This window comes from Streptomyces sp. NPDC007896 (genome assembly GCF_042959425.1).
GTDB lineage: Bacteria > Actinomycetota > Actinomycetes > Streptomycetales > Streptomycetaceae > Streptomyces.
Genome location: NZ_JBIBKX010000016.1, coordinates 112,321 through 169,991, shown reverse-complemented (window position 1 = coordinate 169,991; position 57,671 = coordinate 112,321). Strand labels below are relative to the sequence as shown.

Here is a 57,671-nt window from a genome sequence, read left to right as displayed (position 1 = left end):
TCGACATGAAGTCTCTTGATATCAAGTCTCTTGACGTCGAGATAAATGTGAGGGGAAAGTAGCAGACATGACCACTCCCACCTGGGACCCCGCCCAGTACCTGCGCCACGCCGGCCACCGCGCCCGCCCGTTCACCGACCTCCTCGCCCGGGTCCCCGACCTCCCCGGCACCCCGCCCCGCATCGCCGACCTCGGCTGCGGCCCGGGCAACGTGACCGTCCTCCTCGCCGACCGCTGGCCCACCGCGCACATCACCGGGTACGACAACTCACCCGAGATGCTCGCCAGGACCGAGCCGTACACGGGCCCCACGGCCGGCGGCGGACGCCTCGACTTCGCCCCCGCGGACGCGACGACCTGGGCGCCGACGGAGACGTACGACCTGATCGTGTCGAACGCGGCACTGCAGTGGGTGCCGGGGCACGTGGAGCGGTTCCGTGACTGGGTGGCCGCGCTGGCACCCGGCGGCACCTTCGCCTTCCAGGTTCCCGACAACATCGACGCGCCCCTGCACGCCCTGATGCGCGAGCTCGCCGCCTCCGCCCGCTGGAAGGACCGCCTCGAAGGCGTCCTGCGGCACGAGGACTCCGTCCACGAACCGCTGGTCTACCTGGACCGGCTGACCCGCCTCGGCTGCACGGCGGACGTCTGGCAGACGACGTACGAGCAGATCCTGACCGGTGCGGACCCGGTGCTGGACTGGGTGAAGGGCACGGGGCTGCGCCCGGTGCTGACGGCCCTCGCCGACGACCCCAAGGCCCGCGACGCCTTCGTCACCGAGTACCGCGACCTGCTCCGCGACGCCTATCCGACGGCCCCGTACGGCACGGTGCTGCCCTTCCGCCGCCTGTTCGCCGTGGCGCACAAGGAAGCGTGAGCGGATGCTCGCCGCCATCGACCACGTCCAGCTCGCGGCCCCGCCCGGCTCGGAGGACTTCCTGCGCGTGTACTACGTCGAGGTTCTCGGCATGACCGAGATCCCCAAACCGCCCGTCCTCGCCGCCCGCGGCGGCTGCTGGTTCCGGGCGGGTGCCGTGCAACTGCACATCGGGATCGAGAAGGACTTCCGGCCCGCGAAGAAGGCCCACCCCGGGCTGCGCGTCACCGGCATCGAGGCCTGCGCCGCCCGCCTGCGGGCCCACAAGGCCGAGGTCACCTGGGACGACAACCTCCCCGGCCACCGCCGCTTCTACTCCGAGGACCCCGTCGGCAACCGACTGGAGTTCCTGGAGCCGCTCGGATCCGTGGAACAGCTGCTCGGATCCGTGGAGCGGCTCGGATCCGTGGAACAGCTCGGATCCGTGGAGCGGCTCGGGTCCCGTTCCCCGGAGCGGCTCGGCTCCTAGGACTTGCGATGCCCGATCAAACGCGGCTTCGGCTCCAGACCGTCCAGGCCGTGCCAGGCCAGGTTCACCAGATGGGCCGCCACCTCCGCCTTGCGGGGCTTGCGGACGTCCAGCCACCACTGGCCCGTCAGGGCGACCATGCCGACCAGGGCCTGGGCGTAGAGGGGGGCCAGTTTCGGGTCGAAGCCGCGCAGCTTGAACTCGCGGCCCAGGATGTCCTCCACCTGGGTGGCGATGTCCGAGATCAGCGAGGCGAACGAACCCGTCGACTGGGGGATGGGTGAATCACGGACCAGGATGCGGAAGCCGTCCGTGTACTCCTCGATGTAGTCCAGGAGAGCGAACGCGGCCTGTTCGCACAGCTCGCGGGGGTGACCGGCGGTGAGAGAGCCGGTCACCATGTCCAGCAGACGGCGCATCTCGCGGTCCACCACCACCGCGTACAGCCCCTCCTTGCCGCCGAAGTGCTCGTAGACCACCGGTTTGGAGACGCCGGCCTTCGCCGCGATCTCCTCCACCGACGTCCCCTCGAAGCCCTTCGCCGCGAACAGGGTGCGACCGATCTCCAGCAGCTGCTGACGGCGCTCCGCACCGGTCATGCGGGTGCGGCGCGCACGCCGCGGCTTTTCACTGCTGCTCGGGGTGCTGCTGGAGTCGGTCGCCACACCGTCAATCATGCCGCTTCAGCGGTTCCCGTCTCGCCCCGGGAGGCCGACCCGTCCGTGATGCGCTTCGAATCGATACGCGAGCGTGACGGCCAGCGCACGTCGGACGCCCAGCCGAGCTGCTCGCACCAGCGGATGATCCGCGCCGAGGAGTCGACCTGGCCGCGCTGTACGCCGTGCCGCGCCGAGGTCGGGTCGGCGTGGTGCAGGTTGTGCCAGGACTCACCGCAGGAGAGCACGGCCAGCCACCACACGTTGCCCGAGCGGTCCCGCGACTTGAAGGGCCGCTTGCCCACCGCGTGACAGATCGAGTTGATCGACCAGGTGACGTGATGCAGCAGCGCCACCCGGACCAGCGAGCCCCAGAAGAAGCCGGTGAACGCGCCCCACCAGGACATCGTCGCCAGACCGCCGATCAGCGGGGGGAGGGCGAGGGACAGCATCGTCCAGTAGATGAACTGGCGCGAGATCGCACGGATCGCCGGATCCTTGATCAGGTCCGGCGCGTACTTCTCCTGCGGGGTCCGCTCCTCGTCGAACATCCAGCCGATGTGCGCCCACCACAGGCCCTTCATCAGGGCCGGCACCGTCTCCCCGTAGCGCCACGGCGAGTGGGGGTCACCCTCGGCGTCGGAGAACTTGTGGTGCTTGCGGTGGTCGGCGACCCAGCGGACCACAGGGCCCTCGACCGCCATCGAACCGGCGATCGCCAGCCCGATCCGCAGCGGGCGCTTCGCCTTGAAGGAGCCGTGCGTGAAGTAGCGGTGGTAGCCGATCGTGACGCCGTGGCAACCCAGGTAGTAGAAGAAGACCAGCAGGCCGATGTCCAGCCAGCTCACCCCCCGGCCCCAGGCCAGCGGCACCGCTGCCACAAGGGCTACGAACGGAACAGCGATGAAGAGAAGCAGCGTGATCTGTTCGAGTGACCCCTTTCGCTCACCACCCAGCGTGGCGGCGGGGAGCGAGGCGTCGTCGGGCGACCGCGGGGCGTCGTCGATCACGTCGGAACTCGTGGGCATGAGCATCCCCTTGTGGGGTTCGAGGGCGGGGGAGATGGCCGGTTACGGGATCTCAGGGTCCTCCTGCCAGCTGACGTGAGGCCCTACGCATCCGTAACTTACGGCGTCGTAAGTATGGCAGCGCGCAGCCCGGCGGCAAGAGCCCAACAGCCTGCGCGTCCGCATGGACACCTATCCTTGGATTCGGTCGGACAGCGCGGTCCGTTCTGTTTTCTTCCCGGATGCCACGTCCCTAAGCGGCACCCCGCCGCGCGGCCGCCATCCGGGTTCCCTCCCTGACGAGCTTCAGACGAGCTTCCACACTCTTCAGCCGAGCTTCCACACTGCAAGGAGCCGCACCTGTGAGCAGTGCCGACGACCAGACCACGACGACCAGCAGCGAGCTGCGCGCCGACATCCGCCGCCTGGGCGACCTGCTCGGTGAGACCCTCGTCCGTCAGGAGGGCCCCGAGCTCCTGGAACTGGTCGAGAAGGTCCGCCGCCTGACCCGCGAGGACGGCGAGGCAGCCGCCGAGCTGCTGCGCAGCACCGAGCTGGAGACCGCGGCCAAGCTGGTCCGCGCCTTCTCCACGTACTTCCATCTGGCGAATGTCACCGAGCAGGTGCACCGCGGCCGCGAGCTGCGCGCCAAGCGGGCCGCCGAGGGCGGACTCCTCGCCCGAACGGCGGACCGGCTCAAGGACGCCGACCCCGAACACCTGAAGCAGACCGTCAAGAACCTGAACGTCCGCCCGGTCTTCACCGCCCACCCGACGGAAGCCGCCCGCCGTTCGGTCCTCAACAAGCTGCGCCGTATCGCCGCGCTCCTCGAGACCCCCGTCATCGAGGCCGACCGCCGCCGCTACGACACCCGGCTGGCCGAGAACATCGACCTGGTGTGGCAGACGGACGAACTGCGCGTGGTCCGCCCGGAGCCCGCGGACGAGGCCCGCAACGCCATCTACTACCTCGACGAGCTGCACGCGGGCGCGGTGGGCGACGTCCTGGAGGATCTGACCGCGGAGCTGGAGCGCGTCGGCGTGCAGCTCCCGGACGACACCCGGCCGCTCACCTTCGGCACCTGGATCGGCGGAGACCGCGACGGCAACCCGAACGTCACCCCCGCCGTCACCTGGGACGTCCTGATCCTCCAGCACGAACACGGCATCAACGACGCCCTGGACGTCATCGACGAACTCCGCGGCTTCCTCTCCAACTCCATCCGCTACACCGGCGCCACCGAGGAACTCCTCGAATCCCTCCAGAGCGACCTGGAGCGGCTCCCCGAGATCAGCCCCCGCTACAAGCGCCTCAACGCCGAGGAGCCCTACCGGCTCAAGGCCACCTGCATCCGGCAGAAGCTGGAGAACACCAAGCAGCGCCTCGCCAAGGACACCCCGCACGAGGACGGCCGCGACTACCTCGGCACCGGCGAACTCCTGCGCGACCTCACCCTCATCCAGACCTCGCTGCGCGAGCACCGCGGCGCGCTGTTCGCCGACGGCCGGATGAACCGCACCATCCGCACCCTGGCCGCCTTCGGCCTCCAGCTCGCCACCATGGACGTACGCGAGCACGCCGACGCCCACCACCACGCCCTCGGCCAGCTTTTCGACCGCCTCGGCGAGGAATCCTGGCGCTACGTCGACATGCCCCGCGACTACCGCGCCAAGCTCCTCGCCAAGGAACTCCGCTCCCGTCGCCCGCTCGCCCCGACCCCCGCGCCCCTCGACGCCGCCGGTGCCAAGACCCTCGGTGTCTTCGGGACGGTCAAGAAGGCCCTGGAGATCTTCGGACCCGAGGTCATCGAGTCGTACATCATCTCGATGTGCCAGGGCGCCGACGACGTGTTCGCCGCGGCCGTACTCGCGCGGGAGGCGGGCCTGCTCGACCTGCACGCCGGCTGGGCCAAGATCGGCATCGTCCCGCTCCTGGAGACGACGGACGAGCTGAAGGCCGCCGACACGATCCTCGAGGACATGCTCTCCGACCCCTCCTACCGCCGCCTCGTGGCGCTGCGCGGGGACGTCCAGGAGGTCATGCTCGGCTACTCCGACTCCTCGAAGTTCGGCGGCATCACGACCTCCCAGTGGGAGATCCACCGCGCCCAGCGCCGCCTGCGCGACGTCGCCCACCGCTACGGCGTACGCCTGCGTCTCTTCCACGGCCGTGGCGGCACCGTCGGCCGCGGCGGCGGCCCCTCCCACGACGCGATCCTCGCGCAGCCCTGGGGCACGCTGGAGGGCGAGATCAAGGTGACCGAGCAGGGCGAGGTCATCTCCGACAAGTACCTCGTGCCCTCGCTCGCCCGCGAGAACCTGGAACTCACGGTCGCCGCCACCCTCCAGGCCTCCGCCCTGCACACCGCCCCCCGCCAGTCCGACGAGGCGCTGGCCCGCTGGGACGCGGCCATGGACGTCGTCTCGGACGCCGCCCACAACGCCTACCGGCGACTCGTCGAGGACCCGGACCTCCCGGCGTACTTCTTCGCCGCCACGCCTGTGGACCAGCTCGCCGACCTGCACCTCGGCTCGCGGCCCTCCCGCCGCCCCGACAGCGGCGCCGGTCTCGACGGACTGAGGGCCATCCCCTGGGTCTTCGGCTGGACCCAGTCACGGCAGATCGTGCCCGGCTGGTTCGGCGTCGGCTCCGGCCTCAGGGCCCTGCGCGAATCGGGCCTGGACACCGTGCTCGACGAGATGCACGAGCAGTGGCACTTCTTCCAGAACTTCATCTCCAACGTCGAGATGACCCTCGCGAAGACCGACCTGCGGATCGCCCGCCACTACGTCGACACCCTCGTCCCCGACGAACTCAAGCACGTCTTCGCCACCATCGAGGCCGAACACGAGCTGACCGTCCGCGAGGTACTGCGCGTCACCGGCGGCAAGAAGCTCCTGGACACCAACCCGGTCCTCCAGCAGACCTTCTCCATCCGCGACGCCTACCTGGACCCGATCTCCTACCTCCAGGTCGCGCTCCTCAAGCGCCAGCGCGACGAGGCCGCGGCCGGCGCCGAGCCGGACCCGCTGCTCTCGCGCGCACTGCTCCTGACGGTCAACGGAGTGGCGGCCGGACTGCGCAACACCGGCTGACCCCCCCAAGAGCGACAGACGGGTGCCCCCGCGTTCGTACGAACGCGGGGGCACCCGTCATTTCAAGAACAGATCACAGAACCAGGAACGTGGCCGTCAGCTGCACGATCCCCGCCCCCGCCAGCACCCACGCCGCCCGCCGCAGCCGCAGGCCACCCGCCACCACCACCGAGGCGAGCAACAGAGCGCCACCCAGCGGGACCCAGGCGTAGAGAACGCCCGCCGGACCGCTACGGACGACATCACTGCTCCCGGGCTTCACGGTCACCGTGTACGTCCGGCCCTTGCGCACCGCGACCGCCTCGTCGATGGTGACGCGTGTCCGCGCCCTGGACCCCGTCGAGGTCGGGGCGTACGTCCCCGTACAGACATCGCCGGAGCACTCGGTCACGGTCATCGTCCCCTGCTCCCGGCCCTTGCTCAGCATCACGTGCTGGGCCGTGCCCCAGGAACCCCAGACGCCGGCGATCAGGATCAGCGCCGCGACCGTGCCCATCGCCGCGAGCCGCCCGAACCGCAGCGCCGGATGTGCGCTCCGACGGGAGCCTCGATGTGCGGCGACGGCAGGCATGGCGGCGATCCTTGGCCATGGCTGCGCGCCCGGTCAACTCCGGGCGGTTCCGGTGGGCGACAAGTCGGCAGTTGTACGCGTACATCGACCGCCCTGAAGATCACCCCGGACGACCGCCCTGGAGAACCGCCCTGGAGAACCGCTCAGGAGTTGTACGTGCCCTGCGCCCGCTCCAGCCCCTCGATGACGAGGCACTCCACGGCATCCGAGGCCCGGTCCACGAGGTAGTCGAGTTCCTTGCGCTCCGCCGAGGAGAAGTCCTTCAGGACGAAGTCGGCGACCTGCATCCGCCCCGGAGGACGCCCGATGCCGAACCGCACCCGGTGGTAGTCGGAGCCCATCGCCTTCGTCATCGACTTCAGCCCGTTGTGGCCGTTGTCGCCACCGCCGAGCTTCAGGCGCAGGACGCCGTAGTCGATGTCCAGCTCGTCATGGATCGCGACGATGTTCGCCGTCGGCACCTTGTAGAAGTCCCGCAGCGCGGTCACCGGGCCGCCGGACAGGTTCATGTACGACATCGGCTTGGCCAGGATCACCCGGCGGTTCGCCGGGCCCGGCGGGCCGATGCGCCCCTCGATCACCTGCGCCTGTGCCTTGCCGGCCCGCTTGAACCTGCCGCCGATCCGCTCCGCCAGCAGGTCGGCCACCATGAAGCCCACGTTGTGCCGGTTCATGGCGTACTCGGGGCCGGGGTTGCCGAGGCCCACGATCAGCCAGGGGGCGCCCGCATCGGTCGTCACGTCGGTGTCTCCCATATGTCCTTGATACGCGGCAGCCGCCGCTCCTCAGGGGAGCGGCGGCCGACACAGATGAAGATTCCGGGGGAATCAGGCCGATCAGGCTTCGGCGGCCTCGGTGCCCGCGGCCTCGCCCTCGGTCGGCTCCTCCGCCTGGGCGGACAGGACCTGAAGGACGACCGCGTCCTCGTCGATCGCCAGCGTGGTGCCCTTGGGCAGCGGGATGTCCTTGGCGTGGATGGAGGCACCGGCCTCCAGGCCCGCGATGGAGACGGTGACCGACTCCGGGATGTGGGTGGCCTCGGCCTCGACCGTGAGGGTGTTCAGCACGTGCTCGAGCAGGAAGCTGCCCGGGGCGAGCTCGCCCTCGGTCTGCACGAAGACCTCGACGGTGACCTTCTCGCCGCGCTTCACGAGGAGCAGGTCGACGTGCTCGAGGAAGCCCTTGATGGCGTCGCGCTGGACGGCCTTCGGGATCGCCAGCTGGGTCTTGCCCTCGATGTCCAGGGAGAGCAGGACGTTCGGGGTGCGCAGGGCGAGCAGCAGCTCGTGGCCCGGCAGCGTGATGTGGACGGGCTCGGCACCGTGGCCGTAGACCACGGCGGGAACCTTGCGGTCACGGCGGATGCGGCGGGCGGCGCCCTTGCCGAACTCGGTACGGGTCTCGGCGGCGAGCTTGATCTCGGACATGTGCACTCCTCGTAGATCTGGGGAAGGGGGTCACCCGGCCAAACAATCGGCCTGCTACGAAGAGCGCGTCGATAACGGACCGCCGCACAAAAAAGTGCGGCCTCCCTCGCCGAGCAACTTGAGCAGTCTACTCGGCAGGGAGGCCACACCCAAAAGGATCTTTACTGCTCCTCGAACAGGCTCGTCACCGAGCCGTCCTCGAAGACCTCACGGACCGCGTTGGCGATCGTCGGCGCGATCGACAGGACGGTGATCTTGTCGAGCTCCAGCTCGCCCGGGGTCGGCAGGGTGTCCGTGAAGACGAACTCGCTGACCTTGGAGTTCTTCAGACGGTCGGCCGCCGGGCCGGAGAGCACACCGTGCGTGGCCGTGACGATGACGTCCTCCGCGCCGTGCGCGAAGAGGGCGTCGGCGGCGGCGCAGATCGTGCCACCGGTGTCGATCATGTCGTCGACGAGGATGCAGACCCGGCCCTTCACGTCACCGACGACCTCGTGGACGGTGACCTGGTTGGCGACGTCCTTGTCGCGGCGCTTGTGCACGATCGCCAGCGGGGCGTCCAGGCGGTCGCACCAGCGGTCGGCGACGCGCACCCGGCCGGCGTCCGGGGAGACGACGGTGAGCTTCGACCTGTCGACCTTCGCCCCCACGTAGTCCGCCAGGATCGGCAGCGCGAAGAGGTGGTCGACCGGACCGTCGAAGAAGCCCTGGATCTGGTCGGTGTGCAGGTCGACCGTGAGGATCCGGTCGGCGCCCGCCGTCTTCATCAGGTCGGCGATCAGGCGCGCCGAGATCGGTTCACGTCCACGGTGCTTCTTGTCCTGCCGCGCGTAACCGTAGAAGGGCACGATCACGGTGATGCTCCGAGCGGAGGCCCGCTTCAGAGCGTCGATCATGATCAACTGCTCCATGATCCACTTGTTGATGGGAGCCGTGTGGCTCTGCATCAGGAAGCAGTCGGCGCCGCGCGCGGACTCCTGGTAGCGGACGTAGATCTCACCGTTGGCGAAGTCGAAGGCCTTCGTCGGGACAACCCCGACACCCAGCTTATGGGCGACCTCCTCGGCAAGCTCGGGGTGGGCGCGGCCGGAGAAGAACATCATCTTCTTCTCGCCGGTCGTCTTGAACCCGGTCACAGCACTGTCTCCTCAGAGGTGTCTCAGCTGGGGCATGAGGACTCTTCTCAACTGGAGCGCGAGAAGCCTTCTCAGCTGGGGGTGCGGGTGCGCACTTATGCGGGTGTGCACTTATCACGGTACGCCGTGTCAGGCGCACCTGTTTCCGGTCAGGCTTCGCCCTCCGGCTCCCGGGAGGCTGTCTCCGCCGCCTTCGCGGCCGCGCTTCCAGGACGCTTGCGGGCCACCCAACCCTCGATATTCCGCTGCTGGCCACGGGCCACGGCCAGTGAACCGGGTGGTACGTCCTTGGTGATCACGGAGCCCGCCGCGGTGTACGCGCCGTCCCCGACCGTGACAGGAGCCACAAACATGTTGTCCGAACCGGTACGGCAGTGGGAGCCCACGGTGGTGTGGTGCTTCTCCTGCCCGTCGTAGTTCACGAAGACGCTCGCCGCACCGATGTTCGAGTACTCACCGATCGTCGCGTCGCCCACGTAGGACAGGTGCGGGATCTTGGTGCCCTCGCCGATCGTGGCGTTCTTCGTCTCCACGTACGTGCCGATCTTGGCCTTCAGGCCGAGGCGCGTGCCCGGACGGAGATACGCGAACGGGCCCACGGACGCCTGCGGCCCGACCTCGGCGCCGTTGGCGACGGTGTTGTCGACGCGGGCACCCGCGCCCACCGTGGTGTCCTTGAGGCGGGAGTTGGGGCCGACCTCGGCGCCCTCGGCGAGATGTGTGGCGCCCTGGAGCTGGGTGCCCGGGTGGACGATCGCGTCCTGCTCGAAGGTGACGGTCACGTCGATCCAGGTCGAGGCGGGGTCGATGACGGTCACCCCGGCGAGCATGGCCTCGGTGAGCAGCCGGTCGTTGAGGATGCGGCGGGCCTCGGCGAGCTGGACGCGGTTGTTGATGCCGGCGATCTCGCGGTGGTCGCCGGCGACGGCCGCCCCGACCCGGTGCCCGGCCTCGCGCAGGATCCCGAGGACGTCGGTCAGGTACTCCTCGCCCTGGCTGTTGTCCGTCCGCACCTTCCCGAGCGCGTCCGCGAGGAGCTGGCCGTCGAAGGCGAAGACCCCGGAGTTGATCTCACGGATCGCGCGCTGCGACTCGTTCGCGTCCTTGTGCTCGACGATCGCGGTGACCGCGCCGCTGGCGCCGTCCCGCACGATGCGGCCGTAGCCGGTGGCGTCGGGGACCTCGGCGGTGAGCACGGTGACGGCGTTGCCGTCGGCGGTGTGGGTGGCGGCGAGCTGCCGCAGGGTCTCGCCGCTGAGCAGCGGGGTGTCGCCGCAGACCACGACGACGGTGCCGTCGACGACGCCGCCCAGCTCCTCCAGGCCCATCCGTACGGCGTGGCCGGTGCCGTTCTGTTCGGCCTGTACGGCCGTCCGTACGCCGGGGTCGATCTCGGCGAGGTGGGCGGTGACCTTCTCGCGGGCGTGACCCACCACGACGACCAGGTTCTCGGGCTCCAACGCGCGTGCGGCCGTGAGCACATGGCCGACCAGGGAGCGGCCGCACAGTTCGTGCAGGACCTTGGGTGTGGCCGACTTCATACGGGTGCCCTCACCCGCTGCGAGAACGACGACGGCTGCCGGAGGATTGACGCTCACGGATATGCCCTTCGGCTTCGGATGGCTGGGGTGTGGACATCCGCAGGATACCGGGGCGTTTCAGGGGGGACATGAGAGCGGGCCCTGACAGTGCTGTCAGGGCCCGAGTTGCGCATTGCTCCCCCGCCAGGACTTGAACCCGGACAGATGGCACCAAAAGCCACAGTGCTGCCAATTACACCACGGGGGATGAAACTCGACTAAACCGGACATTAGGTCAGGTCGCCGAGTCGGCACCCAACACTATGCCGTACCAGGCGCCCTCGATGCGACGGTACAGATCGGCGCTCTGGAGAACGTAGATCACGAGGCACCCCCTGTAGTTGTCGCCGACGTTCTTGCGGACCGTTTTCGGGTTGTGTTTCTTGAGTGTGCTCTTGTTGAAGGAGCTGTCGTCCGCCCCGACGTGATCCGCCCAGTAGCGCTCGGCGGCGGACACGTCGGCGGACTCGTGGATCATGACGCGGAAGCGCAGGCGTTTCCGTTCTACCTGGAGTAGATCGAGCCAGGCGAGGAAGACGGAGATCATCCCTGGGTCGCTGTTGACGAAGAGAACTTGTTCGCGGCGGCTGTACGGCTTGTCCTTGGCGCCCTCGGCCCAGTACAAGCCGACGCCCACGAGGAACGGTTCGCGATCGGTGAGTTTCCCGATGGCTGCGGCCGCCGCTCGCTTGGTCTCCTCGCGTACCCGGTCCTGCTCGGCGCGCAGTCGTGCGAGCCCCGCGTTCATGCGGGCTCGCTGTTCTTCCGGGGTGCAACGGGGTTCCGGGTGGGGAAGATCCCGCACCCACAGCGAAACCGAACTCTTCGAGCAGCCCAGCTCCGCCTGGATCTCGTTGTACGTCCAGCCCTGCCCCCGCAGCTCACGAGCCCTGTCCCGCAGGTCGTCCTTCGCGTTCGGGCGTTTCGTCCATTCCGGGGGCGGCTCGCCCGTGACGAGGCGTTGGAGGGTCTCCTTGTTGTGGACCTGAAGCTCGTCCCGGATCTGCCGGAGGCTCAGTCCCGCCCGGCGCAGCGCGATCGCTCGTTCGCGCAAGGTCTCGAAATCCGCGTACTTGTTCTGTGGATGTGCCATGGGCATACCGTCCGGGCGGAATGTGATCTTCCGGGGGTGAACGGTGAGGGAATCAGCAGTTCGAGGGATACCGGTGGGTTTCGCTTCTGTTCGATTGCGGAGAGTGGTGTAGGCCAGGAGGCGAAAGTCACCGGAAATGGGGCGGGGTGCGAACGTAGGCTGGACGCATGACCACGACGGGGGAAGAGCACACCGCGGCCGGTACCGGGCCGTGGTGGTGGGTCAGATGGCGTAGTGCCGTGTTGGACGCGAGCCTCGCGTCGGCGTCGGCGGTGGAGTGCGCGATCGAGGGGATTCCGTTCGCGCGCGACGCGGGCCTGCCGGTTCCGGTGGGCGTGGGGTTCGGGCTGGTCGCCGGCTCCGTGCTGCTGTTGCGCCGCCGCTGGCCGATCGCGGTCGTGCTGGTGTCGATCGCGATCACGCCCGCCCAGATGGGGTTCCTGATGGGACTCGTCGGGCTGTACACGCTCGCCGCGTCCGAGCTGCCGCGCCGGATCATCGGGGCGCTCGCGGGGATGTCCTTCGCGGGGATGCTGATCGTCACGTTCGTACGGGCGCACCAGGGCATGGTGCGTGGGGACGTGACGATGGGGGACTGGTTCGTTCCGTTCGTCTCCATCACGACCGCGATCGGGATGACCGCGCCGCCCGTCCTGCTCGGGCTGTACGTGGGGGCGCGGCGGCGGCTGATGGAGAGCTTGCGGGAGCGGGCGGACTCGTTGGAGCGGGAGTTGCAGCTGCTCGCCGAGCGGGCGGAGGAGCGGGCGGAGTGGGCGCGCAACGAGGAGCGGACGCGGATCGCGCGTGAGATGCACGACGTGGTGGCGCACCGGGTGTCGTTGATGGTGGTGCACGCGGCGGCGCTGCAGGCCGTGGCGCGGAAGGATCCCGAGAAGGCCGTGAAGAACGCCGCGCTGGTGGGGGACATGGGGCGGCAGGCGTTGACGGAGTTGCGCGAGATGTTGGGTGTGCTGCGCGCGGGGGACGGGTTGTCGTCCGTGCGGGTGCGGGCGGTGCCGTTGGCGGCCGTGGGGGTGGCGGCTGCGGCTGCGGCCTCGCGGGCGGTCGATGACGGGGCCGAGGGGCCGAGTCTTGCCGAGCTGGACGAGTTGGTCGGGCAGTCGGCGGCTGCGGGGATGGTGGTGGATCTCTCGGTGGAGGGTGACACCCGGGGGTACGCGGCGGAGATCGAGCAGACGGCGTACCGGGTGGTTCAGGAGGCTCTGACCAACGTGCACAAGCATGCGGCGGGGGCGAAGACGTATGTCCGGCTCGCTCATCGGGACGCGGAGATCGCGATGCAGGTCGAGAACGAGTGTCCGCCGGAGCCGGGGTCGGCGTCGGCCATGCATCTGCCCAGTGGTGGTAACGGCCTGGTGGGGATGAAGGAACGGGTTGCCGCGCTGGGGGGAGTGTTCGTGTCCGGGCCGACGGATTCGGGTGGGTTCCGGGTGTCGGCGGTGATCCCGGCGTAGGTCCTTCGGGGTGCGCGGTCGTTGGCTGCGGGTGGGTGGGGGCTGGTCGCGCCCCGCGGCGGAGCCGCATATATACACAGCCCCACGCCCCTGAAAGCCTCCAGCTCATCCGGCGTCTGCGGGCGAGGCCGTTCAGCCCGATGCTGGGGGCCGGGGCGCAGCCCCGGCCCCGGGGGCGCGGGGAACTGCGCGCCAAGCCCCCACCCACCCGCGGCGGAAGAATCCTCCCCGTGGCGGTCAGCCGACTGTCAGGCGGACCGGGGCGACGCCGGACAGGAGGGTGGTGAGGGCGGTGTCGATCTCGGGGCCCAGGTACCAGTCGCCGGTGTGGTCGAGTGCGTAGACGCGGCCCTCGGAGTCGATGGCGAGCAGGGCGCGGGAGTCGGACTCCTCGCCGAGAGGGCAGACCTCGGTGTCCAGGGCGCGGCCGAGGTCGCCGAGGGTTCGGGCCATGTGGAGGCCGTGCAGGGGGTCGAAGTGGAGCGTGGTGGGGGCGAGCTGGCGGCCGGGTCCGGAGGGCTTCACGCGCAGTCCGCCGAATTCCGCCCATGCCTCCACCGCCGCGGGGAACACGGCGTGCCGGTGCCCCGCGGACGACTCGTGTCCCCGTAGCGCGTCGGCCCAGTACTCGGCCTGCTTTATGTCCCAGCGTCCGGGTTGCCAGCCCGCGGAGCGCAGCGCGGCGTCCACGGGTACGGAGAAGCGTGATGGGGGTCCCCCCTGCCCGAGCGGAGCCGAGAGCTTGGGGGAGGAGGAGCGGTCGGCGTGCATCTGCCCTTCGTTCGTCGAGGGTCGGGACATCGGCGCGCTGGCGGGGGCGCCGTCGTACGTACGTGTGCGGGGATGGGGGAGTTCAGGAGCCGCCGGTCGTCGCGGTCGGGTCGACGACGCGGACGCCGAAGTGGTCGCTGAGTGCCGTGCAGGCGCGGCAGGGCGCGGCGAAGCTGCCGTGCAGCGGGTCGCCGTCCTCGCGGATGCGGCGTGCGGTGAGTTTGGCCTGTCTGAGGGCCTTGCGTGCCTCGCCGTTGGTCATCGGCTTGCGGGCGGCGCGTTTGCTGCGGGTGGCGTCGATGGTGGTGATGTGCCGGGAGATGAGGATCGCTTCGGCGCAGCGGCCGGTGAAGCGGTCGCGTTGCGCGCTGGTGAGGGTGTCGAGGAAGTCCTGGACCAGCGGGTGAAGGGCGGGCGGCTGGTCGCCGCGGGCGGCGGTGCCGGTGAGGGTGGCTCCGCGCACGGAGAGGGCGGCGGCGACGGTGGGAAGTATGCCGTCGCGGCGGTGCAGGAGGGTGGGTGCGTGGGCTGCTTCGGCACTGCTCCAGCCGACCCGTGGGTCCCCGGACGTGCCCGTATGTGTCGCGTTCATGATCGTCTTTCCCTCCCGTGCATCCCCCGATGCGGCTACAGACTGCCAAATGGCGTGGCGGGTGCGGAAGCTGGGGCGCGCGACACGCCCGGGCTTCGTCATACCGTCACGGCGGGGTGACGGCAGGTCACGGAACTGGAGGCCCGGTGACCGGTGTCTTCCAACCGCATAGGCTGTCGATATCCGCGATCCATACAGCTATTGAGAACGCCGCAGGGGGCAACCGCCATGACGACAGGTCGGCTCGGGCAGCAAGCCGCGCCGCCGAACGCGGCCTACGCCGGGCAGGTCGTGCATTTCCCGGATCCGGTCCGGGCCACTCGCCACCCCAGAGGTGTACGGGTCGACGCGCACGGCTACCCCGACTTCTCGCCGTACGCGCGTGCCGCCGCGGAGATCGCCGAACCCCCGGAGGGTTTCGGCGTGGACGAACTGCGGTTGACGGACTATGTGTCGGCGAACGCCGCGCTCGCCGCCTCGGGGCACGACCTGTGGGACACGATTGCGCCCGTGGCCACTCCGCATGGGTGGACCTGGCACCACGTGCGGGGCACGCGGCGCCTGGAGCTCGTCCCCGTGGAGGTCAAGGCGCTGTTGCGGCATCACGGCGGTATCGCGACGACGGCCGTCGATCACGGCAAGCGGGGGACGCGGCCGTTGCAGGACACGCGGCCCGCGCACTTCGGGCTGCCGAAGGCGGCGGTCGCGGTGAGCGAGCAGCAGGTGCTCGGGGTCGAGGAGGATCTCGGCTATCGGCTGCCGGGTGCCTATCGGTCCTTCCTGAAGGCCGCGGGCGGGTGCGCGCCGGTCGGTGCCGCGCTCGACGCGGAGCTGGGTCTGCTGGTGGACCAGCCGTTCTTCACGGTGCGCGAGGAAGCCGCCGTGAACGACCTCGTCTACATCAACAAGTGCCTGCGCGACCATCTGACCAAGGATTATCTGTGCGTCGGATTCGTGCAGGGCGGCCTGCTCGCCGTCAAGGTGAAGGGTGACGCGATCGGGTCGGTCTGGTTCTGCGCGTACGACGATGCCCGCGACCAGGACGCCTGGCCGCCGGCCGAGCGCGTGCAGCGGCTGTTGCTGCCCTGCGGCGCCGACTTCGACCAGTTCCTGTCCCGGCTCGCGGGCAATCCGCCGGAGTTGGCGACGGTGGCGAACCTGATGGTGGACGGTGGCTTCGCGCGCGCCGTTCCCGTCTCTTCCCTGGGGGAGTGAACGTCCGATGGTGACCTTCGCGCAGGCGCAGGAGCGCGCGGAAGAGTGGATCAACGGCGAGGTGCCCGGGTACCAGCACCGTGAGGTGCGGGTGCGGGAGTTCGAACTCGGGTTCGTGGTGTGGGCCGAGGACCGCGCCGACGGTCCGCGTTCCGACGGCGGCGCGCAGCGGCTCGTCATCGCGCGGGACAGCGGGGAGGCGACGCTCTGGCCCGGACTGCCGGTCGGTGAGGTGATCCGCCGGTACGAGGAGGAGTACGGGGTGCCGCAGGCGGCCCCGGAAGCGGCTCCGGCGCCTTTGGCCCGGGTCGATCTGAACCAGACGTCGTTCTTGCTGAGCCCTCCGGAGTGGTTGCAGGAGGCGGCGGACAAGCTGGGTATTCCGGATCGGCGGGCGGGTGCGACGTCCGGCGGTGCGAGCGGTGCGGGCCCCGGCGCGGGCTCCCATGCCAACGGGGCTTCCGCGGCCGGTGGTTCGACGACGTCCTCCCCCTCTTCTCCCCCTGCCCCCGCTCCCCCTGCCCCCGCTCCCCCTGCCCCCGCTTCCTCTTCCCCCTCCTCTCCTTCGGACGCGCCGCCGCCGTGGCCCGCCGCCGCGGCCGGTGACGAGCGGGACGCGGGTCCGCGGGACGCCGTGGGGGCGCCGGGCGTGCCCGCTTCGGCGACTCCGTGGGCGGGGACGGACACCGCCGGGGACGGGGGCGAGGACCGTTCCGTGCCGCTGCCGGCGACCGTGTTCGCGCCGCCGCTGACCGACGTCGACGACAAGGCGGGTCCGGGTACGCCGCCCGGTGTGACCCCGGACGCCAAGACGGCTCTGATGTCCGGCGGCAGCCAACTCCCGCGCACGGCACAGGCGCCCGCGGTCGACGCCCCCGCGGCCCCGCCGTCGTACGGCTACCCGCAGGCCGGGCCGGGTGCGCCGGGCATGCCGGGCACGCCGCCTCCGGGTGTGCCGGCTCCCGGTGCTCCGACTCCTGGTGTTCCGGGTGTGCCGGTCCCTGGTGTTCCGCAGGGCACGCCTCCTTCCGGCCCGCCGGCCGCGTACGGCTACCCGCAGGGGCCCGGCGGTGCTCCCGGGACGCCTCCTCCTCCCCCTCCGCCTCCGGGTGTTCCGCAGGGCGCACCCCCGCCCGGTGCGCCCGGGTACGGGTATCCGCAGGGGCAGGCCCCCGTCGCGCCGCCGCGGCCGCTGCCGCCGAACGCCGGTGACATCGCCGACGCCGCGACCAGCAAGGCTCAGGCGCCGCCGAGGGGCGCGCGGGGTGGGGGCGTGAGCGCGCCGCCTCCGCCGAGCGCCCCGGGCGTACCGGGTGCGCGGCCGGGGAGCGCCCCTCCGCCTCCGCCCCCGCCGCCGTCGTCCGGGCCCGGTGCTCCGGGCACCCCGGCAGGTGGGTACGTACCGACGCAACTCGTCTCGCAGCTCGGCCCGAACGGGCCCGGAGTTCCTGGTGCGCCTGCCGCTCCCGGCGCTCCGCAGCCTCCGGGTGGTACGCCTCCCGGGGGTGTCCATCACGCCGCGACCATGCTGGCGGGTCCGCCCGCGGGCGGACCCGGCGCGCCCCAGCCTCCCGGTGCGCCCGGTGCGCCTGGTGCTCCGCAGTCTCCGGGCACCCCGCCCCCGGGCGGTGTCCACCACGCCGCCACCATGCTGGCCGGTCCTCCGGTCGGCCCCCCGGTCGCCGGTCCCGGTGTACCGCCGCCCCCGCAGGCCCCCGGCATGCCCCCGGTCGCGCCGCAGCCGATGCCGGGACAAGCCATGCCCGGTCAGCCGATGCCTGGTCAGCCGATGCCCGGTCAGCCGATGCCTGGTCAACCCATGCCCGGTCAGCCGATGCCGCCCCCGGGACAGCAGCCTCCGGCGTACGGCTACCCGCAGGCCGGGCAGCCGACTGTCGGGCCGGGGTATCAGGCCGTACTGCGCTACCGCGCGCAGGACGGTTCCGAGCAGCAGTTGATCCGGCGTTCCGCGCCGGGGACCCCGCACCCGGAGTGGCAGATCCTGCACGAGCTGCGCGCGATGAATGTGCCGCCGCAGCAAGTGCTGGAGCTGCACACGGAGTTGGAGTCGTGCGAGCTGCCGGGCGCCTACTGCGCGCGGATGATCCGGGAGAGCTGGCCGCAGGCGCGGATCACCAGCATCGCGCCGTACGGCACGGATCACGCGAGCCGTCAGCAGGGCATGCACCAGCTCCTCGCGCACCAGGGCGAGTTGCACCAGGTGGCGGACGGTCCCGCGCGCCCGGCGCCGGTGCGTGCGCCGATTCCGCCGGTGCAGCCCGCGCCGCCGGTTCCGCCGGAGGCGATCGGGCAGGAGCTGGCGGCGGCGTTCGGGCCGGGTCTGTTCCGGTTCGACCAGGCCGCGGTGTCGCGGCAGGGTGTGCCGAACATCGTGGCGCACACGCTGGTGGTGGCCGGACTGCCGGTCGACATGGGCCCGTTCTTCTGGGCGCAGGCGCAGCCGGGCCGTCCGGTGCCGACGCTCGCCGAGCTGGCGCAGGAACGTGGGGTGCAGCCGGCCGCGGACGCGGGCTCGTACCTCGTCATGGGCAGTGACTTCGGCAAGGCGATCTGTGTCCAGTACGGCACCGCGAACATCGTGGCCGTGCCGGTGGAGGCGGGTCCGGGCGGCTCCTCGGTGCCGCCGCAGTTCGTGAACACGGGGCTGCCCGAGTTCGCGCGCTGTCTGGCCCTGCTCGGCCGGATGTGGCGGCTGCGGTTCGGGCTCAACCAGGAGCAGGCGGGCCGCTGGACCGTCGACTTCCAGGCGCAGCTCGCCTCGCTCGACCCGGCGGCGCTCGGCTCGCCGGAGAGCTGGTGGTCGGTGCTGTTGGAGCAGATGTGGGACGGCTTGCTGTGATGCGGCGCTGAGCGTCCGTCAGGGAGCCGAAGGGGTTGGACCCGGTCGTATGACCGGGTCCAACCCTTTTTTTACGTGGCTGACCGCTACGAATGTGCGGAGTGTCGCGTTATGAACACTTACGCCTGATCCACCAAGATGTGCGCCACATCGTGTTGTACGTCGCACAGTGGAGAGGGGCCCAGGGATGAGCAGCGCATCGGTGTCGCCGCACGGCTTCGTGGCCGTACGGGGGCGCGGTTACCGTCCCGAGCAGGTCGACGCGTACTTCGCTGCGCTCTCGGGGGGCCGCGACACCGCCTGGGAACGGGCCGCCCGGCTGACCGTCCTGGCCAAGGAGATGGACGCGGAGGTGGAGCGGCTGCGGGAGGTCGTGGCGCGGCTGGCCCCGCAGACGTACGAGACGCTCGGCGAGCGCGCCTGCCGGATTCGCGAGCTCGGCGAGGAAGAGGCCGCGGCGGTGCGCGAGAACGCGCGGAGCGCGGCCCGGCTGGCCGTCGAGGACGCCGAGGCGGAGGGGCGGCGGATGCGTGATGCGGCGCAGGCGTACGCCGACGAGCTGCGCGGCGAGGCCGAGGAACGCGCCCGGCACCGTCTCCTCGCCGCCCGCGCCGAGGCCGACGAGATGCGGATCGCCGCCCGTCGCGCGATCAAGGAGGGCCGGGGGGAGGCGCTGGCGGCGCTGCGCGAGGTGCGGCAGCGCACCGAAGGTTTCCTCGTCGAGCAGGAGAAGGAGCACGCCGAGCGCTGGGAGGAGGCGGAGCGGGCGGCGGTGGAGCGGGCGGCCGCGCTCGACGCGCACCACGTGGAGCGGGAGGTGCGCGCCGAGGCCGCGCTGGTCGAGGCCGAGCGTGCCCTGGCCGAGGCCGAGGAATTCGCTCGGCACGGGCAGGAGGACGCGACGGCGCGGGCCGCTGAGGTGTTGGCCGAGGCTCGTGTTCGTGAGGAGCGGATCGTTCGGGAGACGGAGCGGGTGCTGCGCGAGCACGGGGAGCGGTGGGACGACGTACGGGCGCAGATGGATCAGGTGCGTACGAGTCTCATGACGCTGACGGGGCGGGCACCGGTGGAGTAGTGGGCGGGCGGGTTGCGGGTTGTTCGGACGCTGCGGGTAGGTCGTGGCTGGGCGCGCGCACTCGGCGGAGCCGCACAAGGTCAACGCCCCGCGCCCCTGTGGGGCGCTGCCCCTTACGGCGTTCTCCGTACCGCCCCCGCCAGGATCCACCCCTCCACCGCCTCGTACTGTCTGCGCTGTTCCTCGGCCTTGCGGCGCCCGGAGATCACCGTCCCCAGCCACCCGTAGGCGAAGCCCAGGGGAATGGACACGAGGCCGGTGGTGGTGAACGGGAACCAGTTGAAGTCGGCCTCGGGGAAGGCCGAAGTGGGGGAGCCGGAGACCAGGTTGGTGCCGGTCATGAGGATCAGGACGGTCAGCGTTCCGCCGATGAGGGTGCACAGGAGGCCCGTGCGGGTGTAGCGGCGCCAGAAGAGGCCGTAGACCAGCGCGGGCGCTATGGCCGAGGCGCCCAGGCAGAACGACAGCGTGACCAGGGGTTGCAGGCTGCGGTGCTGGACGAGGGTGGCGAGCAGGATCGCCGGCGCGCCGACCGCGAGCGCGGAGACCCGGGCGAGGGTCATCTCGCGGCGCGGTGACAGTTCCCGGATCCGCCCGGCGAACACGTCGTGGGCGAGGGAGTTGGCGCAGGCGAGGATCATCCCGGCGACCGAGGCGAGGAGCGTGAGGAAGATCGCCGTCGTCACGGTCGTGAACAGGAGGGTCTCGGCCGTCGACACGTCCGCTCCGAACGCGGCCCTGGATCCCAGCAGGTACGCCGTGTTGCCCTGCGGGTCGGCGGCCGCGATCACGGACCGTCCGATCAGCGCCGTGGCCCCGAACCCGACGACCGTGATGATCAGCACGAAGACGGCCACGCAGGGCACCGCCCAGGACATCGAGCGACGGACCTGACGGGCGCTGCCCGCGGTGTACATGCGCATGGTGATGTGCGGCAGGCAGGCGCCGCCGAGGACCACGGTCAGCTCCGAACTGATCATGTCGATACGGGGGTTGGGCCCGCCCGCGAACTGCAGGCCGGAGTGGAGGAAGGCGGTCCCGACGCCGCTGTTGCGGGCGGCGGTGTCGAACAGGGCCCCGGGGTCCCAGCCGAAGCGCTGGAGGATGAGGGCGGCGACCACGGTGCCGGAGCCGAGCAGCATCACGATCTTCAGGATCTGGATGAGGGCGGTGCCCTTCATGCCGCCGATCGCCGCGTAGCTGATCATCAGTGTGCCGAGGCCGATGATGCAGCCGGTCTTGAGGGAGTCGCTGGAGAATCCGAGAATGAAGGCCAGTAGATCGCCCGCGCCGGCGAGTTGGACCAGCATCAGCGGCAGCAGGGCGACGAGGGTCGCGGCGCACGCCGTGATGCGTACCGCGCGTCCCGGCATCCGTCGTGCGAGCGCGTCGCCCATGGTGAACCGGCCCGCGTTGCGCAGCGGTTCGGCCAGCAGGAACATCAGCAGCATCAGCGACAGGGCGGTGCTGAGGGCGAGGACGACACCGTCGTACCCGGCGAGGGCGATGACGCCGCCGGTGCCGAGGACGGTCGCGGCGGAGATGTAGTCCCCGGCGATGGCGAGGCCGTTGCGCATCGGCGACAGGGAGCCGTAGCCCGTGTAGAACTCGTCGAGGTCGTCGCGGTCCGGCCCGGTCATCACGCACAGCAGCAGTGTGATCGTGGCGACGGCCGTGAACGCCACCAGTGACATGGCCCGTGCGGAACTGCTGAAACCGACCATGCTCGTCAGGGCGGTCACCTCGGGTACCCGGCTCATCGGGTCGCCTCCCGCTTCGCGTCCAGCTGGGTCTGCCGGCGGATCCGGTCCGCGATGGGGTCGACGCGCCGGCGCGCCGTGTACTCGTACAGCCCGATCGCCAGGCAGGTCACCGGCACCTGGAGCAGGCCGAGCAGCAGTCCGGTCGGCAGTCCGCCGGACACCTCGCTCGTCATCAGCCCCGGCGCGAACGCCGACAGGAGGAGGAAGAGGGTGAAGTAGCCGAGCGCGGTGAGCGTCGCGACCCGCCGTTGCCAGCGGTAGGCGCCGCGCAGGACGCGGATGTCGCTGTGCCTGCCGAGTGCGTGGTGACGCGGTTGTCGCCTTCTCTCGGGCTCGGGTGGCTGGGGCTGCGGTTGCCAGGGATAGGTGAGGTGCGAGGGGGACGTGTAGTGGGGGGACGGGTACGGGGACGGGTGCGGCGGTGGGTAGAGCGGGTCGTACGGCGGCTGGTGCCGCCTGTGGTGCTCGGGGGACGAGAACGCGTCTTGCATCCCGTGATCTCCTTGCGTGGCTCGGGTCCGGTGCGGACCGCAGGGAGTTGGGGGGTGGGCGAGGGACGCACGCTACTCGCAGGTAGCCGGTATGCGTGAGGCTTTCACCAAACTGAGCGGTCGGTATGCGCTTACTTCGGTGACCCGGGGTGTTACCCGCATTTACACCGGGCGTTCATCAACAGTTCGCCCCGCCCTCGGTTTGAGTCTCGTCAGTCCCCGGGATTCTTGATGACCGGAAAACGCCGCGGTGCCACGAACAGCAGGACCAGGAAGGCGAGTGCGGCGGCGCCCGCCGCGCCCAGGTAGACGGCGTGGACCGCGTCGGCGACCGCGTGGCGTACGTGTTCGGCGGGCGCGCCCGAGTCCAGCGCCCGCGTCACCGCGTCCAGGTCCCCGGCGCCGCCGAGCCGCGCGGCCAGCACCCCGTTGGCGATCGCGCCGAACAGGGTCGCGCCGACGGTCTGGCCGGTCTGGCGGCAGAAGAGGACCGACGCCGTCGTCGTGCCGCGTTCCTCCCAGCCGACCGTCGACTGGACGCCGATGATCAGGGGGAGTTGGAAGAGGCCCAGGGCGCCGCCCAGCAGGAGCATCAGCAGGGCCGGCTGCCAGGGCTCGCCGGGGTAGGGCAGGAAGGGGAAGGCGAGCAGGATCAGGGTCGCGGCGGCGATGCCGAGCATCGCGGTGTTGCGGAAGCCGATCCGCCCGTAGACGTGCTGGCTGAGCGCCGCCGACACCGGCCAGCTCAACGTCCACACGGAGAGCACGAATCCGGCGGCGACGGGTGCGAGGCCGAGGACCGCCTGCGCGTACGTGGGCAGGAACACCGTGGGGGCGACCATGAGCAACCCCAGTGCGCCGAGCGCCAGGTTGACGGCCGCGATCGTGCGGCGCCGCCACACCCACCCGGGGATGATCGGCTCGGCCGCCCGGCGTTCGATCACGACCACGGCAGCGATCAGCGCGAGTCCCGTACCGAACAGGGCGAGCGACGGGGCCGACAGCCAGTCCCAGGCGACCCCGCCCTGCACCAGCGCGGTGAGCAGCACACCGCCGCAGGCGAAGACGGCCAGCGCGCCCGCCCAGTCGATCCGGGGGCGGCGGCCGGAGGACTCCCGTACCGGCTCGTGCAGATGGCGGACGATCAGCCACAGCGCGAGCGCGCCGATCGGCAGGTTGATGAGGAAGATCCAGCGCCAGTCGGCGTACGCGGCGAGAACCCCGCCGAGGGAGGGGCCGGCGATCGCCGAGGTCGCCCACACCGTGGACAGCTTGGCCTGGATCTTGGGGCGCTCCTTGAGCGGGTAGAGGTCCGCGGCGAGCGTCTGCACCGTGCCCTGCAACGCGCCGCCGCCCAGGCCCTGCACGATCCGGAAGGCGATGAGCGCGGCCATGTTCCAGGCGGTGGCGCACAGCAGCGAGCCGAGGAGGAAGACGGCGGCGCCCGCGACGAGGACCGGCTTGCGGCCGAAGGTGTCGGAGAGCTTCCCGTACACCGGCAGGGTGACCGTCACCGCGAGCAGATAGCCCGAGAACAGCCAGGAGAAGACGGAGAAGCCGCCGAGGTCGCCGACGATCTGCGGTACGGCCGTGGAGACGATGGTGGAGTCGAGCGCGGCCAGCGCCATGGAGAGCATCAGGGCGGCGACGACGGCACCCCTGCGGCTGCGCGAGGCCGAGGGGTGCTTCGTCGCCGCGGCCCGTATTCCGGTGTCCCCCTGGCCCACTGGAGCGCCTCCCCTGATCGGTTCCCCCTGCAACTATCCGCCGTCCCCCACCATCTCACTTGACCTTCACGTAGCGGGAGGGTGGACGCTGACTGGGACCGAGGGTGGAGGCAACCCCGAGAGCGACTCCACCGAAGGGTGGACTGCCCCTAGGGGTCTCTCCCCACTAGGGCTCGGGGGGCGTTCGTACCGGCGGAGGACGAGACGGGCCGGGGCCGTCCTTAACCTGGCTTTATGCCGCTGAGGGCGGTGGGCCGGACCCACGGGGGTGGGGTTTTCCCCCGTAGAAGACTGCGCTGGGCACCAGCGCGCCGGACCACCCCCCGCCACCAGACTTACCGACGTAGCGAAGAGCACTTCGTCCGCTGACCGACATAGGAGATACACCGTGACATCGGCTGTGACCATTCCCAGGCACGGGGGCACTGGAGGGCGTACGGCCGTTGCCGCGCGGGCGCGGCAGGTCGTCAAGGCGTACGGGTCCGGGGAGACCCGGGTCGTCGCCCTGGACCAGGTCGACGTGGACATCGCGCGGGGGCAGTTCACCGCGATCATGGGCCCCTCGGGGTCCGGCAAGTCCACGCTGATGCACTGCCTCGCCGGACTCGACACCGTGACGAGTGGCCAGATCTACCTCGACGAGACCGAGATCACCGGGCTCAAGGACAAGAAGCTCACGCAGCTGCGCCGGGACCGGATCGGGTTCATCTTCCAGGCGTTCAACCTGCTGCCGACGCTGAACGCGATAGAGAACATCACGCTGCCGATGGACATCGCGGGCCGCAAGCCGAACAAGGGCTGGCTCGACCAGGTCGTGGAGACCGTCGGACTCGCCGACCGGCTCAAGCACCGGCCCAGCCAGCTCTCCGGCGGCCAGCAGCAGCGCGTCGCGGTGGCGCGGGCACTCGCCGCGCGGCCCGAGATCATCTTCGGGGACGAGCCGACCGGAAACCTCGACTCCCGGGCGGGCGCCGAGGTGCTGGGCTTCCTGCGCCGCTCGGTGGACGAGCTCGGCCAGACCATCGTGATCGTGACGCACGACCCGGTGGCGGCCTCGTACTCGGACCGCGTGCTGTACCTCGCCGACGGCCGGATCGTCGACGAGATGTACCAGCCGACGGCCGATCAGGTCCTCGACCGCCTGAAGGACTTCGACGCGCGGGGGCGTACGTCATGACCGTCCTGAAGACCTCGATGCGCAACTTCTTCGCGCACAAGGGGCGGATGGCGCTGTCGGCGGTGGCGGTGCTGCTGTCCGTGGCCTTCGTCTGCGGCACGCTGGTGTTCACCGACACCATGAACACGACGTTCGACAAGCTGTTCGCCGCCACCTCCTCCGACGTCACCGTCTCGCCGAAGACGGCCAAGAGCGACAGCACCCCGCAGAACGGCAGGCCCGACTCACTGCCCGCCTCGGCCCTGGAGCGGGCCAAGAAGGCGGAGGGCGTCAAGTACGCCGAGGGCGCGGTCAGTTCGATGAACGTGACCGTCGTCAACAGCGCCAACAAGAACATGGGGTCGAGCACCGGGGCCCCGACGATCGCCGGCAACTGGACGCGCAACGACCTGCGTTCGATGGAGATCACCTCCGGTCGCGCCCCGCGCGGGCCGACCGAGACGATGGTCGACGCCGACACCGCCGACAAGCACCACCTGAAGCTCGGCGACGAACTGCGCACCATCGCCGTCACCGGTGACTTCAAGGCCCGGATCGTCGGCATCGCCACCTTCAAGGTGACCAACCCCGGCGCAGCCGTCGTCTACTTCGACACCGCCACCGCCCAGCGCGAACTGCTCGGCGCCACCGGCCGGTTCACCCACATCAACCTCTCCGCCGCCACCGGCGTCACCGACGACAGGCTCAAGCAGAACGTCATCTCCTCGATCGGCGCCGGCGCGTACAAGGTGCAGACACAGAAGGAGTACTCCGACGAGAACCGCTCCGGCGTCGGCTCCTTCATGAACGTCATCAAGTACGCCATGCTCGGCTTCGCCGGGATCGCCTTCCTGGTCGGCATCTTCCTGATCATCAACACCTTCTCCATGCTGGTCGCCCAGCGCACCCGCGAGATCGGCCTGATGCGGGCGATCGGCTCGTCCCGCAAGCAGGTCAACCGGTCCGTCCTGGTCGAGGCGACCCTGCTCGGCGTCTTCGGCTCGATCCTCGGCGTCGGCGCGGGCGTCGGCCTCGCGGTCGGCCTGATGAAGCTCATGTCGGCGGCGGGCATGGACCTGTCCACCCGCGATCTGACGGTCAAGGCGACGACCCCGGTCATCGGACTCGTGCTCGGTGTCGTGGTCACCGTCCTCGCCGCCTATCTGCCCGCCCGCCGGGCCGGCAAGGTCTCCCCGATGGCCGCACTGCGCGACGCCGGTACACCGGCGGACGGCAAGGCCGGTCTCGTCCGCGGAATCATCGGCCTGGTCCTCACCGGCGCCGGAACCTTCGCGCTCTTCACGGCGGCCAATGCCGACAAGGCGAGCGACGGTTCGCTGGTGCTGGGCGCGGGCGTCGTCCTGACACTGATCGGGTTCGTCATCATCGGCCCGCTGCTCGCGGGCGGTGTCGTCCGGGTGATCAGCGCGGTGCTGCTGCGCTTCTTCGGCCCCGTCGGACGGATGGCGGAGCGCAACGCGCTGCGCAACCCGCGCCGCACCGGAGCCACCGGCGCGGCCCTGATGATCGGCCTTGCCCTGGTCGCCTGCCTGTCGGTCGTCGGCTCGTCCATGGTCGCCTCGGCGACCGACGAACTCGACAAGTCGGTCGGCACCGACTTCATCATCCAGGGCAACCAGCGGATCGTCCCGCAGGCGGCGAAGGCCATCGAGACGACGCCCGGCCTGGAACACGTCACGCACTACCGGGACATCGAGGCCAAGATCGTCGCCCCCGACGGTTCCTCGGACGGCGACGGCGTCACGGCCGCCGACCCCACCTACGCACAGGACCTGCACCGCAAGACGACGGCCGGTGAACTGACCGCCGCCTACGGCAAGGACTCCATGTCCGTCGGTTCGAAGTTCGCCACCAAGCACCACGTCAAGCTCGGCGACACCCTGACCGTCGCCTTCAAGGGCGGCAGCACGGCGAAGCTCAAGGTCGCCGCGATCACCGACGACGACGTGGCCATCGACCAGGGCGCGCGGTACCTCAGCACCGAGACCATGCGGAAGTACCTCCCGGCCGACCGGATCCCGCCGGACCAGATCATGTTCGCCAGCGCCAAGAACGGCCAGGAGAAGCAGGCGTACGCGGCCCTGAAGAAGTCCATGGAGCAGTACCCGCAGTACCAGGTCCGCGACCAGAGCGACTACAAGCAGGAACTCAAGGACCAGATCGGCCAGCTCCTGAACATGGTCTACGGCCTGCTCGCCCTCGCGATCGTCGTCGCCGTCCTCGGCGTGATCAACACCCTCGCCCTGTCGGTGGTGGAGCGGACACGCGAGATCGGCCTGATGCGCGCCATCGGGATGTCCCGCCGCCAGCTGCGCCGCATGATCCGCCTGGAGTCGGTCGTCATCGCCCTCTTCGGCGCGCTGCTCGGCCTCGGCCTGGGCATGGGCTGGGGTGCCACCGCCCAGAAGCTCCTCGCCCTGGAGGGCCTGAAGGTCCTGGAGATCCCCTGGCCGACCATCATCGGGGTCTTCATCGGCTCGGCGTTCGTGGGCCTGTTCGCCGCCCTGATCCCGGCGTTCAGGGCGGGCCGGATGAACGTACTGAACGCCATCGCCACCGACTAGCCGGCAGCAGCAGCAGCCGCCGCAAAGCCACCGTATACGGGGGTTACGGGGGACGGGCCCGGCCCAGGAGGACATCACCTCCTGGGCCGGGCCCGCGGCCGTACGCGGTGCCTCAGGTGCGCCGCTCCAGCAGTACGTAGCCGTAGGCGGCGCCCACGACGTCGTACGCGGCACGGGGGTGCAGCCGGCCCGCGTACGCCTGGACGTCCTGGATCGAGTGGTCGGAGTCGTCGAGGGCGATGAAGTCCGGGGTGACGCCACCGGTGCCGCCCGTCCAAAAGACCCGGCAGCGTGCGACGAGCCGACTGCTCGGGCCGACGTTCGCCTCGACGCTCGCCCCGTCCGGGACACGCGCCAGCAGCCGTTCGACGGCGCTCACGCGTGCGGGTTTGCGATACGCGGCGGGCTCGCCCAGCGCGGACAGCGGGAGCGAGGTCGTCAGCGCGAGCGCGGCCGCGACGACGGCCGTGGGCAGGTGCAGCGCGTACGAGCGCAGCCACGGGCGCGGGCTCCAGCGGGCCCGGGAGAGCGCGTCGGCGAGGGCGAGGGAGAGGACCGGCATCAGGACGGCGCTGTAGTGCCAGTCCGTGCCCCAGTAGTGCGGGTCGCGGGAGAGGAAACGCCAGCCCAGGGTCGGCAGGGCGGCCAGGAGGAGCGGGGAGCGCAGGGCCAGCAGACCGGTGGTGGGGATCAGCAGCCAGGCCAGGGTGCGGATCTTGGTGCCCAGGCCGTCGAGGGGATCACCGCCCGCCTTGTTCCAGTAGCTGTAGGCGTCCGCGGTGCTGAAGGCAGGGATCACCACCGTGAAGGTGAGCACCGCGGCCACCACTCCGAGGACGGCGACCCCGAGCGCGCACAGGGCCGTACGCGGGGCGTGCTTCCGGGCCCGCACGGCCACGACCAGGGCGATCGCGGCCAGGGTGAGCCCGAGGTCCTCCTTGACGAGGACCAACGGGAACGCCCACAGCAGGGCCGCGCACCACCGTCGCTCCAGGACCGCTTCCAGGGCGAAGGCGATCAGCGGGACGGCGAAGCAGATCTCGTGGAAGTCGAAGTCGACGGCGCGCTGGATCCCCCACGACAGCCCGTACGCGAGGCCCAGCGCCAGTCCCCGGGAGCGGCCGAGGAGCCGGGCGGCGGCACGGGTGACCGGGACCGCGGACAGGGCCAGCAGCGCGGCCTGGGCGACGAGGAGGGTGACCGGGGTGGGGAAGAGGCGGTAGGCGGGCGCGAGGAGGGCGGTGACCGGGCTGAAGTGGTCGCCGAGGAGGTTGCTGCCCGGGCCCTTGAGATCGGCGACGGGGGCGCGCAGGTGGGCGTAGGCGCGGACGGCCTGCTCGAAGATGCCGAGGTCCCAGGAACGGGTCGCCAGATGCCGCCAGCGGCAGACCGACAGGGTCGCGTACGCGGTGAAGAACAGGACCGCCAGGAGTTGGGGGTCGCGGGGACGCCGGTCACGGCCGCCGGGGACGGCGGCCGTGACCGGCGGGGGTATGGGGGCGCTGTCGGTTCTTGGGGCGCTGTCCGTGGCGGTGGCGGTGTCGGCGGGGGTCGGGTTCGAGCTCATGCGGCTCCCGGTACGTGATCACGTGTCACGGGGTATACGCCGGGGACGTGGGAAGTGGTTGACGGTTGGGGGTGGGGTGTGGTGCGGGTCACTTCCAGTGGGGTGGGATGGGGCGGGTTGCGGGCCGGGTTGTTCGGCTGCGGGGCGGTGGGGGCTGGTCGCGCCCCGCGGCGGAGCCGCATATAGACACAGCCTCGCGCCCCTAAGGGCGGGGCTGCGCCCCGATTCCCCCGGCGGGCCGTCGAACCGGGGCCGGGGCCCGTCCACCTCTTGCGTCTCACAGGGAGCGCGGCGCCGTCGTAGGCTGGACAACCCCGGCCCGTCGAGACGTGTCGGGCGGTTCGCGTTGCCCTCTCTCCGGGATGGAAGCCCTTCATGAGCCTGCACGGTCTGCTCGACGCCGTCGTCAAGGACGCCGCCCTCGCGGAAGCGGTGAAGGCCGCCACCGACGGCAACCGGATGCACATCGACCTGGTCGGCCCGCCCGCCGCCCGCCCCTTCGCGGTGGCGGCCCTGGCCCGCGACGCCGGCCGCCCCGTACTGGCCGTGACGGCGACGGGACGTGAGGCAGAGGACCTGGCCGCGGCGCTCAGGTCCCTCCTCCCGGCCGACACGGTCGTGGAGTACCCGTCGTGGGAGACGCTCCCGCACGAGCGGCTCTCCCCCCGCTCGGACACCGTCGGCCGCCGTCTCGCCGTGCTGCGCCGCCTGGCGCACCCGCGCCCCGACGACCCCGAGACCGGCCCGGTGTCGGTCGTCGTCGCCCCGGTCCGCTCGGTGCTGCAGCCGCAGGTCAAGGGCCTGGGAGACCTGGAGCCGGTCGCCCTGCGAACGGGGCAGAGCGCCGACCTGGGCGGGATCGTCGAGGCGCTCGCGGCAGCCGCGTACTCCCGGGTCGAGCTCGTCGAGAAGCGCGGCGAGTTCGCCGTACGCGGCGGCATCCTGGACGTCTTCCCGCCCACCGAGGAGCACCCCCTCCGGGTGGAGTTCTGGGGCGACGACGTCGAGGAGATCCGTTACTTCAAGGTCGCCGACCAGCGTTCCCTCGAGGTCGCCGACCACGGACTGTGGGCGCCGCCCTGCCGCGAGCTGCTCCTGACGGACGAGGTGCGCCGGCGGGCGGCCCGGCTCGCCGAGGAACACCCCGAGCTGGGCGAACTGCTCGGCAAGATCGCCGAGGGCATCGCCGTGGAAGGAATGGAGTCGCTGGCTCCGGTCCTCGTCGACGACATGGAACTGCTGCTCGACGTCCTGCCCAAGGGCTCGATGGCCGTCGTCTGCGACCCGGAGCGGGTGCGGACGCGGGCCGCGGACCTGGTGGCGACCTCGCACGAGTTCCTGCAGGCGTCCTGGGCGGCGACGGCCGGGGGCGGCGAGGCCCCCATCGACGTCGGCGCGGCCTCCCTGTGGGCCATCGCGGACGTCCGCGACCGGGCCCGCGAGCTGGACATGATGTGGTGGTCGGTGTCGCCGTTCGCGGCCGACGACGAGCTGGACGCGGACACCCTCAAGCTCGGCATGCACGCCCCCGAGACCTACCGCGGCGACACGGCCAGGGCGCTCGCCGACACCAAGGGCTGGCTCGCGGACGGCTGGCGCACGGTGTACGTCACCGAGGCGCACGGCCCCGCCGCCCGTACCGTCGAGGTCCTCGGCGGCGAGGGCATCGCGGCCCGCCTCGACGCGGAGCTGACCGAGCTGACGCCCGCCGTGGTGCAGGTCGCGTGCGGTTCGATCGACTACGGCTTCGTGGACCCGGCGCTCAGGCTCGCCGTCCTCACGGAGACCGACCTCTCCGGCCAGAAGGCGGCGGGCAAGGACGGCGCGCGGATGCCGGCCCGCCGCCGCAAGACCATCGATCCCCTCACGCTCGAAGCGGGCGACTACATCGTGCACGAGCAGCACGGTGTCGGCCGCTACATCGAGATGGTGCAGCGGACCGTCCAGGGCGCGACGCGCGAATACCTGGTGGTGGAGTACGCCCCGGCCAAGCGCGGCCAGCCCGGTGACCGCCTCTACATCCCCACCGACCAGCTGGAACAGATCACCAAGTACGTCGGCGGCGAGGCCCCCACCCTGCACCGCCTGGGCGGCGCCGACTGGACGAAGACCAAGGCGCGCGCCAAGAAGGCGGTCAAGGAGATCGCGGCGGACCTGATCAAGCTGTACAGCGCGCGCATGGCGGCCCCCGGTCATGCGTTCGGTTCCGACACCCCTTGGCAGCGCGAACTCGAGGACGCCTTCCCGTACGCGGAGACCCCCGACCAGCTCACGACCATCGCCGAGGTCAAGGAGGACATGGAGAAGACGGTCCCGATGGACCGCCTGATCTGCGGCGACGTCGGCTACGGCAAGACGGAGATCGCGGTCCGCGCGGCCTTCAAGGCGGTGCAGGACGGCAAGCAGGTCGCGGTCCTGGTGCCGACGACGCTGCTGGTGCAGCAGCACTTCGGGACCTTCTCCGAGCGCTACTCGCAGTTCCCGGTGAACGTCCGCGCCCTGTCCCGCTTCCAGACCGACTCGGAGGCGAAGGCCGTCCTGGAGGGCCTGCGGGACGGCGCGGTGGACGTCGTCATCGGCACCCATCGGCTGTTCTCCGCCGAGACCAAGTTCAAGGACCTGGGCCTGGTCGTCGTCGACGAGGAGCAGCGCTTCGGCGTCGAGCACAAGGAGCAGCTGAAGAAGCTGCGCGCCAACGTGGACGTCCTGACGATGTCCGCCACCCCCATTCCCCGTACGCTCGAGATGGCGGTGACGGGCATCCGGGAGATGTCCACGATCACCACCCCGCCGGAGGAGCGGCACCCGGTGCTGACCTTCGTCGGCCCGTACGAGGAGAAGCAGATCGGCGCGGCCGTCCGCCGTGAACTGCTGCGCGAGGGCCAGGTCTTCTACATCCACAACCGGGTCGAGTCGATCGACCGGGCGGCGGCGCGGCTGCGTGAGATCGTCCCCGAGGCGCGTATCGCGACGGCGCACGGCCAGATGGGGGAGCAGGCTCTGGAGCAGGTGGTCGTCGACTTCTGGGAGAAGAGGTTCGACGTGCTGGTGTCGACCACGATCGTCGAATCCGGCATCGACATCTCCAACGCCAACACGCTGATCGTGGAGCGCGGCGACAACTTCGGTCTCTCGCAGCTGCACCAGCTGCGCGGCCGGGTGGGCCGAGGCCGTGAGCGCGGCTACGCCTACTTCCTGTACCCGCCGGAGAAGCCTCTGACGGAGACCGCGCACGAGCGGCTCGCGACCATCGCCCAGCACACGGAGATGGGCGCGGGCATGTACGTGGCGATGAAGGACCTGGAGATCCGCGGCGCGGGCAATCTGCTCGGCGGCGAGCAGTCGGGTCACATCGCGGGCGTCGGCTTCGACCTGTACGTCCGTATGGTCGGCGAGGCGGTCGCGGACTACCGGGCCTCCCTGGAAGGCGGAGTCGAGGAGGAGCCGCCCCTGGAGGTCAAGATCGAGCTGCCGGTCGACGCGCACGTCCCGCACGACTACGCGCCGGGCGAGCGGCTGCGTCTGCAGGCCTACCGCGCCATCGCCTCCGCCAACACGGAGGAGGACGTCAAGGCCGTACGCGAGGAACTCACCGACCGCTACGGCAAGCTGCCCGAGCCGGTGGAGAACCTGCTGCTCGTCGCGGGCCTGCGGATGCTCGCGCGGGCGTGCGGTGTCGGCGAGGTCGTGCTTCAGGGCAACAACATCCGCTTCGCACCGGCGGAGTTGCGCGAGTCCCAGGAACTCCGCCTCAAGCGGCTCTACCCGGGCACGGTCATCAAGCCGGCCGCCCACCAGCTCCTGGTGCCCCGCCCGAAGACGGCGAAGGTCGGTGGGAAGCCGCTGGTCGGGCGGGAGTTGCTGGGGTGGACCGGGGAGTTCCTGGCGACGATTCTCGGGTCGTAGGGGTCGTAGGGGTCGTAGGGGTCGTAGGGGTCCGAGGGGTCCGAGGGGTTGGAGGAGTCGTACGGATCGGCACGCCGGTGGTGGCGGCCAGGGTCACGCCGACGGTGGCTGGAACAGCATTCCCGTCAGGGTGCGGAAGACCTCCTCGGGGTCCAGGTCGCCGACCGCGCCGTCCAGGTTGTGGCCGAGGAGCAGCGTGGCGAAGCCGTGGGCCAGGGACCAGGCGGCGACTCCGGCGAGGCGGGGGTCGGTGCCCGGTTCCGGCACTCGGTCCAAGACGGCCTGGCGCAGGCGGTCCGCGGTCAGGGCGCGGGCCGTGGTCAGCTCCAGGTCGTTCTCGCGCAGCAGCTCCGGCGTGAACATGACCTGGAAGTGCGCGGGGTGCTCACGCGCGAAGCGCACGTAGTGGATGCCCGCGTCCCGTAGGTCCGTGGCCTCGGTGAGCGCGGCCGACAGCAGCGCGTGGCCCTCGGCCGCGATCGCCGTGAGCAGGCCGGTGCGGTCCTTGAAGTGGTGGGCCGGAGCCGCGTGCGAGACGCCTGCCCGGCGGGCCAGGTCGCGCAGGCTCAGCGCGGAGGGGCCTTCGGCGGCGATGACGTCGAGTGCGGCGCTCAGGATCGCGCGGCGCAGGTCGCCGTGGTGATAGGGGCGTTCGGGAGTGGTCTTCGCGGTCTCCATGGTCATCAGCGTACGCGGAATCTAGGCATTGACAAGTTCGGCGGGTTCGGGCAATCTTGGCAGTGTCAAGTTGTCGCGTGGGTGGAACGGGACGAGGGGGTTCGTCATGTCGGAGCACGGTGGTGAGGTGGCCGGGACGGTTCGGGGGGACGGGGCTGTCGGTATGGGGACCGGGATCGGGGCAGGGGTAGGGACCAGGGGCGAGGTCGGGATCGAGCTCGGCGAGGTGCGCCGTCTGTGGCACCTGCTGGAGCCCCTGCACGCCGTGCTCTACTACGCGCCGGAGGTCTTCGAGGAGTCGGCCGCGCTCGGGTACGCCGGGTCGGCGCAGGAGCGCTGGCCGATGTACTTCCCCTTCCGTGCCGCACCGTTGGGGGCGGTCGGGAGCGAGCGCGTGTCCTCCGCCTTCTACAGCTTCAGCCCGCGGATGGTCGCCGCGCACATGGACTCCGCGTGGGACACCGCGAGCCCCGCGGACGTGCTGAAGGCGAGGGAGCGTGGCATGGACCGGGCGTACCGCGCGATATTCGGCGACCGCGCGGCGAGCCCCGAACTCGTCGAGGTCGCCGGGCTGTTGCGCCGCGTCGCCGAGTCCGCGAACACCGCCGGTCGTCCCATGGCCGCGGCCAACGCGGAGTTGGCGTGGCCGACCGCCCCGCACCTCCGGTTGTGGCATGCGGCGACGATCCTGCGCGAGCACCGGGGCGACGGCCACCTCGCGGCGCTGCTCGTCGCCGGGCTCGACCCCGTCGAAGCGCTGGTGTCCTTCGCGGCGATGGGCGCGGCCTCCGTCGAGCGCTTCGAGAGCCGCGGCTGGAGCCCGCGGGAGTGGAGCGCCGCCCGTGAACGCCTCGCCGCGCGCGGCCTCGTGACCGAATCCGGCACCGCCACACCCGCGGGCCGCGAGCTGCGCGCCGAGGTCGAACGTCACACGGACGAACTGGCCGCCGAGCCCTGGCTCGCCCTCACCCCGGCCGACCGGAGCCGACTGGCCGAGCTGCTCGGCGAGTTCTGGGTCGCGGTGCTGGGTTCGGGGCTGCTGCCGTCGGAGTCCACGCTGGGGATCGGGAAGGTGTGAGGGGGAGGGTGTGGGGGTGCGTGGGGGTGTGAGCATGCGGGCGTGAGTGCGTGCGGTACCGGGCGACGCAAGTGAAGCCGCCCGCGGGAGTGGAGCTTCGCGGACGGCCTCGTTGTCACGGGTCGATCGGTGGGTGTGTCGTGCCTCGCGCGTCTCCGCGGCTACGGCTGACCGGGGTCTACGGCTGATCGGGCCGGTCGGTCGGTTCGCGGTCCATGCCCGTCGCGCCCTCGATCTTCTGCTGGGCGTCGTCGACCTGGTCCGTGTACTTGTTGCCCGTCTTCTCGTTGATCTCCCGTTCCCCGGCGTCGGACATGTCCTTGCCCTTGGACTTCGCCTGATCCTTGAATCTGTCGAAGATGCCCATGCGGGAGCTCCTTCCGGAGGTGTGTCACCCCCGACGATACGCCCGGCGTGCACCTATTGCCCGTTGAAGGAGGGTATGGCCCGGGCATACCCGCCGCTACCGTGGGCACCAGGGAAACGCGCCCTGTACAGGGCGGACCCGGGGAACAAGGGGAGGGGCGTCGTGGTGCGTCTGAGGGGTGGGGCGGCGGCTGCCGCACTGGTGCTGTTCGTCGTCGGCGCGGGGGTCAGCGGCTGCAAGAAGGACACCACGGGTTCCGCCGGCCCGCAGGGCACGGCGGCCGGCGGCGGCGCCGCGCTCACCGCCGTGGACTCGCTGACCGTCAAGGGGCGCGCGCCCAAGACGGGCTACAGCAGGGCGAGGTTCGGCACGGCCTGGGCCGACACGGACTCCAACAAGTGCGACACCCGCGACGACATCCTCAAGCGGGACCTGAAGAGCGTGAAGTTCACCGGCGGCACCTGCAAGGTGGTCTCCGGGGCGCTCGACCCGGACCCGTACTCCGGTAAGGAAGTGACGTACAAGCGCGGCCGCAGCCTGGTGGACATAGATCACCTCGTCGCGCTCTCGGACGCCTGGCAGAAGGGCGCCAAGTACTGGGACGCGAGCAAGCGGATAGCGCTGGCCAACGATCCGCTCAACCTGCTGTCCGTCGACGCGAGCACCAACCGCAGCAAGGGCGACGGCGACACCGCGACCTGGCTCCCGCCCAACAAGGGGTACCGCTGCGCGTATGTGGCCGCGCAGGTGGCCGTGAAGAAGAAGTACGGGTTGTGGGTCACCGGCGGGGAGAAGGCCGCGATGAAGAAGGTGCTCTCCGAGTGCCCCGGCCAGAAGCTTCCCTCGGGAGGCAATCCGACCCAGGCGCCGAAGCGGTTCACCGCCAACTGACGTCGTTTCATACTGCGTGGCGCAAGGGCAAGATGACGAGAATCTGCCAAGAAGGTGAGGAGCTCGCAAAGGAGTTCACAAGAAGCAAAGGGATGAGTCGAAACAAGTCGACTTGGTTCAGCAAGATCCGGTCAAGGTAAGGCCAAAAACGTTCCTCGTGCCTGTTCTCGGCATGTTCACAACAGTCAAGATCAGCGGGTTTTCTGTGCTTCGCCTGCACGTTTCCCCTGCCTGATCTCTTGTGACTGTTGGAGTCGAAGCCGTGCGCATTCGGCCTGCCCGCCGTTCCCGCCAGCCCCGCCGTCCCGTCAGCCGTATGCACCGCATCCGACGGCAGGTGGCCATGGTCGCCCTGACGGCGCTCGCACTGATGCTGACGACCCAGCAGGCGGTGGCCGACGGGCGTGAGTTGGGCCGGGTGTCCCTCTCGATGCCGAGCCTGTCCTCCGTGGCGGCCTGGTTCCAGGACCCGCACTGGGGCCGGACCCCGCACCAGAAGTCGGGCACCGCGGCCGGACACGCCCACCACGTCTCCGCGAAGACGACCGACGCCAAGCGCGGTGTGGGCAGGGCGCCGGGCAAGGGGAAGGGCGAACTCGCCGCCTACCAGCCGCACAAACCCGCCGTTCAGCAGGGCAAGAGCCGCGGCGGCGGCACCTACAACCCCAAGACCAGCAAGCGCAACGCGGCCAAGTCCTCGCGCACCGACACCGTCTACGACAACGCCGACGGCAGCATCACCCGCCGAATATCCCCGACGCCCGTCAACTATCAGGTCGGGAAGGGGAGATGGGCGCCCATCGACGTGGACGTGAGAGCCGGTCCCGACGGCCGCTGGCACGAGAAGGCCAACTCCGTCGACGTCGACTTCGGCGCCAAGGCCAGTGACTCCGGCCTCGTCTCCTTCGCCGCCGACAGCGCGCACTCCCTTTCCTACGGACTCAAGGGCGCGGCCTCCGTCAAGGGCACGGCGGACGGCTCGCGCGTCACGTACGAGAACGTCCTGACGGACACCGACCTCCAGGTCGCCCCCACCGCGACCGGCGTCAAGGACGCGGTCGTCCTGCGTTCCGCGGACGCCGGGAACAGCTGGACCTTCCCCCTGGACCTCAAGGGCCTCACGCCCGTCCAGACCAAGAGCGGGTCGATCGACCTGCGTGACTCCACCGGCAAGACCGTCGAGCGCATCCCCTCGTCGTACGCCTACGACTCGAAGGTGAACCCGCGCTCCGGGGACCCGGCCACCACCCACGACGTCACCACCGAGCTCGTCCACGACAAGGACGGCTACGCGCTGAAGGTGACCCTCGACGACAGCTGGCTGCACGATGCGCGCCGCGTCTTCCCGGTCACCGTCGACCCGCAGGTCACGGACGGCTGGACCACCACCTACGCCGAGTCCGGCGCCGCGGGCGACCACTCCTACGAGCAGACCGTCAAGGTCGGCTCCTACGACTCCGGCACCCACTCCGCGGCCAGCTACGTCAACCACTGGGACACCGCCTGGGACGGCAGCGGCGTCACCGTCTCCTCCGCGACCCTGCACCTCTTCGACACCTGGGCCGCCACCTGCACCGCCGAACGTTTCGACGTCGCGCTGGTGACGAAGGCCTGGACCCCGGAGGGCGTCACCAGCTACCCGGGGCCGACGTACGGCTCGTCGATCGGCAACGCGACGCCGAGCGTGCCCAACGCCTGCGCCAACACCGGCGCCGACCGCACCGTCGGCGACAACGTGACCGTCTCCCTGTCCACGTCCGCCATCCAGGGCTGGATGAACGGCACCACCGCCGACTACGGCCTCGCGCTCTACGCGTCGACGACCGACAACCTGCACTGGAAGCAGTTCGGCTCCTTCAACGACCCCGGGCTCGGCCCGTACATCGTGGTCACCTACACGGGCAACACGGCGCCGCAGCTGTACGAACAGTTCCCCGCCGACAACGCGGTCGTGGGCACCACCACCCCCGAGCTGACCGCCTGGGCGGGCGGCGCCAACTCCAGCGGCAGCGCGGGCCAGTACGTCTTCAAGGTCTACGACGCGACCAACACCCAGGTCGCCACGTCCGGTCTGATCTCCACCGGCGACTGGACGGTCCCGGCGGGCAAGCTGGCCTGGGGCAAGAACTACACGTGGACCGTTCAGGCGTACGACTCGACGACGGCTCTCTATTCCACGGCGGATCCGTACGCGCTCTCGGTCCAAGTGCCGCAACCCGTGATCACCTCGGGTCTGTCGCAGAACAGCAGTGACCACGGCTTCGACGCGTCGATCGGCAATTACACCACCTCCGACACCGACGCCTCGATCTCCACCGTCGGTCCCTCGCTGGACGTGGAGCGCGACTACAACTCCCGCGACCCGCGCTGGACCGGCGCGTTCGGGTCCGGCTGGTCGAGCATCTTCGACGCGCGGGCGACCGAGCAGTACACGGCGTCGGGCGCGGTCTCCAGTGTCAACGTCACCTACCCGGACGGTTCGCAGGTCGGATACGGCAAGAACAGCGACGGCACGTTCGCCCCGGGCAACGGGCGGTTCGCCACCTTCACCACGGTCACGGGCGGCGGCTACAAGCTGACCGACAAGGACGACACGGTCTACACGTTCACCCAGTCCCTGGGGTCGGGCGCGTACGGTCTGCTCTCCGTGACGGACGCCAACGGGCGGTCCATCACCTTCACCTGGACCAGCGGCCACATCACGAAGATGACGTCCGCGGTCTCCAGCCGTTCCCTCAACCTGACCTGGTTCACGCCGTCCGGAGCGTCGGCCGCGCACGTCCAGACCGTCGTCACCGACCCGGTCACCGCCGGCGACTCCTCCACCGCGCAGACCTGGACGTACGGCTACACCGGCGACCAGCTCACCAAGGTGTGCTCGCCGCTGTCGTCCACCAAGTGCACGACGTACGGCTACACGAGCGGCTCGCAGTACCAGAACGCCTCGCTCGACCTCGACCCGCACGCCATGTGGCCGCTGTCGGAGGCCTCGGGCGCGACGACGGCCAAGGACGCCGTCCTTGCCAACGAGGGCACTGACAACGCGACCTACGAGAACGTGACGACGGGCCAGAGCGGTGGCCCGCTCACGGGCTCCTCCTCCACCGTCGCCACCTTCAACGGCACCACCTCCGACGTCTCGCTGCCGAAGAACACCGGCAACGACACCGACTCCGGCGCGCTCTCGCTCTGGTTCAAGACCTCCGCGGGCCCCGGCGTCCTCTACTCCTACGCCTCCCAGCCCATCGGCTCCGGACAGGCCGCGGGCTTCTACACCCCCTCGATCTACGTCGGCACCGACGGCAAGCTGAACGCCGAGTTCTGGTACAGCGGCGGCATCAACCCGATCGTCACGACCGCGTCGGTCGCCGACGGCAGGTGGCACCACGTGGTGCTGTCGGCCGCGGGCAACTCGCAGACGCTGTACGTCGACAACGCGAAGATCGGCTCACGCACCGGCACCGTCTCCATCCAGAGCGCGGTCGCCTTCGGCAAGAACCAGTCCTTCAACTACCTCGGCACCGGCTTCCTCGGCGGCAACTGGCCCGACGAGCCGCACCAGAGCTCCAGCGAGAAGACCGGCTACGCCACCTACTTCAACGGCTCGGTCGCGGACGCCGCCTGGTACGGCCGCCCGCTGGTCGCCGCCGACGTCAACGCCCTCTACCAGTACGGCACCCACGCGGCGAGCCTGCTGACCTCCATCACCCGGCCGTCCGGCAAGACGTACGCGGCCATGCAGTACGACCCGGGCACCACCACCCTCACCCAGCTCACCGACGAGAACGGCGGCGTCTGGAAGCTCGGGACCCCCACGGTCACCGGCTCCAGCCAGACCTACCGGGGCGCGGTCCTCGGCGGAGCGCCCGCGGGCTACTTCCGTCTCGGTGAGGCGGCCGGCGCGACCACCGCCGTCGACGAGGTGCGCGGCGGCAACGGCACGTACAACGCGGTGACGCTCGGCGCGACGGGACCGTTCAGCGACCAGAAGGCCGCGACGTTCGACGGCAGCACCTCGTCCATGGCGCTGCCCAGCGGCATCCTGCCCGGCGCGGGCGCCGAGTCGGTCAGCATGTGGTTCAAGACCTCCACGGCGAACGGCGTGCTGCTCGGCGCGTCCAAGGACCCGCTGAGCTCAGGCACCACCACCGGCAACTACACGCCCGTCCTCTACGTCGGCAGCAGCGGAAGGCTGTACGGCGAGTTCTACTTCTCCGGCGGATCCACCAAACCCATCGGCTCCGCCGCCGCGGTGACCGACGGCAAGTGGCACCACGTCGTGCTGTCGACGGCGTCCGACAGCCAGGCGCTGTACCTCGACGACGCGCTGGTGGCCTCGCAGACCGGCACGGCCGCGATGAGCGTCCAGACCAACCAGTACGTCGGCGCGGGCTTCATCGGCGGCAACTGGCCCGACGAGTCGCACACCAGCACCACCAGCAACACCGGTTACGCCACCTACTTCAAGGGCTCCATCGCCGAGGTCGCCGTCCACCGCTCCCAGCTGGTCGCGGCGGACGTGGCCCAGCAGTGGGAGGCCGCGAAGAACTCCACCGGTCTGCTGCCGGTCGAGACGGTCAAGGTGACCTCCCCGGCGAACGCCACGCTCACCTACACCTACGACGTCGACAACGGCAACCGGGCGCTGACCGAGACCGACGGCCTCGGCAACAAGACGAGCTTCGGCTACGACTCCGCCGGTTTCGAGCACACGGTCACCGACCCCAACGGGTCGATGAACATCACCGGCCACGACGTACGCGGCAACATCGTCTCCTCGACCGCCTGCCAGGACGAGTCCGCGAACAAGTGCTCGTCCGAGTACTACACGTACTACCCGGACGACACCACGGCCCAGCTCACGACCACCGACCCGCGCAACGACCAGCTGCTGACCGAGCGCGACGGCCGCTCCGCGTCGGCGACCGACAACACCTACCTGACCACGTACGCGTACGACGCGCAGGGCAACCAGACCGGTATCACCGGCCCGGCCGTCCCCGGATTCCCCAAGGGCCGCACCACGACGACCGTCTTCAGCGACGGCACCGGCACCTACCCGTCCGCCGACGGCGGAGTGGTGCCCAAGGGCCTGCCGGTGAAGACGATCAGCCCCGGCGGCGCGGTCAACCAGGTGGCGTACTTCAAGAACGGCGATGTCGCCTCGACCACCGACGCCATCGGCCTGGCGACGACATACACCTACGACGGCCTCGGCCAGGTCCTCAGCCAGAAGGTCGTCTCGGACACCTACCCGAACGGCCTGACCACCTCGTACAAGTACGACCTGAACGGCCAGGTCACCGAGGAGCACGACCCGCAGCTCACCGACCGCGTCACCGGCGCCACCCACGCCGCCGTCTCCTCGACCGTCTACGACGAGGACGGCAACGTCACCTCGCAGACCGTCGCCGACGCGAGCGGCGGCGACACCGCGCGCACCGAGACGCAGACCTACGACGCCTACGACCACCTGCTGACCGAGTCGGACGCCAACGCGGTCGCGGGTGCGAGCAACGGCAACACGACCACGTACACCTACGACAACCAGGGCAACAAGACCAAGGAAGTCACCTCGGCGGGCAACGAGACCCGCTACACGTACGACGACAACGGCAACCTGCTCACGCAGGCGCTGATGTACACCGGTGACCCGGTCAACCCGGGGACCGCGACCCTGCTCACCGAGTCCTCGCGCGCCTACGACCCGGCCGGCCGCCTCCAGTCGGTGACCGACGCGATGGGCAACACCACCTCGTACACCTACCTGGACGACGGTCTGACCGCCTCGGTGAAGCGGACCAGCGCCGACGGCACGAAGAGCTACGTCCTGGAGTCGGACACCTACGACGCCGCCGGGAACCTGCTCACCTCGACCTCCGACAACGGCGAGACCGTCACCAACTACAAGGTCGACGCGGCCTCCCGCACCACCTCCACCACGGTCGACCCGACCGGCGTGGACCGCGTCTCCACGGTCTCGTACACCCCGGACGACCAGGTCGCGAGCGAGAACGACCACGACGCCACGGGCTACGACCGCACCACCACCAGCACGTACGACGCCATGGGCAACGTGCTCAGCGAGACGCTGTACGGGGACGCCTCCGGGCACCCGGCCGGCTGGTGGAAGCTCAACCAGGACTCCGGCACCAACATCACCGACTCCTCCGGCACCGGCAACACCGCCACCGCCGGATCGGGCGTGACCTGGTCGGACAGCGCGGCGAAGTTCGCGGGCACCACCACCGGCACCGGCAACCTCATCGACACCACCGGCCCGGTCCTGGACACCACCGCCTCCTACACGGTGTCCGCCTGGGTCAACCTCAGCGACACCTCCACCTACCGCACCTTCGTCGCGCAGGGCGGCACCAACCGGGCCTCCTTCTACCTGCAGTACTCCAAGGCCGACAACGCGTACCGCTTCCACGCGGCCAACGCCGACGTGGCCTCCCCGACCGCGTTCTACGACGCCACCGCCACCGCGGCACCCACGCTGAACACCTGGACGCACCTGGTCGGCGTCTTCGACTCGACGACCGGCTCCATGAAGCTGTACGTCAACGGCGCCCAGGCGGGCGCGGGCACCAACACCGCGCCCTGGACGGGCACCGGACCGCTGTCCATCGGCGGCACCGAGAAGGCGGACGGCACGACGAGCGACGTCGTCGCCGGTTCGGTCGGTGACGTGCAGGTCTACCAGCGGGCCCTGTCCGCGATCGACGTCACCTCTCTCTACGGCAAGGGCCGCACGGGCGGCACGGTCGGCTCCTCCACCGAGCAGACCACCAAGTACGCCTACGACAAGCGGGGCCTGCCGACGTCCACGACGGACGCCGAGCAGAACACCACGACGTATGCCTACGACGAGGCCGGCAACCTCGCGGTCACCACCGCGCCCGCCGTCCAGTCCGAGCCCGACGGCACCACGGCGGCGGCCGTCCACCCCGTCACCACCAGCGGCTTCAACACCTTCGGCGAGGGCGTCGAGGAGGAGGACCCGAACGGCCTGGTGACGACCACGGCGTACGACGCCAACGGCAACAAGGTCTCCGAGGCGCTCCCCTCGTACACCCCGGCGGGCGCTTCCTCGCCCAACGCGGGCACCACGGTCTGGAAGTACGACAGCGAGGGCAACCAGACCGACGAGATCAGCCCGAGCGGCAAGACCACCTCGTACCTCTACGACCAGATGGGCAACCTCGCCCAGATCACGGCGCCCGACGGCACCAAGACGCACGCGCTGTACGACACCGACGGCGAGCAGCTGTCGGCGACGGACGCCGCGGGCGCGCAGACCCAGGCGACCTACGACTTCATGGGCCGCCAGCTGACCTCGACGACGATGGAGCGCTACCCGTCGACGAGGACGCTGACGACGACGAACTCGTACGCGGTCACGACCGGCAACCCGTACGGCGCCCACACCGCGTCGACGACCTCGCCGGGCGGTGTCACGAACACCTACGCCTACAACCGGGCCGGTGACATCACCTCGGTGACGGACGGCGCGGGCAACACGACCCGCTACGGCTACGACTTCGAGGGCAACACGACGAAGACGACGCTGGCGGACGGCACCTGGACCGAGACGGACTACAACGCCTCGGACGACCCGACGGCGACGCGGGAGTACGACGCGAGCGGCACCAAGCTGTCGGAGACCTCGCAGCAGTACGACGGTGTGGGCAACATGGTCGCGTCCACGGACGCCAACCAGCACACCACGCGCTGGACGTACGACGCGTCGGGCGCGATCACGCAGCAGGTCGAGCCGGTGGACGCTTCGACGTCGATCACCACGACCTTCGGCTACGACGCGTCGGGCAACCGCACGCGCTTCACCGACGGCCGCGGCAACTCCTGGCGCTACACGTACACGCCGTGGGGCCAGCAGGAGAAGGTGGTCGAGCCGACGACCGACAAGTACACCTCGGCCGCCGACTCGACGACGACCTTCGCCTACGACGCGGACGGTCAGCTGACGACGGCCACTCTTCCGGGTGGCGTCACGACCTCGATGACGTACGACGTCAACGGCCAGCTGAAGACGATGTCCGGCGCGGGCGCCGACGCGGCGACGGCGAAACGCAGCTTCAACTACGACGCGGACGGCCGGGTCCTGTCGGCGGACACCGACGAGGCCGGCATCGCGGGCGCGGTGGACCACCAGGCCGCCACGCACGACGCGTTCACCTACGACGACAGGGGTGACGTCCTCTCGGCCTCGGGCTCGGCGGGCTCCTCCAACTTCACGTACAACGACGACGCGTCGATGCTGACGCGGACGGACGCCGCGGGCACGACGTCGTACGGCTACGACACGGCGGGCCGTCTGTCGTCCCTGAACGACGCGGCGACGGGCACCCAACTGACGTACACATACGGTCAGTTGAACGAGGTCAAGTCGGTCAAGTACGGCTCGACGGGCCAGACCCGTACGTTCGGCTACAACAGCTCGCACGAGCTGACGAGCGACGTCCTGGTGCAGGGCGCGTCGACGCCGGCGAGCTTCTCGTACGGCTACGACAACAACGGCAACCTGACGTCGAAGGCGACGACGGGAGTCTCGGGCGCGTCGTCGAACACATACACGTACGACTGGTCGGACCGTCTGACGTCGTGGAACAACGGTGCGACGACGAAGAGTTACGCGTACGACGCCTCGGGCAACCGCATCCGCAACGGCTCCGACGTCTACACCTACGACGCCCGTGACGAGCTGACCTCCGACGGCACGCACACCTACGACTACTCCGCGCGCGGCACGATGACGCAGGAGTCGCAGACGTCGGGTTCGGTGGCGTACAAGACGGACGCCTTCGGCAGCCAGATCACGGCCGGCACGCAGTCGTACACGCTGGACGCCCTGGGCCGGAACATCACCGACACGGACACGACGGACCAGAGCACGCGCACGTTCGCCTTCTCGGGCGCGGACAACACGATCGCGTCGGACGGCGACAGCACGTACACGTACGACCCGGCGGGCGGCGTGATCGGCGTCAAGCCGTCGGGCGGCAGCGGGGTGCTGGCCCTGACGGACCTGCACAGCGACGTGGTGGGCACGTTCACCGCAGGCGCGACCTCGCTGACGGGTTCGGCGTCGTACGACCCGCTGGGCAAGGTGGTCTCACCGACTGACACGGTGACGGGTCACCTGGGCTTCCAGTCCGGCTGGACGGAACCAGGAACCGGCGACGTCGGCACGGCCTCACGCTGGTACAGCCCGGACACGGGCCAGTTCCTCAACAAGGACAGCATCTCGCTCAACGCGGTGCCGAACTCGGTGGCGGCGAACCCCTTCGCCTACGTCGACGACAACCCGATGGCGGGCACGGACGAGTCGGGCAACTGCTCCTGGTACGACGTGGTGTGCGGGGCGAAGAAGGTCGCGCACAAGGTCAAGCACGCGGTGTCGCACGTGGCGCACAAGGTGTACCACGCGGTGAAGCACGCGGCGAGGAAGATCGTTCACGCGGTCAAGCACGCGGCCCGCAAGATCGTGCACCACGTGCGGGACGTGTACCACGCGACGGTGCGGGTGGTGCGGCGCGTGTACCACTACGCGGCACGGCACGTCAGACGCGTCTATCACGCGGCCGTCCATGCGGTGCATACGGCGTATCACAAGGCCTCACGTGTGGTGCATCGCGTGGTGCACGCGGTGAAGAGGGCGGCGCACAAGATCGCGAGCCACGTGAAGAAGGCCGCCAAGGCGGTCGCCCATGTGGCGCGGACCGCGTACCACGCGACGGTCAAGGCGGCGAAGGCGACGGCGACGTACGTCAAGCACCACGCGGCTGCGATCACTTCCTTCGTGGTGTCGACGGCGGTGTTCGCGGGGTGCGAGGCGTTCACGGCCGGCCTGGGCACGATCGGGTGTGCCGCTGCCGCGGGCGCGGCGGGCTCCCTGGTCGAGCAGGGCTTCAAGTGCGCCGAGAACGGTGGCGGCGACTGCAGCGCGGGAGCGTTCGGCGAGTCCGCACTCGAGGGCGCGGTCTCCGGCGCGCTCGGCGGTGCGCTCGGCAGCCTCGGCGGCAAGATCCTGGCGAAGGTGGCGCCCAAGGCGATGAAGGTCGTGGGCGGGCTGTTCGGGAAGGGGGCGACCGAGGCCGGGGATTCCGCGGCGGCTGATGCCACGGACGAGGCGGCTTCGGCGGCGGAGTCGGAGGGGGCGGGGACCAACAGTCAGTCGGAGTCGGGCGGGAGTTGCAAGATCCCGGGGGCGAAGGCGCCAACGCACAGTTTCACGGGTTCGACCCGGGTGCTGATGGCCGATGGTTCGGCGAAGGCGATCGACCAGGTGCGGGTGGGCGACACGATCGCCAATTCGGTGCCGGGGGTTGCGGGGACAGAGGCGCACAAGGTCACCGCGGTGATCGTGACGCACACGGACCACGACTTCGTCGACCTCACGATCAAGAAGACGACCGAGTCGGCGGCGAAGCAGACAGCGAAGGGCGGGGCGAAGTCCCTGAGCCGGAAGGTGGCGCGCAAGGCGGCGTTCGGCCTGGCGGCCTCGGCGGCGGTGCTCGGCGCGCTGGCGGCGAGTCACGGACACGGTCAGGAGCCGGCGACGGCCCCGGTGGCGGCGGTCAGCAACACAGCGTCCCCGCAGGACACCAGGGTTGCTGGGACGACCGATGAGGCACGGACAGGCGACGACGCCAAGGGTGCGCATCTCACGACGACGTTCCACCACCCGTTCTACGACGAGACTCAGTCGGCCTTCGTCGATGCCAAGGACCTCCACACAGGAGATGTCCTCCAGACCCCGACCGGCGCTGCCGGCGTCACCGGCGTCCGCCTGTATCACGCGAACACCACCACGTACGACCTCACCATCGGCAGTCTCCACACGTATTACGTACAAGCCGGGGACGTGTCTGTCCTGGTCCATAACTGTGGCGAGGGCGAAGACGCCGCGCGCTTCGAAGTCGATTCAGGCGGTGTGGCCACAGACAGGCAAGGGCCCGAGATGCCCGAGGAGCGGTACAACCGTCAGATTCACTACGGTGGTTCGCAAACCAATGGGCCGGCGGGACAGGCGGCTCGTGCAGCGGGAGAGGACGAGCGTTGCATCAGTTGCGGTGAGGTGCAGATCAGCGGGACGCGTACGCAGCCGGTACCTGAGCACGATCCGGAACTTGCCGTCCACTACTATTTCAAGGGTGGATGGGAAATGACGGATGAAGAGCGTCGCGCTTATGCTCAGCAAGGCATCAACGGGACGCAATGTCTCACATGTCAACGCAGGCAAGGTGCGGTCCTCGCAAGGTATACGCGTTACTTGGCCAGAGCGTTCGGTATGAGAAGGCCGGGGCGAGGGTGACGACTCAAGGTGGCGGAATGCAGGAACGTGAGATCGATGGGCACCTTCGCGGAATGTGGCCCGACCGACAGCACGAGGATTTTCAATGGATGGCAGGGCCTGTCCAGGACAGCCTTCCAGGGTTCCATGTTCGCCGTATCGCCCCGCTTCGTCCCCGAGAGAGCTGGGTCTATGTGTCAATCGGCGCCTATAAAGTGGGTGCACCGCGACGCGAATTTTTGATCCTCTCTCCAGTGGAGTCGGTGCGTCACGTGGAGAGTTTGGCCATGGTCTCGCATTTCCACTCACTGCCTGGTCACCGAGTGGAACTCGGCTCCACTATGAACCTTGGTCGCCCTTGGCTCGAAGGTTCCGAGGCTGATCGTTTCTTGGCGTCCCCTCCTTATTCTCTGGAGCGTGAATTCTGGCGGACAGGGAGCCCTGATGATGGTGTGGAATTCACGTGGCTGGTTCCCATCTATGCCGAAGAGTCCGAATATGCCAAGCGTCGTGGTCTTGAGGCGTTGGAAGAGAGGTTGGAGAAGAATGGTGTCAACCTCGTGGATCCGCGTAGAACCTCAGTCGTCGGTCGATGGTGACCTCGCTATCAGAGGTGGTCTACCAGACTGAGAGTTGACTGAAGGCGCAATGAGATGCGTGATGTACGGATTTGTTGACGGGGGCGGGGGATGCTGAGGGGTGCTGCAGCGGTTTTCAAGGAAGAGTCTGTGTCGATCGGGACCACCAGCTGCGGGGTGGGGTGAAGCTCGGCTCGGAGCGCGTTCCGTCGTGGACGGAGCTTGAGGCCGATGACGACCTGCATGTCGAAGAGACCTCTGCGGAATTCTTCGAGCGACGCTGGAAGGAAGGGCTCACCGGCTTCATCGGGCACTGATCGCGCCTTCCCGGCGCTGCCTCCGGCACGTTCGAGTTGGTAACGAGGGGAAGGGCCAGTAGGAGGCGGTCGGCCGTGTCAGGCGCTGATCGAACAGGATCAGCGGGATGCGGCCTCTGAGCGCCCGTCCCGAGGTCGACACTTGGTACGAGGCACGGCGTCTCTCCGACCCGCCGACCGATGCCGGTCGACTGGACGAGGCCATCGCGGTCCTCCAGCCGACCTACGGCGCCGGGAAGCGGACCTCCCGCGCTCGACCCGCGCTGGGCACGTCCAGGTCGAGGGTCACCAATTCGGTGTCACCACGCTGCACGAGCAGCCTGCGGCCGGGCCAGTGCGGCACCCGGGGAGCCTCCGCCGACGCCGGGTCCCGGGGAGCGGCGAGGGTGGCGACGAGTCGAGCGGCGACGGTCACGGAATCCTCCAGGCACGAATGACGCACGATGTGAGAGCGCGACGTACCCACGATACGGAGGAACGCAGACGTAGCCCGATGGACCCGGTGCCCGGGATACGACGACCTCGTGGCGTAGGACAGCCGCCCGGTTCTTCAGGACCTGTAAGTTGGCGCTGCCTTCAGCAGGCCGTCGCCGAACTTTGTGCCGCACCGCTGTTCGAGTCTGAGGTGGACCCCGAATTCGCCGAGCTCTTTCAGCTGGAAACCATCGGCGGCCGGCTCCTGCTCGGTGAAGCCCTGGGCGAGATGAGCGAGGTCCAGACCGACAGAGTCATTTCCCTTGCCCGGGAGCTGGCCAACTCTGCGGGTGGCGAGCTGTTCACTTCCGCGGCAGGCCGTGAACTGCTGATCAACTGTGACGACTACAGCAACGAGATGCTGTCGGCCCTGAGGCCGTTGGTGAAGGACGACTGAAGGTCGTCTGTTCCTTCCCGGCTCGCTCGCCGGTTCCGTCTACGAGGTCGGTGGCGTGGGCCGGGCCGTCGTTGCCGCGCATCTGTGGACGTTCCTGGACCGGCTCTTCTGGAAGGCGACTGAATGGCCGATGTCGTGACCGTCGAGGTGTGGAACCCCTCGTACCAGCACTCGAAGATCGATCTGTCAGCCCTCCCGGAGGTGTACAGGTCGATTCCGGAGAGTGCGTCCATCGGCCTGACCTTGGCCGACACGGAGGACGACTGTGTCATCGCGACCGTGGAGCCGGAGTTCTCCATGGGGCGAACAGTGAGCATCGCCGTGTCCGTCGTCGTCCGTCTGGTGGCCGGACTGATTGCGGCAGTAGACGGATGACGGGGGATGGTCGAGGGAGTGAGCGTGGGTATGCCTACCAGAGCCACCGGTCGAGGAACTCCGCCCAGATGCAGCCACGGTATCCGTCGAAGGCGGGCGGGTCGATTTCCTTCATCTCGGCTGCCAGCCTGCCGAGTTCGGCCAGCACCTCCTCCTCCCGTTCGGCGGGGTCGTTGAGGACCTCGGATCGGCTCAGGTGCCGGCCGTAGCGGTGGAGGCATTGGAGCCACAGGTCGATGAAGGAGTTGGCGAACCAGGCTTCGCCGTCGGGCAGGACGTAGTGGATGGTGCCGGTGACGGGCTCCACGCCGAACGCCCAGAGCAGGTCCGGGACCAGGTCCCCCTGATGGTTCTTGGTCAGTCGGTACAGCCGCCTGCCGTCACGCGTGAGGAGTACAGGTTCCGCTTCCGGCTGGAAGGTCTCGGTGCCAGCGATGGGCCGCCGCGCCGAACGACCATCCCCGCCCGGCAGGCACCCGACGCAGACGGCTACAGAGTCGCTTCCAGGGTCACCGACTGGGACGCGAAGCCGTTGCGCTCGTAGAAACGGATGGCCTCGGCGTTGGCCGCATGGGCCGTCACCTGTGCCGATCCGGCTCCCGATTCCTTTGCCCAGGCCCGGAATGCGTCCACCATGCGTCCGCCGATCCGGTCGCGCCGGTATGCGGGCCGCACATACATGCTCACTAACGTCGCGACCTTCACCGGTTTCATCGCGGAGGGCTCCACCAGCGTGCCCGTGAGACAGCCGACCACTTCGCCGTCGCCGCGATCGGCGACAAGGAGCAGTCGGTTCGGGTCCGCCAGGCCGGATGCGAAACGCTGGGTCCGTGCTCGCGTGGCCAGTTGATGTCGACGCTCGGATCCCGGGTACCGGCGTCCTCGGTGAACAGCGCGCTGCTGCACGCGACAAGCCCCTGATGTCGTCTTGTTCGGCCCTGCGGACGATCACCTCATGCCGTTCATCACTCATGGGTTGTGACACTGACGGCGGGTACTGACATGACTGACTGCATCCATGGGTGGGGGGAGGGGCCGTGGGGAAAGGGTCTCGACCGGTTCCCTCGGCGACAATGCGTCAATGCGCCGCATCCGAGCAGTCCACATCGACGAACTGCCCCTACTCCAGGACATCGAGCGCGCCGCCGGGCGGTGTTTCGCCGACATCGGCATGCCGGAGATCGCCGACGACGAACCCCTCCCGCTCACCGACCTCGCCCACTATCAGCGGGTCGGCCTGGCCTGGGTCGCGGTTGACGAGGCCGACAGACCGGTGGCGTACCTCATCGCGGAACACGTCGACGACAACCTGCACATCGAGCAGGTGTCGGTGCACCCGGACAGCGCGCGGCGCGGCATCGGGCGTTCGCTGCTGGACCATGTCGGCCACCGGGCCGGGGCAGACGGGATACCCGCTCTGACCCTCACCACCTTCGCCGACGTCCCCTGGAACGCGCCCTACTACGTGCGCTGCGGCTTCACGTTCCTGGATGACAGTGCGCTTGGTCCCGGGCTCCAGGACATCCGCCGACGCGAGGCCGCCCACGGTCTGGAGCGCTGGCCGCGGGTCTGCATGCGTCGGCATTTGTGACCTCCGGGTTCGTTACGCCTCCGCGGCGAACAGTTCTTCCGCGTTGGTGACTGTGAGGGCCCGGTCGAACCAGGTGCCCAGCAGCTCCAGGTCGGTGCAGCCGGTGATGCGCTCTCGGGCGGCCTCGGGGATGTCGATGGCGCGGAGATCGAGGATGCGGAGGATGTCCTCGGCGCGGCCCTTGATCCGGGTTTCCTCGATGAGGGTGCCGCTGCCAGGGAAGCGGCTGGGGCGCAGGGTCATCAGGTGCCTCCAGAATGCGCGGCTCTGGGTGTCGCCCAGGCCGACCTCGGTGTATTCCGCCCAGTCCTGCGCGGTCTCGCCTCCGATGGTGGCGAGCGCCGTCGCCTCCGGTATCGGAATGAGGTCGGTTCAGTCCCCCGGGTGAGGACACCTCAGGTCCACGCGATACGTGGTCGAGGTCAGCGCGTCACCGGCAAAGCCGTCGCGAACCGGTGCCCGTCGGCGCGGGTCTGGACCGGGAAGTCGACCTTGAGGGCGCCCTGCTGGCCCTCGACGGTCAGGTGGGTCACCACCTTGAGGCCGAGGAAGGTCTTCCTGGGCGCGCTCGCGGTGACGTACGGACGCGGGAGGTTCATCAGCAACTTGCCCGGCTTGCCACCCCGGTTGCCGTCGAAGAACAGGATCCGCTGGTTCGTCAGGACGAGGTACATCGGGCGCGGGGTGACCGTCGCCATCACCGTTCCCGCGCTGAGTACGCCGACCACCGCCGCGGTGAGGGCCTGCTTGCGCACCGAGACCGTTCCGATGCCGGCCAGGCTCGTGAGTTCGACCTGCTCGCCCTGGAGCAGCAAGGGGGCCGAGATCTCCAGCAGTTGTCTGGCGCGACGGGCGTTGAGTGCCACGGGTGGGGCTCCTGGTGACGGTGGGGTGAGAGTGACAGTGACGGAGAGGTGGCAGTGGCTGGGAGGTGACGGTGGCTGGGAGGTGGCAGTGGCGGGGAGGTGACGGTGACAGCGGTCGCATGGATTGTTCCAAGCCAGGGGCAAGGCGAGAGGTCACCTCCCACAAGGCGAACTCAAGTTCGAGTCATGACCCGGTCAAGATCAGTCATCGAAGGGTCAAGGTGACGCCCGTATGGCCTGTTTGGGCATTGTGTTCCCACAGCCTCCCCACACCTGACCGAAAACCGTCTCCAACCCGCCACTTACCATCCGCTCCATGCCGACCGACGCGTCCCTCCCACCCCCCGACTTCGAACTCGCCTCCGCCTTCCCCGAGGCCGGCTGGCTGCGGCAGGCGACCGCCGCGCGGGACTGGGCGGGGATCCGGCAGTACGCCGACGGGCTGCCGCACGGCACCGACCGGGCCTTCCTCGTCGGCGTCGTCGCCGACGTGCCCGGCGTCGAACACCCCCTGCGGGAACTCGTCGCCGCCGCCCCCGACGACGTACTCGCCCTGACACTGCTCGGGACCCGCGAGGTCAAGGTCGGCTGGGAGATCCGGACCGACGCGCGCGCCGAGCACGTCAGCCGGGAGCAGTTCCGGCAGCTGCACGAGCACCTGCGGCAGGCCGAGCAACTGCTCATCCGGGCCACCGCCCTCGACCCGTCCCACGACGCGGCCTGGGCCGCGCGCCTGACCACGGCCATGGGACTGCAGCTCGGGCAGAACGAGGCGCGGCGGAGGTACGACCGACTGGCCGCGTACCACCCGCACCACTTCACCGGGCAGGCCCGGCTGCTCCAGCAGCTGTGTCCCAAGTGGAGCGGGAGCTGGGAGGCGGCGCACGGGTTCGCCCGCGAGTGCCTGCTCAACTCGCCCGAGGGCACGCTCAACGGGGGGCTGGTGGCGGAGGCGCACCTGGAGCACTGGCTCGCGCTGCCCTCCGCGGGGAGCCAGCGCACCGACTACCTGCGCCAGGCCCACGTCCACGCCGAACTCGTCGAGGCCGCCGAACGGTCCGTCCTGCACCCGTACTACCGACCCGCGTACGGGTGGGTCACCATCCAGGGCGTCTTCGCCGCGCTCTTCTCGCTGATCGGCGACACCGCACGCGCCGTCGCGCACTTCCGCGCCCTGGGCAACCTGGCCTCCGAGTACCCGTGGAGTTACCTCGGCAAGCCCGCGGACGCGTACGTCAAACACCGTTCCGCCGCCCTCGGAAGAGGCTGAGCGGATGCCGAACAGGACAGGCAGAGGCAGACGATGAGCCAGGGCATCCATCACACCGAGGTCGACGGCATACCCACCCTCTTCGCGTACGCCACCGGGCCCATGCGCGCCGGACTGGTCTTCCGTGTCGGCGTCGCCGACGAGACGCTCGCCGGGGCCGGGATCACCCACCTGGTCGAGCACCTGGCCCTGCACCGCCAGGGCCTTGCCGACTACCACTTCAACGGCGCGACCAAGGCCGCGTTCACCCACTTCCACGTGGAGGGCGCCGAGCACGAGATCGTCGCCTACCTCGACGGTGTGTGCACCTCCCTCCTCGATCTGCCCATGGAGCGGCTGGAGACCGAGAAGGAGATCCTGCGCACCGAGGAGGCGCGCCGGGAGCCCGGACAACTGCCGCTGTGGCGGTACGGGGCCCAGGGGTACGGGCTGGTCAGCTACCCGGAGTGGGGCGTACGCGGGTTGCGGCCGGACGACGTACGGGAATGGGCCGGGACCTGGTTCACCCGGGACAACGCCGTGCTGTGGATCGCGGGGGAGCGGCTGCCGGCCGGGCTCTCGCTCAAGCTGCCCGGCGGTCGGCGGCGCCCGATGCCCGCCGTCACCTCCGCCCTCCCCACCGCCCCCGCCTACTTCTCCGACGGCAAGGGCGGCGTCCTGCTCGACGCCGTCGTCACCGACACCACCGCCGCCCGGCTCTACGCCGGTGTCCTGGAACGCGAACTCTCCCGCTCCCTGCGCCAGGAGGGCGGCTACTCCTACACGGCGGCCGGCGACTACACCTCCCGCCGGGACGGTTTCGCGACCGTCACCGCCTTCGCGGACGCCCTGCCCGCCAAGCAGGACGCGGTCCTCGGCGGGTTCGTCGACGTGCTCGCGGGGCTTCAGGTCGGCCGGATCGCGCAGGCCGACCTGGAGGCCGTACGCGGGCGCACCGACGCCAGACTGACCGCGCCCGACGCGGCCGTACGGCGGCTGCCGGGCGCGGCGGAGGAACTGCTCGCCCACCGTCCGCCGCGCGGGCTCGACGAATTGCGCGCCGAGCTGTGGGCGACGACGCCGCAGCATGTGCACGCAGTGGCCCTGGAGGCCGCCGGGACGGCGTTGCTGCAGGCTCCCTCGGGGCACAGGGCCGACTGGGCCGGGTACACGGCGGCCCCGACCACGTCGTCGTACACCGTCCAGGGCACGCGCTTCGAGTCCGTGCGCAAGGACGGTACGGCCCTGGTCGTCGGGGGCGAGGGGGTCAGCCTGACGGCGGGCAAGGAGCAGGCCACCGTGGCCTTCCGCGCGTGCGCGGCCCTGCTCAGCTGGGCCGACGGCGGGCGCCGGCTCATCGGCACCGACGGACTGTCCGTGGAGGTGGAGCCGGGGGAGTACGGGATCGACGCGCACACCATGGCGACCATCGACGCGGCGGTGCATCCGCGCGCGGTGGTGCACCTGCCGCCCCGGCAACGGCAGCAGCAGCGGCAGTCGGAAGGTGCCGCTTCTGCGGGGCAGGCCGGAGGTTCCGGTGCGGCTCAGCAGGTTCAGCAGAAGGCGTCGGCGCGGCGTACCGGCGGGCAGACGGCGATGCTCGTCATCTTCGGGCTCCTCGCGGGGCTCTGGTCCCTCCTGGCCCTCTCCTACACCGTCTTCGGCGCCTCGGACCCGGAGACCAGCACCGGGGAATGGGCCGCCCTCACCGTCTTCCTCTGGGCCGTCGGGGCGCTGCTCGCCTGGCCGGCCGTCAGGGTGGTGCGAAGCACCCGGCGGGGGTGAACCGCCGGGTGCCCTGAGCGTGGATGAGGGTTTCCGGGTGATCTCAGCGCAGATACGGGTGAGATACGGGTGATCTCAGCGCAGATACGGGTTGCCCGGCGCCGGGCCCGGCATGGGCCCGGGTGTCCGCCCCGCGTTCGCCGTGGCGTACTTCGGCGTGCGCTTGTCGAACAGCGCGAACAGCAGCAGCCACACCGCCATCGCCAGAGTGACGACGGCGACCGCGCCGAGGACGGGATCACCCGCGTCCGACTGAACGGTCGCCCACGGCAGCGTCACCAGCTCGTACAGCAGGAACGCGGCGAAGGCGCCCCAGTCCGAGCCCCTGCCGCGGCGGATCGCGACATACAGGAACGGCACCCACACCAGCAGACCCAGCGACGCGACCACCAGAACCGACCACGCGATCCGCTGGGCCCAGCCGGCTTCCAGGCGCTTGTCCACGCTCATGCCCATGTCCATGCCCATGCCTTCACACCCCCCGAGCACCCACGAGCGCCCTACGAGCCCCCCCCGAGAGGTTTCTCGGGTCCCGAGAAACCTCTCGGGGGGCGTCATGCTCCCATTCAGCGGGTCACACGCGCTGGTGTTCGCCCTTCAGGGACGTCACGATCTGCGTCGCCAGCTTCTTGGCCGTGGCGGCGCCGTTGTCGTGCCGGTCCGTGGACATGACGCTGACGACGTCGGTGCCCGCGCGCACGGCGATCAGGGTCATGCCGTTCTGCCAGGCGCTGTCGGTCAGGGTGATGGTGTACGCGGCGTCGCCCAGGCCGGGCGTGGTGGCGCCGGTGACCTTCACTTTGGTGTGCGTGTCGGAGTCGGTGAAGGTCGCGCACGCTTTGGCGGTCTTCTCCAGGTCCGTCAGCACGGTCGTCGAGGTCGTGCCGCGGTAGGTGTCGACCTCCTGGGCGATTTCCTCGGAGGTGTTCTTGCTGACGTAGTTGTTCTGGGCGAAGGACACTCCCGAGTCGCCGGTGATCGTTATCCAGCTGGTGCCGCCCAGCAGGGAGCAGTCCGGCTTCGGCGCGGGGGAGGAGCTCGGCGGGGCGTACGTGGTGCCGGAGTCCCGCGCGCCGCTCGGGTCGACCGCGAAACCGGCGGCGAAGAAGGACGCGGGCGCCAGCGCCTTCTTGAGCTGCGCGCCCGTCAGCAGACCGGCGTTGGGGTCCTTGGCCGGCTTCGTCTTGGCGGACGAGGGCTGCACGGTGGTTCCGGAGGAGCAGGCTGCCAGGGCCAGCGGGAGCACGGCTGCGGCGAGCAGCGCCTTGGCCGCGCGGGAGGGGTGACGCATCGGGATGTCTGAGTCCTTCTTCGAGAAATGGTGCTGTTGAGCCGAGCGGACTCTATGGGTGCACAGACCGTACACAGACATCGGGGTGCCAAAGATCCGTAAAAGAGGGGGTCCACCGGTCCGGGGTTCCATGGACTCCCCATGTTTTGCCGTGGCTTGAGAGATTCTTGTGGCGATCGAGGTGCAGGGTTTCCCGATCAAGGGGGTGGCGTCGGTTACGTTGCGATCCGCCCCGCGCGCCGGGGGCCGGTCACCCTCTCGCGTCGGTGAGCCGGGATGGGCGCCGACGGGGCTCAACTGTCCTGAAGTGTCTTGAACTGTCTTGTTTCGATCTATATGTCCGCACGTTCCGGGCGTCCCACGCGCCGTGACGTGCGCGCGTCATGAATGGGGTGGGGATGTCCAGCCATCGGATGTCTAAGAAGGGCCGCTACATCGCTTGGGCGACGGCAGGCGCGGCCGTGGTCGCCGGAGCCGGGATCGCGGCGCAGACGTCGATGGCGGCGACCACCTGGCCCGCCCAGCGGACGTTCACGGGCCGCGCCTTCGACACCTGCGCCGCACCCTCGCTGACGGCGATGAAGGCCTGGCACACCGGCTTCTACGGAGCGGCCGCCGTCTACATCGGCGGCAAGAACCGCGGCTGCGGCCAGCCCAACCTCACCGCGTCCTGGGTGAAGTCGGTCAGCACGCTGGGCTGGAAACTCATCCCGCTGTACGTCGGCGCCCAGCCGTCCTGCCAGACCGGCTCCAACCCGGAGAAGCTCACCGCCACCAACGCCGCCTCGCTCGGCGCCACCGACGCCGCGGACGCGGTGACCAAGGCGTCCGCGCTGGGCATGAAGGCGGGCAGCCCGATCTACCTGGACATGGAGTCGTACGACATCACGAACACGGCGTGCAACAAGGCCACGCTGACGTACGTACGCGCCTTCGACAAGGCGCTGCACGCCAAGACGTACCGCACCGGCTTCTACGGCTTCACCAGCTCCAGCGCCAAGGCCATCGCGACCGCGACCGACAAGACGGACCTGCCGGGCAACCTCTGGTACGCGCTGTGGGACAAGGCCAACACCACGACCTCGGACTGGCCGTGGGGCTCCACCCAGTTCACCAACCACAGCCGCGCCCACCAGTACATGGTCAACAGCAAGGAGACCATCGGCGGTTACACGATCACCGTGGACCGCGACGCCTGGGACGCGCCGGTCGCCATCACCGGCTGACATCCGGACGCATCCCGGGATCGCCGGAGAACGCCAACCGGAGAACAACCGGAGAACAAGTAGGAGGAGGAGCAGGGCATGAGGGTCGAAAGGCTGC

Annotated in this window: 45 protein-coding genes and 1 tRNA gene (1 of these 46 running past the window's edge); 22 read left to right on the top strand and 24 right to left on the bottom strand. The window is 69.9% G+C overall.

Annotated features, from left to right (window positions below; genetic code table 11):
• The first annotated feature begins 67 nt into the window (after nucleotides 1-67).
• Nucleotides 68-877: a trans-aconitate 2-methyltransferase gene (locus ACFZDJ_RS40600; RefSeq protein ID WP_391066672.1), complete on the top strand. Its 810-nt coding sequence runs from the start codon at nucleotides 68-70 to the stop codon at nucleotides 875-877.
• Between the two features lie 4 nt (nucleotides 878-881).
• Nucleotides 882-1,346 carry a glyoxalase gene (locus ACFZDJ_RS40595; protein WP_390930179.1) on the top strand — a complete coding sequence of 155 codons (465 nt, stop codon included), beginning with the start codon at nucleotides 882-884 and terminating at the stop codon, nucleotides 1,344-1,346.
• Here the strand turns inward: ACFZDJ_RS40595 and ACFZDJ_RS40590 are convergent.
• Together ACFZDJ_RS40590 and ACFZDJ_RS40585 are read right to left on the bottom strand one after the other, a co-directional pair.
• Entirely contained in the window at nucleotides 1,343-2,023 is a 681-nt protein-coding gene (locus ACFZDJ_RS40590) for a TetR/AcrR family transcriptional regulator (protein ID WP_054233024.1), read from the bottom strand. The two genes, ACFZDJ_RS40595 and ACFZDJ_RS40590, sit on opposite strands and share 4 nt — an antisense overlap.
• Nucleotides 2,020-3,030: a fatty acid desaturase gene (locus tag ACFZDJ_RS40585; protein WP_390930177.1), complete on the bottom strand. Its 1,011-nt coding sequence runs from the start codon at nucleotides 3,028-3,030 to the stop codon at nucleotides 2,020-2,022. The genes ACFZDJ_RS40590 and ACFZDJ_RS40585 overlap by 4 nt, the downstream gene beginning before the upstream one ends.
• 341 nt (nucleotides 3,031-3,371) lie before the next feature.
• Between ACFZDJ_RS40585 and ppc the strand changes: the two genes are divergently transcribed.
• Complete coding sequence (ppc, locus tag ACFZDJ_RS40580; RefSeq protein WP_391066669.1) at nucleotides 3,372-6,104, top strand: phosphoenolpyruvate carboxylase; 2,733 nt, start codon at nucleotides 3,372-3,374, stop codon at nucleotides 6,102-6,104.
• A gap of 73 nt (nucleotides 6,105-6,177) precedes the next feature.
• Here the strand turns inward: ppc and ACFZDJ_RS40575 are convergent, their stop codons facing one another.
• From ACFZDJ_RS40575 to ACFZDJ_RS40545, 7 genes are all read right to left on the bottom strand, one after another.
• Complete coding sequence (locus ACFZDJ_RS40575; protein ID WP_390930173.1) at nucleotides 6,178-6,675, bottom strand: hypothetical protein; 498 nt, start codon at nucleotides 6,673-6,675, stop codon at nucleotides 6,178-6,180.
• A gap of 143 nt (nucleotides 6,676-6,818) precedes the next feature.
• Nucleotides 6,819-7,430: an aminoacyl-tRNA hydrolase gene (gene pth / locus ACFZDJ_RS40570; protein ID WP_168492438.1), complete on the bottom strand. Its 612-nt coding sequence runs from the start codon at nucleotides 7,428-7,430 to the stop codon at nucleotides 6,819-6,821.
• Between the two features lie 81 nt (nucleotides 7,431-7,511).
• Nucleotides 7,512-8,102 carry a 50S ribosomal protein L25/general stress protein Ctc gene (locus tag ACFZDJ_RS40565; protein WP_168509096.1) on the bottom strand — a complete coding sequence of 197 codons (591 nt, stop codon included), beginning with the start codon at nucleotides 8,100-8,102 and terminating at the stop codon, nucleotides 7,512-7,514.
• A 161-nt stretch (nucleotides 8,103-8,263) separates the two neighbouring features.
• A complete protein-coding gene (locus ACFZDJ_RS40560; RefSeq protein ID WP_168509095.1) occupies nucleotides 8,264-9,238 on the bottom strand; it encodes a ribose-phosphate diphosphokinase in 975 nt (324 codons plus the stop codon).
• A 149-nt stretch (nucleotides 9,239-9,387) separates the two neighbouring features.
• Nucleotides 9,388-10,836, bottom strand: a complete 1,449-nt coding sequence (gene glmU, locus ACFZDJ_RS40555) for a bifunctional UDP-N-acetylglucosamine diphosphorylase/glucosamine-1-phosphate N-acetyltransferase GlmU (RefSeq protein WP_390930170.1) — start codon at nucleotides 10,834-10,836, stop codon at nucleotides 9,388-9,390.
• A gap of 118 nt (nucleotides 10,837-10,954) precedes the next feature.
• Nucleotides 10,955-11,026: transfer RNA gene (locus tag ACFZDJ_RS40550), tRNA-Gln, on the bottom strand.
• A 27-nt stretch (nucleotides 11,027-11,053) separates the two neighbouring features.
• Complete coding sequence (locus ACFZDJ_RS40545) at nucleotides 11,054-11,911, bottom strand: hypothetical protein (RefSeq protein WP_391066666.1); 858 nt, start codon at nucleotides 11,909-11,911, stop codon at nucleotides 11,054-11,056.
• 167 nt (nucleotides 11,912-12,078) lie between these two features.
• On the opposite strand from ACFZDJ_RS40545, the gene ACFZDJ_RS40540 reads away from it, so the two are divergent.
• A complete protein-coding gene (locus ACFZDJ_RS40540) occupies nucleotides 12,079-13,386 on the top strand; it encodes a histidine kinase (protein ID WP_391066663.1) in 1,308 nt (435 codons plus the stop codon).
• A 237-nt stretch (nucleotides 13,387-13,623) separates the two neighbouring features.
• Here the strand turns inward: ACFZDJ_RS40540 and ACFZDJ_RS40535 are convergent, their stop codons facing one another.
• Entirely contained in the window at nucleotides 13,624-14,157 is a 534-nt protein-coding gene (locus ACFZDJ_RS40535; protein ID WP_390930166.1) for an SUKH-3 domain-containing protein, read from the bottom strand.
• Nucleotides 14,158-14,239: 82 nt separating this feature from the next.
• Complete coding sequence (locus ACFZDJ_RS40530) at nucleotides 14,240-14,749, bottom strand: YwqJ-related putative deaminase (protein ID WP_168492424.1); 510 nt, start codon at nucleotides 14,747-14,749, stop codon at nucleotides 14,240-14,242.
• 228 nt (nucleotides 14,750-14,977) lie between these two features.
• On the opposite strand from ACFZDJ_RS40530, the gene ACFZDJ_RS40525 reads away from it, so the two are divergent.
• From ACFZDJ_RS40525 to ACFZDJ_RS40515, 3 genes are all read left to right on the top strand, one after another.
• Entirely contained in the window at nucleotides 14,978-15,964 is a 987-nt protein-coding gene (locus ACFZDJ_RS40525; protein WP_391066660.1) for an HNH endonuclease, read from the top strand.
• Nucleotides 15,965-15,971: 7 nt separating this feature from the next.
• Complete coding sequence (locus tag ACFZDJ_RS40520) at nucleotides 15,972-18,824, top strand: SUKH-4 family immunity protein (RefSeq protein WP_391066658.1); 2,853 nt, start codon at nucleotides 15,972-15,974, stop codon at nucleotides 18,822-18,824.
• Between the two features lie 187 nt (nucleotides 18,825-19,011).
• On the top strand, nucleotides 19,012-19,899 hold the full coding sequence (locus ACFZDJ_RS40515; RefSeq protein ID WP_390930161.1) for a cellulose-binding protein: 888 nt from the start codon (nucleotides 19,012-19,014) through the stop codon (nucleotides 19,897-19,899).
• Between the two features lie 113 nt (nucleotides 19,900-20,012).
• Here ACFZDJ_RS40515 and ACFZDJ_RS40510 read toward each other — a convergent pair whose 3' ends face one another.
• The 3 genes from ACFZDJ_RS40510 to ACFZDJ_RS40500 all read right to left on the bottom strand — a co-directional run bounded on the left by ACFZDJ_RS40510 (nucleotide 20,013) and on the right by ACFZDJ_RS40500 (nucleotide 23,859).
• Complete coding sequence (locus ACFZDJ_RS40510; protein WP_391066865.1) at nucleotides 20,013-21,623, bottom strand: cation acetate symporter; 1,611 nt, start codon at nucleotides 21,621-21,623, stop codon at nucleotides 20,013-20,015.
• Between the two features lie 32 nt (nucleotides 21,624-21,655).
• Nucleotides 21,656-22,153, bottom strand: a complete 498-nt coding sequence (locus ACFZDJ_RS40505) for a DUF485 domain-containing protein (protein WP_390930159.1) — start codon at nucleotides 22,151-22,153, stop codon at nucleotides 21,656-21,658.
• Nucleotides 22,154-22,365: 212 nt separating this feature from the next.
• A complete protein-coding gene (locus ACFZDJ_RS40500) occupies nucleotides 22,366-23,859 on the bottom strand; it encodes an MFS transporter (RefSeq protein ID WP_390930900.1) in 1,494 nt (497 codons plus the stop codon).
• Nucleotides 23,860-24,268: 409 nt separating this feature from the next.
• Here ACFZDJ_RS40500 and ACFZDJ_RS40495 point away from each other — a divergent pair, with 409 nt between their 5' ends.
• Both ACFZDJ_RS40495 and ACFZDJ_RS40490 read left to right on the top strand, forming a co-directional pair.
• A complete protein-coding gene (locus ACFZDJ_RS40495; RefSeq protein ID WP_391066655.1) occupies nucleotides 24,269-25,057 on the top strand; it encodes an ATP-binding cassette domain-containing protein in 789 nt (262 codons plus the stop codon).
• A complete protein-coding gene (locus ACFZDJ_RS40490; protein WP_391066652.1) occupies nucleotides 25,054-27,621 on the top strand; it encodes an FtsX-like permease family protein in 2,568 nt (855 codons plus the stop codon). The genes ACFZDJ_RS40495 and ACFZDJ_RS40490 overlap by 4 nt, the downstream gene beginning before the upstream one ends.
• 112 nt (nucleotides 27,622-27,733) lie before the next feature.
• Here the strand turns inward: ACFZDJ_RS40490 and ACFZDJ_RS40485 are convergent, their stop codons facing one another.
• Nucleotides 27,734-29,188: a DUF2079 domain-containing protein gene (locus tag ACFZDJ_RS40485; RefSeq protein WP_391066649.1), complete on the bottom strand. Its 1,455-nt coding sequence runs from the start codon at nucleotides 29,186-29,188 to the stop codon at nucleotides 27,734-27,736.
• A gap of 375 nt (nucleotides 29,189-29,563) precedes the next feature.
• On the opposite strand from ACFZDJ_RS40485, the gene mfd reads away from it, so the two are divergent.
• Complete coding sequence (gene mfd, locus ACFZDJ_RS40480) at nucleotides 29,564-33,094, top strand: transcription-repair coupling factor (protein WP_391066646.1); 3,531 nt, start codon at nucleotides 29,564-29,566, stop codon at nucleotides 33,092-33,094.
• A 93-nt stretch (nucleotides 33,095-33,187) separates the two neighbouring features.
• Here the strand turns inward: mfd and ACFZDJ_RS40475 are convergent, their stop codons facing one another.
• Nucleotides 33,188-33,772, bottom strand: a complete 585-nt coding sequence (locus ACFZDJ_RS40475) for a WHG domain-containing protein (protein ID WP_390930150.1) — start codon at nucleotides 33,770-33,772, stop codon at nucleotides 33,188-33,190.
• Nucleotides 33,773-33,935: 163 nt separating this feature from the next.
• On the opposite strand from ACFZDJ_RS40475, the gene ACFZDJ_RS40470 reads away from it, so the two are divergent.
• Nucleotides 33,936-34,850 (top strand): hypothetical protein, encoded by a 915-nt coding sequence (locus ACFZDJ_RS40470; RefSeq protein WP_390930898.1) that lies wholly within the window; start codon nucleotides 33,936-33,938, stop codon nucleotides 34,848-34,850.
• A gap of 178 nt (nucleotides 34,851-35,028) precedes the next feature.
• Here the strand turns inward: ACFZDJ_RS40470 and ACFZDJ_RS40465 are convergent, their stop codons facing one another.
• Nucleotides 35,029-35,217 (bottom strand): antitoxin, encoded by a 189-nt coding sequence (locus ACFZDJ_RS40465; protein ID WP_168492408.1) that lies wholly within the window; start codon nucleotides 35,215-35,217, stop codon nucleotides 35,029-35,031.
• Nucleotides 35,218-35,379: 162 nt separating this feature from the next.
• Between ACFZDJ_RS40465 and ACFZDJ_RS40460 the strand changes: the two genes are divergently transcribed.
• The 4 genes from ACFZDJ_RS40460 (at nucleotide 35,380) to ACFZDJ_RS40445 (ending at nucleotide 48,320) form a co-directional block, all read left to right on the top strand.
• Entirely contained in the window at nucleotides 35,380-36,108 is a 729-nt protein-coding gene (locus ACFZDJ_RS40460) for an HNH endonuclease family protein (RefSeq protein WP_384908262.1), read from the top strand.
• Nucleotides 36,109-36,424: 316 nt separating this feature from the next.
• Nucleotides 36,425-47,446 carry a LamG-like jellyroll fold domain-containing protein gene (locus ACFZDJ_RS40455; RefSeq protein WP_391066644.1) on the top strand — a complete coding sequence of 3,674 codons (11,022 nt, stop codon included), beginning with the start codon at nucleotides 36,425-36,427 and terminating at the stop codon, nucleotides 47,444-47,446.
• A gap of 17 nt (nucleotides 47,447-47,463) precedes the next feature.
• Nucleotides 47,464-48,024 carry a suppressor of fused domain protein gene (locus tag ACFZDJ_RS40450; protein ID WP_391066642.1) on the top strand — a complete coding sequence of 187 codons (561 nt, stop codon included), beginning with the start codon at nucleotides 47,464-47,466 and terminating at the stop codon, nucleotides 48,022-48,024.
• Between the two features lie 161 nt (nucleotides 48,025-48,185).
• The gene (locus ACFZDJ_RS40445; RefSeq protein ID WP_391066639.1) at nucleotides 48,186-48,320 is read left to right on the top strand and encodes a hypothetical protein; all 135 of its coding nucleotides are present in this window, start codon (nucleotides 48,186-48,188) and stop codon (nucleotides 48,318-48,320) included.
• Nucleotides 48,321-48,543: 223 nt separating this feature from the next.
• Here the strand turns inward: ACFZDJ_RS40445 and ACFZDJ_RS40440 are convergent, their stop codons facing one another.
• Nucleotides 48,544-48,735 (bottom strand): hypothetical protein, encoded by a 192-nt coding sequence (locus ACFZDJ_RS40440; RefSeq protein ID WP_391066636.1) that lies wholly within the window; start codon nucleotides 48,733-48,735, stop codon nucleotides 48,544-48,546.
• Nucleotides 48,736-48,945: 210 nt separating this feature from the next.
• Here ACFZDJ_RS40440 and ACFZDJ_RS40435 point away from each other — a divergent pair, with 210 nt between their 5' ends.
• Together ACFZDJ_RS40435 and ACFZDJ_RS40430 are read left to right on the top strand one after the other, a co-directional pair.
• Nucleotides 48,946-49,191 (top strand): hypothetical protein, encoded by a 246-nt coding sequence (locus ACFZDJ_RS40435; RefSeq protein WP_391066633.1) that lies wholly within the window; start codon nucleotides 48,946-48,948, stop codon nucleotides 49,189-49,191.
• A gap of 123 nt (nucleotides 49,192-49,314) precedes the next feature.
• On the top strand, nucleotides 49,315-49,566 hold the full coding sequence (locus ACFZDJ_RS40430; protein ID WP_391066631.1) for a hypothetical protein: 252 nt from the start codon (nucleotides 49,315-49,317) through the stop codon (nucleotides 49,564-49,566).
• Between the two features lie 34 nt (nucleotides 49,567-49,600).
• Here ACFZDJ_RS40430 and ACFZDJ_RS40425 read toward each other — a convergent pair whose 3' ends face one another.
• Nucleotides 49,601-49,873: an SUKH-4 family immunity protein gene (locus ACFZDJ_RS40425; protein WP_391066628.1), complete on the bottom strand. Its 273-nt coding sequence runs from the start codon at nucleotides 49,871-49,873 to the stop codon at nucleotides 49,601-49,603.
• 182 nt (nucleotides 49,874-50,055) lie between these two features.
• The gene (locus tag ACFZDJ_RS40420) at nucleotides 50,056-50,472 is read right to left on the bottom strand and encodes a GNAT family N-acetyltransferase (RefSeq protein WP_391066625.1); all 417 of its coding nucleotides are present in this window, start codon (nucleotides 50,470-50,472) and stop codon (nucleotides 50,056-50,058) included.
• A 175-nt stretch (nucleotides 50,473-50,647) separates the two neighbouring features.
• On the opposite strand from ACFZDJ_RS40420, the gene ACFZDJ_RS40415 reads away from it, so the two are divergent.
• Entirely contained in the window at nucleotides 50,648-51,157 is a 510-nt protein-coding gene (locus ACFZDJ_RS40415) for a GNAT family N-acetyltransferase (protein ID WP_391066622.1), read from the top strand.
• Between the two features lie 12 nt (nucleotides 51,158-51,169).
• Here ACFZDJ_RS40415 and ACFZDJ_RS40410 read toward each other — a convergent pair whose 3' ends face one another.
• The gene (locus ACFZDJ_RS40410; protein ID WP_391066619.1) at nucleotides 51,170-51,400 is read right to left on the bottom strand and encodes a hypothetical protein; all 231 of its coding nucleotides are present in this window, start codon (nucleotides 51,398-51,400) and stop codon (nucleotides 51,170-51,172) included.
• Between the two features lie 179 nt (nucleotides 51,401-51,579).
• A complete protein-coding gene (locus ACFZDJ_RS40405; RefSeq protein ID WP_390930132.1) occupies nucleotides 51,580-52,023 on the bottom strand; it encodes a hypothetical protein in 444 nt (147 codons plus the stop codon).
• Nucleotides 52,024-52,339: 316 nt separating this feature from the next.
• Between ACFZDJ_RS40405 and ACFZDJ_RS40400 the strand changes: the two genes are divergently transcribed.
• Both ACFZDJ_RS40400 and ACFZDJ_RS40395 read left to right on the top strand, forming a co-directional pair.
• Nucleotides 52,340-53,293, top strand: coding sequence for a hypothetical protein (locus ACFZDJ_RS40400; RefSeq protein ID WP_390930130.1), 954 nt, complete (start codon nucleotides 52,340-52,342; stop codon nucleotides 53,291-53,293).
• 33 nt (nucleotides 53,294-53,326) lie between these two features.
• Nucleotides 53,327-55,057 (top strand): insulinase family protein, encoded by a 1,731-nt coding sequence (locus ACFZDJ_RS40395; RefSeq protein WP_391066616.1) that lies wholly within the window; start codon nucleotides 53,327-53,329, stop codon nucleotides 55,055-55,057.
• Between the two features lie 75 nt (nucleotides 55,058-55,132).
• Here the strand turns inward: ACFZDJ_RS40395 and ACFZDJ_RS40390 are convergent, their stop codons facing one another.
• Together ACFZDJ_RS40390 and ACFZDJ_RS40385 are read right to left on the bottom strand one after the other, a co-directional pair.
• The gene (locus tag ACFZDJ_RS40390; RefSeq protein WP_384908271.1) at nucleotides 55,133-55,507 is read right to left on the bottom strand and encodes a hypothetical protein; all 375 of its coding nucleotides are present in this window, start codon (nucleotides 55,505-55,507) and stop codon (nucleotides 55,133-55,135) included.
• Nucleotides 55,508-55,631: 124 nt separating this feature from the next.
• The gene (locus ACFZDJ_RS40385) at nucleotides 55,632-56,348 is read right to left on the bottom strand and encodes a hypothetical protein (protein WP_391066612.1); all 717 of its coding nucleotides are present in this window, start codon (nucleotides 56,346-56,348) and stop codon (nucleotides 55,632-55,634) included.
• Between the two features lie 398 nt (nucleotides 56,349-56,746).
• Here ACFZDJ_RS40385 and ACFZDJ_RS40380 point away from each other — a divergent pair, with 398 nt between their 5' ends.
• Complete coding sequence (locus ACFZDJ_RS40380) at nucleotides 56,747-57,574, top strand: glycoside hydrolase domain-containing protein (RefSeq protein WP_168509070.1); 828 nt, start codon at nucleotides 56,747-56,749, stop codon at nucleotides 57,572-57,574.
• 78 nt (nucleotides 57,575-57,652) lie between these two features.
• Nucleotides 57,653-57,671, top strand: partial view of a hypothetical protein gene (locus tag ACFZDJ_RS40375; RefSeq protein ID WP_168509069.1) — the 5' end (the start) only. The gene runs 299 nt beyond the window's last position; 19 of the gene's 318 nt are visible here — the first part of the coding sequence; its start codon is at nucleotides 57,653-57,655; its stop codon lies off the right edge, out of view.

Bases quoted from the DNA above. Each gene is read 5' to 3' on its own strand.
- ACFZDJ_RS40380 (WP_168509070.1), top strand. From the start codon at position 56,747: ATGTCCAGCCATCGGATGTCTAAGAAGGGCCGCTACATCGCTTGGGCG.
- ACFZDJ_RS40525 (WP_391066660.1), top strand. From the start codon at position 14,978: ATGACGACAGGTCGGCTCGGGCAGCAAGCCGCGCCGCCGAACGCGGCC.
- ACFZDJ_RS40430 (WP_391066631.1), top strand. From the start codon at position 49,315: ATGGCCGATGTCGTGACCGTCGAGGTGTGGAACCCCTCGTACCAGCAC.
- ACFZDJ_RS40485 (WP_391066649.1), bottom strand. From the start codon at position 29,188: ATGAGCTCGAACCCGACCCCCGCCGACACCGCCACCGCCACGGACAGC.
- ACFZDJ_RS40535 (WP_390930166.1), bottom strand. From the start codon at position 14,157: ATGCACGCCGACCGCTCCTCCTCCCCCAAGCTCTCGGCTCCGCTCGGG.
- ACFZDJ_RS40590 (WP_054233024.1), bottom strand. From the start codon at position 2,023: ATGATTGACGGTGTGGCGACCGACTCCAGCAGCACCCCGAGCAGCAGT.
- ACFZDJ_RS40415 (WP_391066622.1), top strand. From the start codon at position 50,648: ATGCGCCGCATCCGAGCAGTCCACATCGACGAACTGCCCCTACTCCAG.
- ACFZDJ_RS40545 (WP_391066666.1), bottom strand. From the start codon at position 11,911: ATGGCACATCCACAGAACAAGTACGCGGATTTCGAGACCTTGCGCGAA.
- ACFZDJ_RS40490 (WP_391066652.1), top strand. From the start codon at position 25,054: ATGACCGTCCTGAAGACCTCGATGCGCAACTTCTTCGCGCACAAGGGG.
- ACFZDJ_RS40465 (WP_168492408.1), bottom strand. From the start codon at position 35,217: ATGGGCATCTTCGACAGATTCAAGGATCAGGCGAAGTCCAAGGGCAAG.
- ACFZDJ_RS40575 (WP_390930173.1), bottom strand. From the start codon at position 6,675: ATGCCTGCCGTCGCCGCACATCGAGGCTCCCGTCGGAGCGCACATCCG.
- ACFZDJ_RS40470 (WP_390930898.1), top strand. From the start codon at position 33,936: ATGGGGACCGGGATCGGGGCAGGGGTAGGGACCAGGGGCGAGGTCGGG.
- ACFZDJ_RS40390 (WP_384908271.1), bottom strand. From the start codon at position 55,507: ATGAGCGTGGACAAGCGCCTGGAAGCCGGCTGGGCCCAGCGGATCGCG.
- ACFZDJ_RS40530 (WP_168492424.1), bottom strand. From the start codon at position 14,749: ATGAACGCGACACATACGGGCACGTCCGGGGACCCACGGGTCGGCTGG.
- ACFZDJ_RS40395 (WP_391066616.1), top strand. From the start codon at position 53,327: ATGAGCCAGGGCATCCATCACACCGAGGTCGACGGCATACCCACCCTC.
- ACFZDJ_RS40475 (WP_390930150.1), bottom strand. From the start codon at position 33,772: ATGGAGACCGCGAAGACCACTCCCGAACGCCCCTATCACCACGGCGAC.
- ACFZDJ_RS40510 (WP_391066865.1), bottom strand. From the start codon at position 21,623: ATGGTCGGTTTCAGCAGTTCCGCACGGGCCATGTCACTGGTGGCGTTC.
- ACFZDJ_RS40400 (WP_390930130.1), top strand. From the start codon at position 52,340: ATGCCGACCGACGCGTCCCTCCCACCCCCCGACTTCGAACTCGCCTCC.
- ACFZDJ_RS40585 (WP_390930177.1), bottom strand. From the start codon at position 3,030: ATGCCCACGAGTTCCGACGTGATCGACGACGCCCCGCGGTCGCCCGAC.
- ACFZDJ_RS40505 (WP_390930159.1), bottom strand. From the start codon at position 22,153: ATGCAAGACGCGTTCTCGTCCCCCGAGCACCACAGGCGGCACCAGCCG.
- ACFZDJ_RS40385 (WP_391066612.1), bottom strand. From the start codon at position 56,348: ATGCGTCACCCCTCCCGCGCGGCCAAGGCGCTGCTCGCCGCAGCCGTG.
- ACFZDJ_RS40450 (WP_391066642.1), top strand. From the start codon at position 47,464: ATGCAGGAACGTGAGATCGATGGGCACCTTCGCGGAATGTGGCCCGAC.
- mfd (WP_391066646.1), top strand. From the start codon at position 29,564: ATGAGCCTGCACGGTCTGCTCGACGCCGTCGTCAAGGACGCCGCCCTC.
- ACFZDJ_RS40565 (WP_168509096.1), bottom strand. From the start codon at position 8,102: ATGTCCGAGATCAAGCTCGCCGCCGAGACCCGTACCGAGTTCGGCAAG.
- ACFZDJ_RS40540 (WP_391066663.1), top strand. From the start codon at position 12,079: ATGACCACGACGGGGGAAGAGCACACCGCGGCCGGTACCGGGCCGTGG.
- pth (WP_168492438.1), bottom strand. From the start codon at position 7,430: ATGGGAGACACCGACGTGACGACCGATGCGGGCGCCCCCTGGCTGATC.
- ACFZDJ_RS40410 (WP_391066619.1), bottom strand. From the start codon at position 51,400: ATGACCCTGCGCCCCAGCCGCTTCCCTGGCAGCGGCACCCTCATCGAG.
- ACFZDJ_RS40520 (WP_391066658.1), top strand. From the start codon at position 15,972: ATGGTGACCTTCGCGCAGGCGCAGGAGCGCGCGGAAGAGTGGATCAAC.
- ACFZDJ_RS40600 (WP_391066672.1), top strand. From the start codon at position 68: ATGACCACTCCCACCTGGGACCCCGCCCAGTACCTGCGCCACGCCGGC.
- ACFZDJ_RS40455 (WP_391066644.1), top strand. From the start codon at position 36,425: ATGCACCGCATCCGACGGCAGGTGGCCATGGTCGCCCTGACGGCGCTC.
- ACFZDJ_RS40515 (WP_390930161.1), top strand. From the start codon at position 19,012: ATGAGCAGCGCATCGGTGTCGCCGCACGGCTTCGTGGCCGTACGGGGG.
- ACFZDJ_RS40595 (WP_390930179.1), top strand. From the start codon at position 882: ATGCTCGCCGCCATCGACCACGTCCAGCTCGCGGCCCCGCCCGGCTCG.